Genomic DNA, 56397 nt, shown 5'->3' with positions numbered 1-56397 from the left:
CTCGAGCGCTGTCGCGGTGGTGTCCTTGATCGGGTCGGCAATGGCCAGCACCCCGGCAACCGTGCCGTCGACACCGACGTAGATCGCGGTGGCGCCGTCACGTCGCAGCTCGTCGGCGCGCTCGCGCAACGACTCCGTGTCGACACCCTCGTCCAGCAGGTACGACGCATTGCCGATGGTCACGCGCCGACCCTCGACCACGCCGACCACACCGCGACCGACGGGCGAATCGAAGTCGGCGACCTCGGGGATGGTGATGCCTGCGTGTTCGGCGGCGTCGACGATCGCGATCGCGAGGGGATGCTCGGAGCCGCGTTCGACGCCCGCGGCCAACCGCAGGACGTCATCGTCGGTGTGGCCGTCGGCGGCGACGATCTCGGTGACCGTGGGCCTGCCTTCGGTGAGGGTGCCGGTCTTGTCGACGACCAGGGTGTCGACCTTCTCCATGCGTTCGAGCGCTTCGGCGTTCTTGATGAGCACGCCGAGCCCGGCGCCGCGTCCGACACCGACCATGATCGACATCGGAGTGGCGAGCCCGAGAGCGCAGGGGCACGCGATGATCAGCACCGACACGGCAACCACCAGCGCGTAGGTGAGCGACGGCGACGGGCCGACGAGCGCCCACACGATGAACGCGACCACCGCGATCGCGATCACGGCGGGAACGAACCACGCTGCGACGACGTCGGCGAGCCGCTGGATCGGTGCGCGCGTGCGCTGCGCCTCGGCGACCATCGCGACGATCCGCGAAAGCACCGTGTCGCTGCCGACCTGCTCGGCGCGGAGGACGAGGCTGCCGGTGCCGTTGACCGTGCCACCGATGACGTTGTCGCCGGTCTGCTTGGTGATCGGCATGGATTCGCCCGTCACCAGTGCTTCGTCGACGGACGAGCGCCCGTCGACGACGACACCGTCGACCGGGACCTTCTCACCGGGCCGCACCCGCAGGCGATCTCCGATGTGGACGTGTTCGAGGGGGATGTCGTGTTCGGAGCCGTCGTCGTCGATCCGTCGGCCGGTCTTCGGCGTGAGATCGAGCAACGACTTGATTGCGCCGGACGTCTGCTCACGCGCACGCAGTTCGAGAACCTGGCCGAGCAGGACCAGCGTCGTGATCACCGCGGCGGCCTCGAAGTACACCGCGACGGAGCCGTCCATCTGACGGAACTCGCCGGGGAAGATACCGGGCACGAGTGTCGCGACGACGCTGTACAGCCAGGCCACGCCGGTGCCCATCGCGATGAGCGTGAACATGTTGAGCGAACGCGCGCGGATCGAATTCCAGCCGCGGACGAAGAAGGGCCATCCTGCCCACAGCACGACCGGGGTGGCAAGGACGAACTGGATCCACGTCGACACCTTGGGCGGCACGACGTCGTGGAGCGCGGGGAACAGATGTGCGCCCATCTCGAGGACGAACACCGGCAGGGAGAGCGCAAGCGCGACCCAGAACCGTTTCGTCATGTCGGCGAGCTCGGGGCTCGGGCCGGTCTCGGCCGTCACGACCAGGGGTTCGAGGGCCATGCCGCAGACCGGGCATGAGCCCGGCCCCTGCTGCCGGACCTCCGGGTGCATCGGGCAGGTGTATTCCGCCGCATCGTCGGTGGCGAGGGCGCCACGGGGTTCGGTGTGGTGATGCTCCGCGTGGTTGTGCTCCGTGTGATGGTGCTCGTCCATGGCTTCCAAGCTATACCCCTTGGGGGTATATGTCACGGAAGGGTTCGTCGGGTATTCGGAGAGTTCTCCGCGGTAGTGATGCACGCTGTGTGGGGATCGTGGTGCGGTGCCGACCCCGACATCACTACGGTGTACTCCTTGGGGGACGAACGAAAGGACGCAACTGTGGACGAGTCTGCTGTCTCTCCGACAGCCCCGGACCCGGCGGGTGTGTTCGCCGATCTGGCAAAGATGTTGTACGGCGGGTCGGAAGCGTCGGACATCTACTCGGCGATCTGCGTTGCAGCGACCGTACTGGTGCCAGGCTGCGACCGGGCCAGCGTGATGCTGCGCCGCGGCGACAAGTACTCCACCGTGGCCGCAACGGACGACGTCGCTCAGCGCATCGACGAGTTCGAGCGCCGATTGGGGCAAGGACCGTGCGTGGACGCAATCGCCGATGCGCGGCCGCAGATCGATAAGGACCTCCGGGGACCCTCGACGTGGCCCGAGCTGGCCCGGGCAATTGTCGAGACCACCCCGGTGCGCGGTGTGATGGGTTTCCGTCTGCTGATCGACGAGCGCAAGGCCGGCGCGCTGAACCTGTTCAGCGACACACCAGGTGCATTCGATGCCGCGGCGGCCGGTGCCGCCAGTGTGCTGGCCTCGTTCACCTCGGTCACCATCACCGCGATCAGCAGGGGCGACGACGTCGAATCCCTGCGTAACGGATTGGCCAGCAACCGCGAAATCGGCCAGGCGATCGGACTGCTGATGGCAATGGAGAACATCTCATCTGATGAGGCGTTCGACGTGCTGCGTCGTACCTCTCAGGAGGTCAACCTCAAGATTGCAGATCTGGCCCGCGCTCTCGTCAGTAGTCACGCTTCCGGGAAGACCGAGTAGGTCTCGACGACCGACCCGGGTCAGGCCGTGCTGCTCTCGTTACCTTCGTCGCGCTGACGCTGTTCTTGTGCCGCCCGCCGCTGTTGTTCGACACGCGCGCGGAAGCGGCGTTGGAAGTCCTCGTCGTTCTCGGGATCCACGACGGGACGGGTGGGTCGCGGGTGCTGGGGAGCAGACTTCGACGCCAGCATCTCCGCCACGCCCTGGGGCCGGCCGAGCACCAGCCAGAGCACCGACCCGAACATCGGCAGGAGGAGCACGATCATCAGCCACAACAATTTGGGTAGGTGCCGGACCCGATCCTCGTCGGAACAGATCACATCGACGAGGCAGCCCAACCACAGCAGTGTCACGATCAATCCGAGGTATGGCACCCCCGCAAGCTAGCAGGCGTGGTGTAGGGCTCGTAGGCCTGGTGGTCGACGATCGCGGTGCGTACGGGTGGGTGACCGAACGTGTACGACACGGGGCCTTCATTGCAGTCGGTACCCGAAATGATGGTTGGTGTAACGAAATATGCTGCACGAACCATTATTTCGTGCGTCTACGTCGTACTACCGGCGCGATCCGCTCTTGCCGCGCCGATTGTGAACGCGATGGCGAGAACAGCAGACGCGATCGCTTGGTAGCCGAACCACAGCGCACCGCCGGATGACATCACCGCGACCACGATCACGGTGACGACAATCCAGCCGCTGTCGTAGCCGATGAGGTACTTGGTATGCGACGGGACGGCGCTGCGGAGGGCGAAGGTGATCTCCGCAGCGCCGCTCAGGAGCAGTAGGCCCGCGGTGGCGAAAATCAGCCAGGCGTCCACATCCAGTGCAGTGCTGATCGACGCCACCGCTGCGGAGTAGACGACGGCAAGGATCACCTTGAAAAGTCCGTCACCGAGGAATCCGATACGCAGCCACCGTGTCGTATCTATTGTTGCGACGCTCATGTTGCCAACTCCTACGCGAGTGGGGCGAGGCCATACGCGCGCCCGCCGGTGTTCGGGTTCTGCACGACCTCCAGTAGCGCACCGGCCAGATCTGCTCGGTGCACGCTGGAGATCGAATTCGCCTCGGGTATCAGGCGATGGCCGCGGGCCGGTTTGTCGACGAGATAGCCGGGACGCAGGATCGTCCAATCGCATGACGAACCTGCCGAGCGCAACACCTCTTCCATTGCTGCGAGGTCCGAGTAGATGTTCGGACCCTTCCGGCGGACCAGCGGACGGATCGTGTGGCGGAACCACCACGGTTCACCGGCGCCGGACCGCAATACGGGAGACGCAGACACAGCGACGATCCGATGGACGCCTTGCCGCTGCATCGCGGCCAGCAGATTCCCGGTGCCCGAGGTGCACACCGGCTCGGTGTCGTCGTACGACCTCTTTCCGAGTGTCGAGATGACGGCGTCGGTGTCGTGGGGGAGTGTGAGTTCTCGATCGGTGACGACCTGGGTTTCGAGTAGTTGCACGCCGGTCGGTGCGTCGAAGCTGCTTCCTGGCCGCACCAGAGCGGTGATCCTGTGCCCGACTGCCGTGGCCCGTTCGATGAGCAGCCGGCCTGTTGCGCCAGAGGCCCCGGCGATGACGAGATGCAAGTGAAGTCCTCCCGTGAGGAGCTAGTACAACTTGACTACTGCCCTTCGAGGGTAGAGCATCCTGGCGGCTAGTCAAGGTGTACTAGAGTCGTGGGAGCACACCTCGGACGGAAGGCCCAAGTGACTGCCACCAGACTTCTCCTCCTCGGAGCAGTTCGTGGGCGCACCACCGCGCACGGATACCAAGTGATGCGCGACCTCGAGAGCTGGAGCGTCGACCTGTGGGGCAGTCTCAAGCAGGGCTCGGTCTACCACGGTCTCAAGCGTCTCCGAGACCAGGGGCTTCTGCGGGAAGTGGCATCCGAATCTCCCGCTGCCGGCCCGGCTCGGACCGCCTACTCGATCACCGAGGAAGGCGAGAAGGAGTTCCGCGCGCTCCTCGAGGATGCGCTCGGTTCGGGGGAGGATCCCGCAGAGATCATCGCGGGCATCGGACTCATGACCGTGCTGCCGCGCGAGCGTGTGCTCAACCTGCTCCGCCTGCGACTCGACGCGTTGACGGTCAAGCGTCAGCGTGTCGTCGGCGAGTACGAGCGCAACCCCGACGCGGATTGGCAGCATCACATCGAGGCCATCCGGTATTGGGCCAAGGCCGCTGACAGTTCCATCGAGTGGACGCAAGAACTGGTCGAACGTCTCGAGCAGGGCGAATACACGATGGCAGGCGAGGAACCCACTTCGTGATCTTTTCATCGGATCGCGCCGCAGAACAGCGCGAGGCGATCCAGGCTTGAGAAATCAGAACCGAATGTGCCTTGACCGGTGGTGAGGTCGGGTGTTGTGTCGAAGAATGCAATTCACCGCGCCGGCCGAACAGTACGACCGTTTCATGGGACGTTACGTGCCGTCGCTGGCGGCCGCGCTCATCGATGCCGCCGAGGTGACATCCGGTCAGAGAGTTTGCGACGTCGGGTGCGGGCCGGGCGGCCTCACCCGCGAGCTGGTGACGCGGGTCGGAGCCTCGAATGTCGCGGCGATCGATCCGGCGCCACAGTTCGCGGCAGCATGTCGTGAACGCAATCCAGGTGCCGATGTTCGTGAAGGCATTGCCGAAAAATTGCCCTGGGCAGCAGGCGAATTCGACTCGACACTCTCGTCGCTCGTGATCGGTTTCATGCGTGACCCCGACCGGGGAGTGCGGGAGATGGCCCGGGTCACTCGTCCGGGTGGTGCCGTCGCTGCCTGCATGTGGGACGTCGCCACCGGTGGTATGACGATGCTCCGGTTGTTCTGGTCTGCGGCGCGGCAGGTGGATCCCGGTGTGAAGGGTGAATCCGCGATGGCAGGCACCGCCGAAGGCGATATCGCCGAGCGGTTCCGTCGTTCAGGCCTGGTCGACGTGGTCGAGGGGGAACTCACGGCTCGCGCGGACTACAGCAGCTTCGACGACTTCTGGACGCCGTTCACGTACGCGGTCGGGCCCGCGGGTCAGTACCTGCAGTCCTTGTCGCCTGCGCAGCGGGAAAGTATGCGTGAGGCCTGCCGGTCGGCACTTCCGGCCGCTGGACCGTTCTCGCTCGACGCACGGGCCTGGTACGCGCGCGGTACGGTCCCCGCTGCGCAGGCGCGCACGTGATCATCCGACCGCTCCCGCGATGAGTTCGCGACCGTTCGAAGTCACGATAGTGACAGGCGAACGCTGAAGGAGAATTCGACGGTCGCCAACTATGCGGCGGTAGTCCTCGCGCACACGTGTGCCGGAACGGGGCCGCCGGCGACCATGGTGAACGGGGTCGCGAGAGGGAAGTCGTCGGAAAGCGATTCGATGCAGACAGAGCGGACGATGCCGGCGAGGGCCAGCGTGGCTTCGAGTATGGCGAAATGATCGCCGATGCAGGTGCGTGGGCCACCACCGAAGGGCAGGTACTGCCACCGGCTGCCGATCGTCGACCGCTCCCGATCGAACCGGTCCGGGTCGAACCGTTCAGGGCGGTCCCAGAGCGCGGGATCGTGGTGGAGCGCGTAGATTCCGACGACCGCGTTGGTGCCCGCCGGGATTCGGTAGCCATCGACCTCGACATCCCGCATGGCCATGCGCGCGACCGTCGCTGCCGGCGGACATACCCGCAGCGCCTCATGGATCACTTGGACGGTGTACGGCAGTTGTGCAAGGTCGGACGCGTGCAAGCGACGATCGCCGACCGCGGCGGCCTCCGATGCCACACGGTCCTGGACCTCGTGGTCGTGGCCGAGGGCCCACAGACTGTAGGCGAGAGTGGTCGCGGTGGTGTCGTGACCCGCGAAGAGGAATGCGAACAGCTCCTGGCGGATCGTCCGGTCGGTGAACTGTTGACCTGTCGCCGGGTCGGTGAGTTCGAAGAAGAGCCGGATCAGTTCCGCATCACCTCCGGCGTCGGTGCGCGCGACCGTCATGGCATCGTCGATCGCGTCGGTGACGACTGCCATTGCCGTACGGAAGCGGTGGCGGGCAGGTGTAGGCATCCAGGTCGGGGCACGCACAGGTTGCAGCGAGCGACGCGTGATGAACTGGACCGATCGAGTCAGCGGCGGGCCGAGAGCGTCGGCGTGGTCGCTGAGGTCGAGCCCGAACAGAGAATGTCCGAGTACCCGCAGGGTGAGCCGCCGGGTTTCCCGGCCGAGATCGGTCGCACCCGATGCGGCCCATTCGGCAGCCATGGACTGGGCGATGTCGGCCATGCGATCGGCGTACACGGCCACGTGCTTCTTGGTGAACAACGGCTGCAACGCACGTCGCTGGTCGAGCCACGGTTCGTGGGGGAGGTTGAACAGGTTGTCACCGGCCCATGTGCGCGTCTGAACGTGGACGATCATCTCTTTGTCGAACGCGCCGTCGGCGCCCGCGAGAACGTCGTGGGCACCTTGCGGCGAGGTGATGATCGCGAGGGTCGGAGCTACACGCTTCGGGCCGAGGTGCACGATGGCGACCGGTCCGCAGGCGTCACGGATCTCTTCGGGGCCGGTGTGGAGTCTGCGTACAGTCCGGATGCGTTTGATCAGCGACATCGGCACATCGGGCGCGATGGGGAAGTTCTGGGCCTGTTCGCTGGTCCTGGCCATTTTCTCAGTGTGGACCCATTTCGGTGGGTGCACCAGACCAGGGCACTCACCGGAACGGCAAGCGCTTCTCACGCGTGTCGTCGGAGCAAGCTGGACTCAAAGGTGACAACGTGAACCTTCCCGAAACAAGATGAGCGCTGGGCGCAGTCTGCTGGCATTGTCGGGGTGCCGGACGCTGCGCAGCTGGCCACAATTGAATACGAAGGTGAACCGTCAGGTTCATGTGGAGAGGAAGTCATGCCCGCTCAGATTGCCACCGCCGCACCCGTCACTCACGCAGCTCTGCTGGGGTTGGGGGCGTACCGACCTCGGCGCGTCGTGCCGAATTCCGAGATCGTCGACCAGATCGATTCGTCCGACGAGTGGATCAAGACAAGGTCGGGTATCTCTTCGCGGCGCTTCGCCGACGACGACGAAACGATCATCTCGATGAGTGTCGCCGCCTCTCGCGACGCGCTCGCCGCGGCCGGTCTGGAGGCCGATCAGATCGATGCGGTCGTGCTCGCCACGTCGTCGCAGATGGTGCTGGGACCGTCCGCGGGTGCTGTGGTGGCCACGGAGCTGGGTATGAAGGACACCGCCGCCTACGACGTATCGGCAGGCTGCGCGGGCTTCTGCTACGCCCTGGGCAATGCCGCGGCACTCGTTCGTGCGGGACAGGCCAGGAACGTATTGGTCATCGGAGTGGAACGGTTGTCCGATCTGCTCGACCCGGCCGACCGGACCTGCGCCTTCATCTTCGCGGACGGCGCAGGCGCGGCCGTGGTCGGTCCGTCCGAGTCCGAGGGGATCGGTCCGGTCGCCTGGGGTTCGGACGGAAGCCAGACCGACGCCATCAAGCAGGACAAAGACTTCATGACGTACTTCGACGAGGTCGAGGAAGCGGTACCGAGCGGTGTCCCCCCGGTGCGGCCGTACATCCGGATGAACGGGTCGGCGGTGTTCCGCTGGGTGGTGAGTTTCCTGGGGAAAGCATGTGCCGACGCGCTGGAGAAGGCCGGCGTACAGGCCGCAGACCTCGACGCCTTCGTCCCGCATCAGGCCAACAGCCGCATCACCGACGCGCTCATCAAGGGGCTGCACCTTCCCGAGAACGTCGCGATCGCGCGTGACATCGGAGAGACCGGCAACACCAGCGCCGCGTCGATCCCGATGGCCATGGAGCAGCTTCTCCGGTCCGGTGAATCCAAGCCGGGAGACACCGCGTTACTGGTCGGCTTCGGCGCGGGGCTCGCCTACGCCGGACAGGTCGTGCAGTTGCCCCCGATCGTCTAGTTCGCGGTCGCTTTCGGGGGTGAGCAGTAGTGCCACGATCGGCACCGCAATCACTACGATGCCGGTCACGAACGCCGGGAACAACAGCGACAGCGCCGTCATGCCCTCGGGTTCCGGCGCGTCGAGGTCGACGAGTGCACGCATCCCGACCATCCCGGTGTAATGCAACGCCACCACGCCGCTGGCCAGAAGCAGTACCGACGCCACCCGCACGTGGAGTTTCCCGGGAACGTCGGACAGCCACATCGCGGCCACTGACCCGGCGATGCCGGTTGCTGCAGACACGGCCACCATCTTCGGGTCGTGTTCGATGGTGCCCCGGATCTTGACCGCGGCCATGCCGGTGTAGTGCATGAGGACAATGGACGTCCCCATCACCGTCCCGCCGACGGTCAGCGATACAGGGCGAGGGAGTCGTCCGGCGGCGGAGAGGCGAACGTCCGAGATCAGCAGCCCGAACAGTGTCGCTCCGACGGCAAGCACCACAGAGAAGAGGGTGGCGGCGAGGTCGTAGCGGACGGCAGAGGTCGGCACGGAGAAACCCGACATGCCGATGAAGTGCATGAGCCAGATGCCTACTCCGCCGATCGACAGGGCTGCCATCACGAGCCAGCGCGCACCGGCAGCGGGCGTCAGACATTTCCGGGACTGCTGGACACAGGACAATCCGACGTAGCAACCGACCGCGGCGGTGACGAATGCCAGGTACGGCACCCACAACCCCATGGCGAAGTGGTGTTCGTGCGGCATGAGATCCCCCGTGTCCAGCTACTGCACCAGCGGCCCGACCATATCCCAGATGTCGGACTTGTCGAGTCTTCCCGCGCTCTCCCTGGTCATCCGCGCGCCCCATTGCTGGTGTGGGAAGTCGGCGGCCGCGCGGGCAAGGTCGACCATCCCGCTGGACTGAAACATTGTGGTTGCCGCCACATCCGCTTCCTAATCTCGGGGTCATCCGAGGAAGGGAACGGCCAGAATGCAGTCGCTCGATTGCCACACCTGTGGCACCCGCGTGCTCGTCGCGAAGTACAGCCCCGCGCATACGAGTATCCAGTGGTGCGGATCGGCCTCCGATGTATGTCGAGAGTTCGCCGCTGCCCGTGAGATCGATCCCCACGCGTATCTTCTGCGCTGCTCGGCGCTCGACTGCACGGTCGACGCGGCGGTCGCCGAGGGGGAGATTCTCCAGACCACGCGGGTCGAGCCACCCGTGAGGCCCCTCCCGTCCCAGGAATCTCCGGCTTCCGAGGAAGCCGTCACCGCCCCGCGGTGACCGCCGTTTTCAGCCACTTCAGCTCTGGAGGACTCCATGACAGTCGAACAGGATCGTATCGAGATCCGCACAATCGAAGCCGGCAACAATCCCACTCGGTTTGCTCGCGGGTGGCACTGCATCGGCCTTGCCGAGTCGTTTCGTGACGGGAAGCCACATCAGGTCGAGGTCTTCGGAACCGACCTCGTGGTCTTCTCCGACACGAAGGGCGAGCTCCACGTCCTCGACGCCTTCTGCAGGCACATGGGCGGCAACCTCGCCCGCGGCGAGATCAAGGGCGACACCATCGCGTGCCCGTTCCACGACTGGCGCTGGAACGGGCAGGGGCGCTGCGAGGAGATTCCTTACGCTCGTCGCACCCCGAAGCTCGCACGCACGAAGTCGTGGATCACGATGGAGCGCAACGGAGTTCTCTTCGTGTGGCACTGTCCCCAGGGCACGACTCCGCCGGAGGACGTGACCATCCCGGAGATCGAGGGATACGAGGACGGCGAGTGGAGCGAGTGGACGTGGACGACCATTCACGTCGAGGGGTCGCATTGCCGAGAGATCGTCGACAATGTGGTCGACATGGCGCACTTCTTCTACGTGCATTTCCAGATGCCCGAGTTCTTCAAGAACGTGTTCGAGGGGCATGTGGCGGGTCAGCACATGCGCTCGTATGGCCGTGACGACGTCAAGACCGGCGTGCAGATGGACCTCCCCGAGGCGCAGACGATTTCGGATGCCTTCTACTACGGTCCGTCCTTCATGCTCGATACGATCTACACCGTGTCGGAAGGCGCGACGATCGAGTCCAAGCTCATCAACTGCCATTACCCGGTCACGTCGAACTCGTTCGTGCTCCAGTTCGGCACGATCGTCAAGAAGGTCGAAGGCATGTCCGACGAGCAGGCCGCTGACATGGCGACCTTGTTCACTGATGGTCTCGAGGAGCAGTTCAAGCAGGACATCGCGATCTGGGAGCACAAGTCGCGTATCGAGAATCCGCTCCTCACGGAGGAGGACGGCCCGGTGTATCAGCTGCGTCGCTGGTACAGCCAGTTCTATGTCGACGTGGAAGAGGTCACGCCCGACATGACGCAGCGCTTCGAGTTCGAGGTCGACACCAGCCGCGCCCTCGAATCATGGCAGAAGGAGATCGACGAGAACCTCGCCTCGAAGGAGTGACGATCATGCCTGTCCTGCCCGGAAACCGTGCGGGACAGGCTCACTCGTCGCGCCGACGCATCCCTTCGACGAAGACGGCAATGATCGTGTGCGCGAGCTCGGCCATGGAGTCGCCGGGCTCCGGATGGTGCCAGCGCGTTGCGTGCCACAGGACGTCGTAGAGCAGTTCACGGAAGATCTCGGAGTCGATATCGGTGCGCAAGGTGCCGTCGGCGATACCGTCGGCGATGGTGCTGCGCCACGCCGCTTCCATCTCGTCGGCGGTCGTGGCCATGTCGGCTGCCACGACGCGTTCGCGCATGTACTCGCCTTCGCGTCGCCAGATCGATGTGGCCCCGTGGTACTGCACATTGGAGTCCAGCGCGATCTCGGCCAGAGCTTCGAGTCGTTCGAGGGGCGACAATGGCAGCGTCATCACCTCGCGGCAGCGACCCGAGATGTCGTCGATGTACTCGCGGATGAGCTCCGTGACGATGGCTTCCTTCGACGGAAAGTAGTGGTACAGCGCCCCGGAATGGACGCCTACCGACTTCGCGATGTCGCGAATCGTCGTGGCGTTGATTCCTTTACGAGCAAAGATCTCGGCAGACCGATCGAGGATCTGCCTCCGGCGTTGCTGCGGGTCCATGGCAACCTTTCTGCTGAGCGGGGCACCGATACGGCCGGTGCATAGTGTGCCATAACCATTGATCGATTGATCAATGGAATTTCTCGAGTTCAGGAGTTGTGTGTGACCACGTTCCAAGCCGCCCCGGCCGTGCTGGCGGGCGAGACCGCGATTGTGACCGGTGCGGGTCAGGGTATCGGCAGGGGTATTGCGCTGGCGCTTGCGGCGGCCGGTGCGCAGGTCGCGGTGGTGGGCCGTACCTCGTCGACGATCGCAGCGGTCGCCGACGAGATCGTCGACCGGGGAGGCAGGGCCGAGGCCTTCGTCTGCGACGTGACGGACGGAATTGCTGTCGAGGGTCTCGTCTCGGCGGTGGTCGAGGAGTTCGGCGCGCTCACGGTGCTGGTGAACAACGCGATGAGTCCGGCGCACGGGCTTCTCCTGGAGGTCGACGAACAGGCGTACCGCGGGGCGATGGAATCGGGACCGACGGCAACGTGGCGGATGATGAGGGCCTCCCATCCGCACCTGCGCGGAGGCGGACGGATCGTCAATCTGGGTTCCGCGGCCGGGATTCGGTGGGATCCGTCGGGAACCGGGGCGTACGCCGCAGCGAAGGAAGCGGTGCGGGTGCTGACGCGTACCGCCGCGTGTGAATGGGCGAACGACGATATTCGCGTCAATGCGATTCTGCCGCTCGCGAATTCCGACACCATGGAAGAGTGGTTCCGGGTCGAACCGGACGCCGCTGCGGGATACCTCGCGACCGTGCCGCTGGGCAGGCTGGGGGATCCCGAAACCGACATCGGTCCGGCGGTGGTGTTCCTGTGCAGCGCCGCATCGCGGTATGTCACCGGGCATACGCTGGCCGTCGACGGAGGTCAGGCGCTGGTGCGCTGAAATCCTTTGCCTGCCCGGTCCTGGTGAGACAGGGAACGCCACACCGCGCGTGCTGCGATCCGGACCGGGGTGGCGAGGGAGACGACGTCCACGGTGTCGACGGCCCCGGTGACCGACAATGCGCCGACGCACGTGCGCCCGTCTCCGATCGGTGCGGCGACGCACGCGACACCTCGCATGGTTTCCTCGCGTTCCTGCGCGATGTGCCGTTCGCGGATCTGGGCGATCTCGCCGCGCAGCCGCGTGGAGTCGGTGCCGGGCTGTACGGGCAGTCGAACGGGGCCCGATGTGTCGAGTCTCGTGTGCGCGATCAATGCTTTGCCCAGGGCTGTGCGGTATGCGGGTTGGCGGCCGCCGACGCGTGAGGGGAGCGGAACCGATTCGCATCCCACCTTGTCGAGGTACCGCACATCGTGCCCGTCGAGCACGGCCAAGTGCGCGATCAGCCCTGTGGCCGAGTGAAGTTCGTGCAGGACGGTATGCGCGGCTCGGTGGAGTTCGTCGTGGTGTTGTGCGAGGGCGCCCCACTCGAACATGCTGCGCCCCAGTGCGTAGGTGCGACCCTCGCGACGAACCCAGCCCGCGTCGATGAGCTGGGTGAGGAGCCGGTGGACCGACGACCGCGGTACGCCGGTGCGCTCCGACAGTTCGGACAGGGTGAGACGCCCGCCGTCGTGAAATTCGTCGAGCAGGCCTGCGACGCGGCCGATGACTGCCGCGGGAGAGTCGAGCTCAGGCTTCACCGAATCCTCCGTTGATCAACCGATCAATCAATACGGCAGAACTGTAGCAGTCCGTTCTCCATGAGGGGAAGCACTCTTACGGAATTTCAGTGCGCCGCGCGGGTTGCCACGGTGTCTGCAGCAGCACGCACCCGCCGACTCAGATCGTCCGGAACATGCTCGCGCGGACCGGCCACCGACAGTGCCGCGATCTCGCCATGGCCGGCATCGAATGCGGCTGCGATGCAACATATACGGTCGCCGACGCAGGTGGCTGCCTCGTCGGCCGCATCGCGGAAGGCGAGCATGGCCGCGCCTTCGACCGTCCCGCGCGCGGGGCGCCGCTCGCCCGCGCGGGTGCGCAGATCGGCGGACCAGCGGCCGCCGATCTTTTCGAGGTAGAGCAGGCTTTCGCCCTCGAGGACGGCGAGGTGCACGACGAGTCCGGTGTCGCGCCGGAGGTCGTACAGGGTGGGGAGCGAGACTTGATGGACGCGATCGTGCGTGCGCGCGAGTGCGCCGAGTTCGAGCAGTTTGGGGCCGAGGTGGTATGTCGTTCCGTCGCGGTGGACCAGGCCCACTTGCACCAGTTGGAGCAGCATCCGATGTGTCGACGAGCGGGGAAAACCCGTACGCCGTGCCAGTTCTGTGAGGGTGAGGCCTTCGGTGTCGCGGAAAGGCTGGAGCAGTGCGGTGACGCGGCCCATGACGGTGTTCGGGCTTTCGAAGGTGGCGGTCATGGAGATCTCCTCCGGGGCTGTTCGGGGGGAATTGATCGATTGATCAATAGAAAGACTCCGACGAATCTAGCGCTGTGGGAGGAGAATTGAAAGAGGTGAAAGAAAATTCGCAAGCGAAACGGGCAGGTACCACACCGTCGAGATGGTGTACCTGCCCGTTTCTGCCGCGGACGCGCCGAGGAATCAGCCCGCCGGAATGAACGCCTTCAACGGCTCCGACCCGGTCTGGTCGTGGCCCCAGTAGGCGTCGGCGGTGATCTCCTCCGACGTGTAGTGCCGTTCGTCGACGAGCATGCCCTCGGTACCGAACTCGAGATCCCAGCCGCCCGGTGCGCGGACGTAGAACGAGATCATCTTGTCGTTGGTATGCCGGCCCAACGTCGACGAAATCGAGAAGTCCATGCGATTGACACGATCGAGCGCCTGACCCACCGCATCGAGGGTGTCGACCTCGGTCATCAGGTGCACCAGGCCGGGCTCCTCCGTCGGCGGCGCCGGACACAGCGCGAGGGCGTGGTGCCGCTCGTTGATACCGAGGAACCGCACCCGGTTCACGCCCTCCGCGTCGAGCCGGATCGAGCCGCGCGGCAGGAAACCCAGCACCTGCGTGTAGAACTCGTACGTCTCGTCGAAGTTCGTGGCGGGCAGCACCACGTGGCCGAGGCCCAGCCCGCCCGTGACCCAGCGACCGGCGAACGGTGTCACGACGGGGCTGTGGTCGAGCACCGGGCCGTAGAACACCTCGAGCCGGGTCCCCGCGGGGTCCTCGAATGCGAGGGCGCCCTCCGCATCGAGGTAGGTCGCGTCCTTCCGCGACAACACCTCCACGGCGCGGCCGGACTTCTCGACGGTTTCCCGCACCCGCTGGAGTGCGAACTCGTCGCGCACCTCCCAGCCGACGGCGAGAGCCTTGTCGGAATCGCCGGGCAGCACCGCCAGACGGGCGCGGCGTTCGTCGACCCGCGCGTAGAGCGCGTCGGGCTCGGGGCCGGAACCGACCGCCATGCCCAGCCCGTCGATGAGCAGTTCGCGCCACCGCGGCATGTCCTGGGTCTGAATGCGGAGGTAGCCGAGGCCTCTCAGTTCGGTCATAGTCAACTCTCTCGAAAGTGTAGGGAGATCAGATCATTGCGCGGTATGCGCCCTGAGGGTCGCCGCCGAGCTGGGTGAGGGCGGCAGAGTGATAGATCATGCCGGGCACGTGGATGGCGTGGGTGAGGCCGACGTGCGCGTCGCGCCAGAAACGCTGCATCGGCGTCTTGCGGTGCACGGCCGCACCGCCGGCGCGGGCGAAGATCTCGTCCATCGCGCGCACGGCACGCCACGCCGAGGAGATCTGGGTGCGGCGGCCGATGGCACGCTCCTCGAAGCTGATCTCCTCGCCGCGATCCGTCTTGTCCCAGAACCGGTCGACGGTCTCGAGCAGCGTGATCCGAGCAGACTCGATCTCCGACGCGGCCTCACTGATCGCGTAGAGCACGTACGGATCTTCCTTGATCGGGACACCCGTGACCTGCACGCGTTCCTTCTGCGCTGCGATGTAGCAGGCCAGAGCGCCTTCGGTCATGCCGATCAGCGACGACGTGATACCCAGCGGGAAGATGTACGAGAACGGGAACTTGTACAGCGTCTCGTCGCGTCCGGCGTGCCGCCAGCCGTTGCCGCTGAGCACGATGTCGGCGTCGATCGTGCGGTACTCGGGGATGAACGCATCCTTGACGATCAGGTCCTTCGAGCCGGTGCCGCGCAGGCCGATGACGTCCCAGCTGTCGGGGTCGATGTCGTAGTCCGTGCGCGGGAGCAGCACGTGCAGCACCTTGTCGGTACGGTTGCCATCCTTGTCGCCGACGGCCGCGCCGATCATGATCCAGCCGCAGTGGTCGGTGCCCGACGAGAAAGCCCAGCGACCGTTGAGCACGTAACCACCGTCGACCGGCACCGCGACACCCATCGGGGCGTACGGCGACGCCATCCACATGTCGGCGTCCTCGCCCCAGATCTCGTCCTGGGCCCGCTTGTCGAAGAACGTCAACTCCCACGGATGGACGCCGACGATGCCCGCGACCCAGCCGGTCGCGCCGTCGAGAGTGCCGATGGCCATCACGGTCTCGGCGAACTCACGCGGGTGCGCTTCCTGGCCGCCGTACTCCTTCGGCTGGAACATGCGGATGACACCGGATTCGCGCAGGCGCTTCGCGGAGGTGTCGGGCAGACGCATGAGCGTGTCGCCCACTGCGCCTTCGGCGCGGATCTCGTCCGCATGCTGCATGATTCTGTCCAACGTGTGGCCCATGGGGAAACCTTCCTGGGATCTCGAAGAGGGGTACTCGAAGAGGTGGCTTACGCATCTGGCCGGATGTGCCGGCTCGAACAGTCCCAGGGAGTGCTGTGTCGCCGCTCCTGTTTTTCCGTTGAACGGGACGCACGCCACACCGCAGGTCGACGGCGGGTAGAACGGGATCCACCTTTCGCATCGCACGGTGCGATGTATCCGCACGGCCAGGACGGAGCGACATGACCGACACTGCAGAACTGGTGGCCTCGCTGCTCGAGCGCGTTCAGCTCCTCGAGGACAAAGCTGCGATCCAGGAAGTGCTGACGGCATACGGCCCCGCCGTGGACGCCGGCGACGCGGACGCCGTCGGTGAACTGTGGGCCGAGGACGCCGTCTACGACATCGACATCAGGGTGATGGAAGGCCGCGACGCGATCACCGAGATGGTCCGCACCCGCCCCCACCAGGACTACGTCAACGAAGGCTGCGGCCACCTCCTCGACCCCGTCCACATCCGGGTGGACGGCGACACCGCGGCCGCCACCTGCCATTCGATGTTGCTGCGTCGCAATCTCGATTCCGATTCCTACCGGGTGTGGCGCGTGACCGCCAACCGCTTCGACCTCGCCCGCATCGACGGAAAGTGGAAGATCAAGCGCCGCACCGCGCGCGTCCTCAACGGCAGTGAGGAATCCCGCGAGCTGCTGGCTCGCGCCTCCCGCTGACGCTCCCGCAACCATCCCGGCTTCCCGCGCGCGCCGGACGTGCCGGACGTGCGCGGGAAGCCGACGGACGCGCGGGAAGGTCGGATCCCGCGCGGACCGGCGTCGAACCGCCTAAATTGATAGGCATGGCGATGTGCATGATCGGAATGGACGATGATGCCACGCTCCGCACCTGGTCCACGGGATCGCTCCGAACTGCTCCGCCGGTGGTTCTGCTACACGGCGGCCCGGGCATCCCCGACTACCTGCAGTCGGTCGCGCAGATGCTCGACGACGTCACCGTCGTCCATCGCTACGACCAGCGTGGTACCGGCAAATCGTGCTGGGACGGCCCGCACACGATCGCACGACACGTCCACGACCTGAAGTGCCTGATCGACGAATGGGGATACGACGAGGTCGTCCTCGTGGGCCATTCCTTCGGGACGGATCTGGCCAGCTACTTCACGCTCGCGCATCCCGATCGCGTTGCTCGCGTCGTCCACCTCGCCGGGCCGTTCACAGGCGACTGGAGGGAGCCGTGCCGGGCGGCGGAGATGTCGCGGCGCACCTACATCCAGCAGTCGAGGTTTGACCAACTCGACGCCATGGAAGTCCGCTCGGATGCGGAGGAGATCGAATTCCTCGCACTGTCCTGGTTCACCGATCACGCCGATCGGAGACGCGCATGGAGGTGGGCGCTCGAGGCCGCCCGGATCCGTCGTCCGATCAACTATCGGATGAACCGCGAGCTGGGGATCGAGAAGAGGTCCGATCCGCTCGAGTCGCATGTCGATGCACTGCGAGAGCTGTTGCCTGCCGGGTCGGTGATCATCGGCGGCGCGGGTGACCCTCGGCCGGCCGACGCGTTGACCAGGTTGGGTGAGCGCCTCGACTGCGCCGTCTCGATCCTGTCCGAGGCGGGACACTTCCCGTGGTTGGAGGCTCCCTCCCGGTTCGGGTCGCTGCTGCGTTCGGCTGTGGCCATCCCGGTATAGACCATTCCCGCGCACATCCCAGCTTCCCGCGCGTGTCCGGACGTGCGCGGGAAGCTGGCGGGCGCGCGGGAAGGTGGAGTCTCGCGCGGACCGCCGCTGAAACTCCGGTGCACGACGTCGAGGGGAGCGCCTCGTATCGTGGAAGTACAGAACTTTCGCGAACAACGACGGACAGGTACACCATGGGAACGTTCAGCAAGCTCATCAAGAGCGGTGTCGCGATCAAGGCCGTTCAGGTCATCAAGCGCGAGGCCTCCAAGCCCGAGAACCAGCGCAAGGCGCAGGAATTGTTCGCAAAGTTGAGCCAGAAACGTAGCGGCCCGCGCTGAGTGATCAGGCCCGGCCGACGGGGAGTTCGACGGTGAAGTGAGCTTCTCGGCCGGGCCCGTCGCTGTATGCCGAGATTCGACCATCATGGGCGGCGACGAGTGCGCCGGCGATGGTCAGGCCGATACCGCTGCCGCCACGGCCGCGCGGTGTCAGACTCCCGGTGTCGACTCGGTGACGGTGTCGATGAGCCCGTAGTCGCGGGCCTGCCCCGCAGTCAGGATGCGTTGGGTGCGCATGTCGGCGGCAACCTCGTCGACCGATCGACCGCAGACGTGGGCGAGGCGTTCGTGCAGCGTCTGCAGATTGCGCTGCTGGCGTTCGGTGTAGGCGGCTGCGTCGGCGGCGTACCCGGTGTAGCGGGTGCGGGGCTCCCGCAGATGGAAGACCGTGTGCGCGCCGGAGGCACGTCGGTCGGCGGCACTCAGGAGCGCGACGGCGGCCCCGACCAGTTCGCCGAGGCAGATGGCGTGGATCTCCACCCCCATGAGGTCGAGGACGTCGAGCAGTGTCAGCGTCACCTCGAGATCGGCGTCGACATCGCACAACCACAGTTGCACCGGATCGTCACCGTCGGCATCGAGGAGGGCCAACGCGCCCGCCGCGGCGTTGGCCGCCTCGTTGTCGATCCGGCCGGTGAGTCTGACGATGCGTCGCTCGAGCAGACGCTCGGTGAGCGGGTCGGGCCCGGTCACCGAGATGTGCACCGGTGCTGCCGGTGCCGCCGGTGGTGGGGCCGGTGGCGGGGGCGGAGAACGATCGGGTTGCCACGGGTTCGGAAACGGTTCTGGTGGGGGAGGGACCGGGGGTGGAGGCCAGATTGTCATGGTGACTCCTCGTGGGTGCGAATCTGCCAGTCGACGGTCCGTCCGACGGCGGCGGCGTATCGCTCGAGCGTGGACAGCCGGGCATCGAGCTCGCCGCGTTCGAGGCGCGCGATGGCGGACTGTGAAGTCCCCATAGCCGCCCCGATATCGGTCTGGGTCAGGCCGCTTTCACGCCGCGCTGTCACGAGTTCCTCGATCAGTGCTCGGCGGCGGTCTGCCAGCTCTTGCAGGCCGGGAAATGCTGTCCGTCGGACGGGACCGGTCATACCATCGATGGTATCTCGAAAACGAGATAGCGGATGGTGACGCGTGCTGGCCCCGTTTATTTTTCAGTTTCCTGGATATCCACTGTGAAGACCTGCAGACGTCGACGCATGGAAGGTGCAGTCATGGCGAACGAATTTTCCGTCGGCGACCACGTTCGGTGGAATTCCGAAGCAGGCCATGTCGAGGGCGTGATCACCAAGAAGCACACCCGAGATGTGGAGTACAAAGGGCACATGCGGCGGTGCAGTGAAGACGATCCGCAGTACGAGATAAAGAGCGACAAGACCGATCATGTCGCTATGCACAAAGGGGATGCGCTGAAGAAGGCGTAAGCGCAGCATCATGGGCACCGTGTGGACGGTCGGTCACTCGACACGCGAATTCGATGAACTCGTAGACATGCTGCGAGCAAATGAGATCACCTACCTTGTCGATGTCCGCTCGTTCCCGTCATCCCGAAAGTTCCCGCAGTGGAACAAGTCTGCTATCGCCGAAGCATTGCCGTCCGATATCGGCTACCGGTGGATCCGGACTCTGGGAGGCCGACGGCACACTCCGAAAGGCACGCCGACGCCCAATGGAGCGTGGCGCGTCAAGGCATTTCGTGATTACGCCGACTACATGCAGAGCAGCGAGTTCGAGGAAGGCCTGAGCGAGCTGATCGAACTGTCCGGCCACGAGCGGCCTGCGATCATGTGCAGCGAGGCGGTGCCGTGGCGCTGCCATCGCAGACTGATCACCGACGCGCTGATCGTCGCGGGTCTCGACGTCGCACACATCATGTCGGCCACGTCGACGAAAGCGGCCTCACTGAACGAGCATGCACGGGTGCACGCCGGGAAGCTGACGTACCCGCCGGAGGAGTGAGCTCGATATACCTGCGCCGGGTCGGAGGACGCTGACCAAAGTTTCCTCGCAGAACAAGGGTTTCCGTGGGTCGTGAGGCAACGGGAACCCGGACAAGTGGAGGAAACTTTTCGCTGTCCGGTGACTCGACCCCATCGAACGCCCAGGTAGCGTTCGACGTCATGAGCACCCTGCAGGAAGTCGGCGACCGCGAGTCGTGGCGATGCTGGCTATGTGACGAACCGGTAGATCCTGACATGTCGGTCAACGACCCGCGCGGTCCCAGCATCGACAGCATCAACACGGCCAAGAAGGGCAAGGGTAAGGGTGGGGTGGAGCGACTCGCACACCGTGCCTGCAACACCAAGAAGGGTGCCGTGAAGCCCGTCGTGCCGTGGCCCGACTCGCTGTTCGTCGTCGACCCCGCGCCCATCGTCGACACGGTCGAGCAGCTGCGACGCAAGGGTGGACGCGCCGCGGTGGCCCGCTGCCCTGCGAAGTCCGACGCCGAGGATGCCTCCGAGTGGTTGCTCGACAGGCTGTCGCGGCTGGAGCCGGAGGTGCAGTTCACCACCCGGATCGACGCCGGGGGCGGGGGATTCCTGCTGGTGCTCGAGGCATAGTCCCGACGGATGTCCTGCGCGATCCGGCTGGGCCATAAGCGCGCCGTGTGGTGGTAGGTGTCGGGAAATTCCGTGCACCTACCACCACACCGGTACACCTACTGTCGACCCGATTGCCCTTCCATCATCGCGCCCGAATCAAGAGCAAGACCGATTCCGACAGCATCGGAACCTTCGTCCGGGATCTCCTCCGGTATGGAGTGGAGGTTCCGGTCGCCGACCGGTAGGAGTCACGATGAGACTCGGGCGAGCACCGTCTCGATTGCGAAGTCGATGGCGTACCGGTATTCCGCTTGTCCGTCGAATCGCGCGAGTTCCTCGGCTGCAGCTGTGACATTGGCGAGTCCCGAGCCGCGGAGAACCCGTACGCGTTCTGCGACGAGTTCGGGGTTCGTCGCGCCGTAGGTCGGTCCTGCGGAGACTTCGCGGAGGAGTGCTCCGACAACTGCCGCCACGAACGTTCGGAGCAGGTGGACGGATTCGGCCGGATCGAATCCCGCCTCACTCAGGATGCGCAGGACCGCCTCGACGGGTGCGAGTCCTTCGAAGGAGGACAGTTGCCGGGTCAGCACGAGTGCGGCGGCTTCCGGATGTGCCAGTGCCTGCGTCCGGAAGGCAAGCGCGATCCGGCGCAGGTCGTTCCCGAGATCGCCCGTGGGCGCCGGGAGGTCGATGCCGCCGAGAAGTGCCTCGGCAACGGCGTCGAGTAGACCGTCTTTGCCGTCGACGTAGTTGTAGAGGCTCTTCGCATCCACGCCGAGCACTCGTCCGACCGCTCGCATGCTGACCGCTGCAACGCCGTCGGCGTCGATCACCTCGAGCGTGGCTTCGACGATGGCCTCTCGGGAGAGCCGGAAGGCGCCTTTGGGAGGTCGCCCCCGCCTCGCGGCGGTGGGTTCGGGCGACTGAGCACTGCGGGTCATGAACCAAGTGTGGCCTACACGCCTGCCGATGAACGCACCACGGTTGCCAAAATCCACATCGTGGATATAACCTGAGTCACATCTTATTACCCACACTGTGGGTATTGACTGGAGGTGAGCGGATGACCGCGTTTCCGTGGGGTAGCGCCGAGGCGATCGACCTTCCGACGATCGGCGTCGAGGTCGACACGCTCAGCGACCTCCACAAGATCGACGGCGGGCCGGGAGCGCGACTGCGAGCAGCCCGTCGCCAGGGCGAGGCGTTCCGCGGCGAGTTCGCCACGACGGGCACACCGGATACCGTCGAGACCTGTGATCTGATCACGCTGCCGTACCCGACACGGTTCGGCCTCTTCCGTGCATCACGGGCGATCGCGCCGTTCCTGTCGATCACGAACCGGATGCTGGTGATCCGCTGGACGGACAGCGACGGCACCGGCCGCATCCTCCTCTTCGAACCGAGCGATCACGAACTGGGCCGCTACACACCGTATTTCGACGACCTCACCGCGAAGACACCCGGCTTCCTCGAACGGCGGATGGTGACCGAGCACGGCACCGTGCAGGGGCACCTGGCCCGGCTGGGGATTCGGCCCGACGACATCGACTACCTGATGTTCGACCACCTGCACACCCAGGACCTGCGCCGCTGGATCGGAACGACCGCACCGCAGGAAGACCTGAACGGAACACCGAATGCGGTATTCCCGAACGCGAAGGTCATCGTGCAGCGCGACGAACTGGCAGGCATGGCCGAACTGCACCCACTGCAGAAGCCGTGGTATCAGCCCGCCGCCTACCGTGACGTCCCCGCCGAGGCATTCCTGCCGATCGACGACTCGGTGATCCTCGGCCCGGGGGTCGCGGTGATCAAGACGCCGGGGCACGTGTTCGGCAACCAGAGCCTGGTCGTGAATACCTCGACCGGGATCTGGGTGAGCAGTGAGAACGTGATCGCCGCCGAAGCGCTCACCCCGGAGCACTCGACACTGCCCGGCCTGGCGAAGTGGAGCAGGCAGTGGCAGCAGGAGATCGTCCTCAATGCCAACACCATCGAGACCACCGCGGATCAGTACAACTCGATCATCCTGGAAAAGACGATCGCCGACCGCGCCCAGGCGGACGAGCGGTTTCTGCAGTTCTTTCCCTCCAGCGAGCTGACCCGCGCCTGGACCAACCCCGGCACCGACCCCACCTTCGTCCACGGATCGCTCACCCACCGGAGCTGAGCGCGCCGCTCCCCTCAGAAACGACCCGCAGGAGATCAGGCCATGACCACCACTCGGACTCCGTCCCGCTTCGTGATGCCGCCGGAGGCGGTACTGCGCGCTCGGGAGAAGCTCGTACTCGACCACTTCCACGACGAGGTCACCCAGGACTGGGACGCCACACTGTCGACCTTCCCGCATCCGCACTACGAGCTGATCGCCCAGATGCTGGTGCACGACGGCGACTCGGAAGTGCGCGGCTACTACAACGACACCCGCGTCGCATTCCCGGACCAGGACCACGAACTGATCGCCTTCCGGCACAGCCCGGATGCGGTCATCGCGGAGTTCTGGCTACTGGGCACCCATCTGGGCAATCTGGGTCCGATCCCGCCGACCGGATCGACACACCGCACCCGGATGACGGCCTACTTCATCTTCGACGAGAACGAGAACCTGGTCACCGAACGCATCTACTTCGATCAACTCACCATCCTCAAACAACTCCTCGGCGGCCTGGACAAGAGGAGCCCCCGGGATCTGCTCACACTCGCCGGCGCAATCAAGGGAGCCCTCTCCATGTCCGGCGCCGAGCCCGACCCACGGCTGTTCGAGACCACCCCGCCCCACCTCGACGACTGACCTGGAGGAGCACACCATGACGACATCCACCGCACCCGGATCCGCCCGCATGCGCGCCCTGATCGGAGGTAAGGAACCCGAATGGGTTCTCGACACGGTCGATGTGCCCGACCAGCTCGGCGCGTTGCGCGTCCAGGTGATGGCTGCCGGCCTCAACCGCGCCGATCTGTACGCATTGGAGGGCAGTTACACCGCGAACTCTCAGGAAGCCGGTCCGTTCACGGCCGGGATGGAGATCGCCGGCATCGTCGAGACCGGAAGCCTGCTCGCGCCGCATCTGCCCGCGGGCACCCGTGTCATGGGCGTGACCGTCGGCGGATTCGCCGACTACGCCATCGGTCACCCCCGCCTTCTGGTCCCGATCCCGGACGGCCTTTCCTTCGAGGAAGCCGCTACCCTCCCGATCGGGTTGATGACCGAGCACGACGCGCTGGTCACCCAGGCCGGGTTCACCGCAGGCGACTCGGTGCTCGTCGTCGGCGGAACGAGTTCCATCGGCCTGATCGGAATTCAGCTCGCCAAGGCGCTCGGCGCCGGGACGGTGATCGCCACCACCACCAGCGAGGGTAAGCGCGGGGAACTGGTCGATGCGGGTGCCGACGTCACGGTGAACACCGCCACCGAGGACCTCGCCGCCACCGTGCTGGCCGCGACGAACGGCAAGGGCACCGACATCACTCTCGACCACGTCGGTGGTGACCTGTTCGCCTCACTCCCGGTCGCCACCGCGATCGGCGGCGTCATCGTGAGCATCGGTCGCCTCGCAGGCGCGGCCACCGAGCTGAATCTCGACACCCTCGCGTTCCGGCGACAGCGCCTGATAGGCACTACCTTCAGCATCCGTACCCGCGCCGAACTCGCTGACGTTGTCGGGGCCCTTGCCGCCGACGTGCTTCCTGCGGTTGCAGACGGAAAGATCACGGCGCGACTGGATTCCGTCTACCCGGTTGCACGGGCCGAGGAGGCCGCCGACCGGCTTCGGGACAACGGCGCGACCGGCAAGATCGTGCTTTCCTTCGCCGACGCGCATGCCGGTCCCGCACCTGCCCCAGCGCCGGTCGCGAACTTCTTCGGGTCGATCGCCCAGATCGGTTACGTCGTACGCGATATCGAAGCCTCGATGCGCGGCTTCCTGGCAGCCGGTATCGGACCCTGGTTCTATCTCGAGGGTGTCAAGCCCGGCGATTTCACCTACAGAGGCGAGCCCTCGGACATGGTGATGGATGTGGCGGTGGCCAACAGCGGCGACATCCAGATCGAACTGATCTCGCCGACCAACGATGCGCCGTCGATGTACCGCGACTTCCTCGAGGCCGGCCACGAAGGTGTCCAGCACATCGCCTACTGGAGTGAGAACTACCAGGATCTCTACGACCGCGCCCTGGCAGCCGGTTTCACCGTCGGGCAGGAAGGCCGCATCGGGGGCGCCGACGGACGGTTCGCCTACCTGGAAACCGAACATCACCCCGGCTCGGTGATCGAGATCTCCGACGGTGGCGGCACCAAGAAGTTCGTCTTCGACCTCATCAAGGTTGCCGCTGCACAGTGGGACGGCACCAAGCCCATTCAGAAGATCGAAGCCGGCCTGATCGGCGGCGACCCTGCCGCCATGACCGAGATCATGGAAGCCTTCAGCTGAGCACTCGGGGAGACCACACCATGAAAGTCACGCACCTCAACTGCGGCACCATGCGCCCCTGGGGCGCACCCGAAGGGCTGGTGTGCCACGTCCTGCTCGTGGAGACCGGATCGGGGTTGGCACTCGTCGACTCCGGACTGGGCCTTCGCGACCGGCAGGCACCGGACGCCCGATTCGGGCCCGCTCGGCACTTCGTCCGCCCGGTCTTCGACGAACACGAGGCCGCAATCCGACAAATCCAGGCATTGGGTCACGACCCCCACGACGTACGCGACATCGTGCTCACCCACTTCGACGCCGATCACACCGGGGGCCTGTCCGACTTTCCCTGGGCACGGGTCCACCTCACCGCGAAGGAAAATGACGCCGCACTCCACCCCCACGGACCGATCGAAAAGGGCCGGTATCTCCACACCCAACGCGATCACGAACCGCAGGTTGTCACCTACGAACCCGCACAAGGTGATTCGTGGCGCGGCTTCCACGGCGCCCGGCAACTGACAGAGATAGACGACGGAATCGTGCTCATCGCGCTGCCCGGCCACAGCCGGGGACACGCCGCCGTCGCCGTCGATGCAGGTGACCGCTGGATTCTGCACGTGGGCGACGCCTTCTACCACCACGGTCAGCTCGACGGCACACGGTCACCGTTCTCGCTCCGGGCCATGGAGCGGGTCATCGCCTACGACTGGGCCCGTGTGCGGGCGAACCATGCCCGCCTCCGCGAGCTATGGACCGCGAACCAGCCCGACGTCCACATCATCAACGCCCACGACCCACGCCTGTTCCGCGATTCGATCGACGGAGAAGTCAGAGGCGCATGACGGTGAGTGGGCGTGCGTCTCGGTGTCCGATTCGAGTAGTTCACATCGCCGGCTTCTCGGGTTTCTCGACCACGCGCTCGTTCTCGGCCGGGATCACACTCACCATGCCACTGGGTTCCAGGTACGCCCGATGCACGTCGGTGATGTCGGAGATACCGTGCAGCCTGAGCTGCGAGAGCACCTCGTCGTACGTCATGAATTCTCGACGCATGGCTCTCCTGTTGAGCCGACCCTCCGAGATCAACACCCGCGGCCGCGCCTTGACGAACCGGGAGAATCCCGACCACCGGTAGGACAGCGCGTCGAGCGCGATACTCCAGAACAGCATCGTGCCCACCACGATGAACCCGTCGCCGATCGTGTCGGCATCGCCCCTCCTCATAGTTCGACCGTCACAGCTGAGGATGCCCACCGGTGACGGATCCACGCCGCTGTCCTGCCTTGTGTTCGGAATGCCCACGTTTGGGACGTCGGGGCCGGGGGAATGCGGAGGTGCCGTGTCACAGCCCCGGCGTGGTCGTACTCGATCCTTGTGATGTCTCCCTGGTCTGCCGACGCGACGACCTCGACGCTTCAGTGAGGTGAACTTCATTCGCCGGGGCTTGACCCTGCCCTAGGGGCACGGTGTTTCGTCGTGGTGAGTGGTCGACCGATCTCGCAGCGGATCCGGTCGCCCGGCCGCTCACGATGCTGCTACTGATCGGAGTCGGAATGACCATGGTGACGCACGATTCCCTGCCCGGATTGATCGAGGTCGAGGACTTCTTCGCCGACCCGCAGTTCACCGGTGCATCGATCTCTCCGGACGGAAACCGACTGGCATATCTGGCGCCGAAGTACGGGCGGCGGAACGTATGGGTACGCGGCATTCACGATGACCACGACGACGCGGTGTGCGTCACTCACGACAGCCGACGCGGAATCTCGACCTTCCACTGGACCGGTGATTCCCGCTGGCTGCTCTACCTGCAGGACACCGACGGTAACGAGGACTGGCATCTCTACCGGGTGGACCTGGATGCCCCGGACGCGCCGGCCGTCGATCTGACTCCGCTGCCACCGGGATCACGAGTATTCAGTGTGGAGTTGCTGCCCTCGTCGCCCAGCAGCGTGCTGGTGTGGATGAACCAGCGCCCGATGTTCATCGACGCGTTTCGGCTCGATGTCGCTGCCGGCGAGACGGTCGTGCACATGGAACAAACCGATCCGACGATCAGCGTGCTGCTCGACCGCAACGGAGACGCAGCCTTCGAGACCCTCGAGGCCGAGGACGGCACGCTCGAGATCTCCGCGGTGGACCCGGCCACCGGCGACCGGCGCCTTCTGCATCGCCTGGGCGGGGCCGAGCACCCACTGGGCGTCTACCCACAGATCGTCACGCCTGACGGGAAGGGCCTTCTGGTCGGCAGTTTCCAGGACTCGGACGATCTGCGGCTGGTACGCATCGACCGAGACACCGGCGAGGAAACCGTCGTCTGCGCCGTGGAGGGGCACGATCTGTGCACTGTGGGTGTACACGCCCCCGGAGTGCTGCCACCCACCGTCTTCACGAGCCGCCGCACCGGCGAGGTGATCGGTGCTCGGTTCGTCGGGGACAGGCCTCGAATCGAGGTGGTGGATCCGCACTTCGCCGAAGTCCACGCGGAGCTGGAAAAGTTGTCCGACGGCGTGCTGGGCACGTTGTCGTCGGACGAGTCGGAGCAACGGTGGATCGCAACGTTCGTCCACGACCGCGACCCGGCGGTGGCCTGGTTCTACGATCACGCCACCGGTGAGAGCAGGCAGTTGTTCCGGCCGTATCCGCATCTGGATCCGGAGTCGCTGGCCCCGATGAAGGCGGTGAGCTTCCCGGCCCGGGACGGGCTACCCCTGCACGCATTTCTCACGCTCCCGGTCGGGGTCGAGCCGCGGAACCTGCCGCTGGTTCTCCTGGTCCACGGCGGCCCCTGGGCCCACGACACCTGGGGATACAGCCCGGAAGCGCAGCTGTTGGCGAACCGCGGCTATGCGGTGCTGCAGGTGAACTTTCGAGGTTCGACGGGCTACGGCCGAAGACACGTCACGGCTGCTATCGGCGAGTTCGCGCGGGCGATGCACGACGACCTCATCGATGCCACGCACTGGGCTGTCGCCCAAGGGTATGCAGACCAGAACCGGATCGGCATCTTCGGCGGCTCCTACGGCGGCTACGCGGCACTTGTCGGTGTCACCGTTACCCCCGACCATTTCGCTGCCGCGGTCGACTACGTGGGTATCTCCGACCTGGCGAATTTCATACGTTCGATGCCTCCGTTCGCGCGGGCCCATTTCACCAACAATTGGTACCGCTACGTCGGCAATCCAGACGACCCCGACCAGGCCGCCGATATGGCCACCCGGTCGCCTATCACGATGGTCGACAGGATCCGCACCCCTCTGTTGGTTGCCCAGGGCGCGAACGACGCCCGCGTCGTCCAGGCGGAATCCGACAACATCGTCCGATCCCTGCAGGATCGAGGCATCCCGGTCGAATACCTCCTCGCCGACGACGAAGGCCACGGCTTCGCGAACCCCGAGAACCAACTCCGGCTTTACCGCGCGGTCGAACACCACTTTGCCGAGCATCTCGGTGGGCGCCGCGGCGCCTCGCAGAGTGCGACCGAGACTTCGACGACATGACGGTGCATTCGGGGTACGCGCCCCGACATCGACGCCGAATCGTAGTGTCGACGATGGCCACGGGAATCTTCGTCCTGACTGCATGCGGTAGTCCTGTGGCCGGGAGTGCACCGGAGACGACGGGCGTGTCGGGCGAACTCTCAGCGTTCTACGAGCAAGACCTCGAGTTCGGATCGTGCGTGGGCAGAGCTCCCACCGCAGTGGAGGAACCTTCATTCGTCGACCCGTTCGAGTGCGCGTGGATGGACGTGCCGTTGGACTACGACGAACCCGACGGCGCTACCGCCCAGATCGGCGTGATGCGGTTGCCTGCACGAGGTGACGCGAGTGAGCGGATCGGTTCGCTGGTGCTCAACCCGGGTGGGCCGGGCGGTTCCGGAATGCTGCAAGCAGCGACCGCGTCCGTCGGATTGAAGGACACACCGATCGCGCAGCGATTCGACGTCGTGGGATTCGACCCGCGAGGTGTCGGCGCCTCGACTCCCACGATCGACTGCTTCACCGACGCCGAACGAGACCGAGGCGAAGACCGGACGACACTACTGGGTACATCGGGTGAGTGGGACGAGGCCGACACGAGGGCATTGACCGACAAGTGTGCTCGAGGATCCGGCGGTGAGGACGTGCTCACCGCGGTGGGTACCCGCGATGTGGCCCGCGACATGGACGTGCTCCGGGAGGTGCTCGGTGAGGAGCAGCTGACCTTCGCGGGACAGAGCTACGGCACCCGCCTCGGCGCGGTCTACGCCGAAATGTTTCCCGCTCATGTTCGTGCGATGGTGCTCGACGGCGCGATGGATCCGAACAAGGGCACGGCGGACCGCCGACTTGAGCTGCACAGTGGTTTCCAGAGGTCTTTCGATCTGATGGCCGCTTCGTGTGTCGCACAGCCGGATTGTCCGCTCGGTACCGACCCCGCGGAGGCGACCGAGGTGTTCCAGGAATTGTTCCAACCGTTGATCGACAATCCTGTCCCGGCGGGCGACGGCCGGATCGCGGACTTCCATCAAGCCACGGGCGGAGTCATGGCCGGCCTCTACTACGCCGAAGTCTGGCCGGAAATCATCGAGGGCATCGCGCAGGTGAAGAACGAAGGTCGAGGCGACAAGCTTCTCGCCATCAGCGATGCCTTCGCAACGCGCGCCGCCAACGGGGAGTGGAACAACCAGCTCGATGCCAACTTCGCCATCAATTGCAACGACGAGCAGCGGCGCACTCCCGACGAAGAAGCAGAGCTACGCAGGGAGATCATGGAGGTCAGTCCCTTCATCGACACCGGCCGCAGCGTCGCCGGAGTGAGTCGCGATGCGTGCGAATCCTGGCCCGTAGAGCCCACCCTCGGGATTCCCTACGCCACGGACGTCGACGATGTTCCCGAGACGCTGATCATCTCGATCACCGGTGACCCCGTCACTCCGTACGAGGGCGGACAGAGCTTGGCGGAGTCGCTCGGAGGTACCTTGCTCACCGTGCACGGAGAGCGGCACACGGTCGCGCAGGCCGGAATCAACGAGTGCGTCAACGCCATTGTCGCCGACTACCTCATCGACCTCGAGACTCCGAACGAGGGGCAGACCTGCAGTCTCTGAGCCGGGCAGCGCACACGCACATCCGCGATCATGGAGGTCCGCCTTCACACTGGTGAAGTGATCGGGGCCCTTCGCGAGAGGAGTGGGATTGTGGTGTGGAGTACCAGTCGGCTCGCCGAACTCGCAGGTACCACCGTGAAAACCGTGCGGTACTACCACGCCAGGGGCCTGCTCGATGAACCTGAGCGCGCGTCGAACGGCTACAAGCAGTACGGCGCGTGGCACCTGGTCCAGCTCTTACGCGTCCAAAGACTGTCGGGTCTCGGACTGTCGCTCAATCAGATCGTCGATTTCGTCGACGGCGGTGAGGACTCCGGTACCGACCGGGTTCTCGGCGAGCTGGACGACGAATTGGCAGTGGCGATCAGCCGGTTGCAGCGGATGCGGGCAGAGTTGGCCAGGGTTCGGCATCGCGGCGGTTCGATCGATCTGCCCCGAGGTTTCGATTCCGGCGATGCAGGGCTCTCCGAGGCAGACAGGGCCCTGATCCTGATCTACTCCCGTGTCTACGACGAGTCCACAATGGCAGCATTGAGTGAGATGCTGCTCAGTGTCGAGCGAACTGCCGAAAGCGACGAATTCGACAGGCTGCACGCCGACGCCGACGGGCAGACACGTCAGGACCTCGCTGAGCGGTACGCCCCTCAGATCGACAAGATCCGACGTGACCATCCCGGGTTGGAGAGCCCAGTGGCGCACTCGCGGCACGGCGTCGACGGAACCGACACTGTTCTGAGACAGGCGTTCGAAGAGCTCTACAACAGTGCGCAACTCGATGTGCTGGCCCGCGTGCAGAAGATTTTGCACCCCGAGCGTCGATAACGCGAAAGCCGTTGGCGCAAGTCTCGGTTCGCAGACGCGTCGATGTTCCTTTCGCTGGGATGGGGTACGCAACTCGTTGAACCAGTGTTACTGTCTCGCGTGTAGATAACGAGATGTTGTGTGTATATAACGCACACATGCGGCTCGCTCGGCTGACGAACGGAGTGATCATGCCGCTTGCTCTCTGCGCTTCGTCGCACTCGCCGCTTATCGGCCTGTACGACCCGGCAGCAGACATCGCGGACGAGGTGCGCGCACAGCTCGCGGGTGCACGCGCTTTCGTGGAGGAATTCGATCCCGAGCTCGTGCTCGTCTTCGCCCCCGACCACTACAACGGATTCCTGTACGAACTGATGCCCTCGTTCTGTGTGGGTGCGGCGGCGACGTCCGTGGGCGACTACGGGCTGCCGAAAGGTCCGCTACCCGTCGACCGCGATGCCGCGTACGCCCTCGCGCGACACGCGCTCGCGTCGGGCGTCGATGTTGCGCTGTCCGAGTCGATGCAGGTCGACCACGGGTTCGTTCAGCCGCTGCTCTTCCTGTTCGGTTCCGTGGAGCAGCTCCCACCGCTGGTTCCGGTGTTCATCAACTGCGTGGCCGAGCCGCTCGGGCCGGCAAGTCGAGCGCGTCTGCTGGGGGAGGCCGCGGGGCGGGCGCTCGCGGAGTCGGGGAAGCGTGTGCTGATCGTCGGGTCGGGTGGTCTCTCGCACGACCCGCCGGTTCCCCGCATGGAGAACGCGACGCGGGAGGTCGCGGAACGGATTACACACGGGCGCAACCCGACTGCGGAACAGCGTCGGGTCCGGGAATCTCGCACGGTCGCCGCAGCCGGCGCGTTCGCGGCGGGCTCCGCCGATTTCCACGACCTCAACCCCGAATTCGACGCCTTCGTGCTCGACGCATTCGAGTCGGGCGACGTCGCTGCGTTCGACGAGAGGTCGACAGACTGGTTCATCGAGGAGGGCGGGCACTCCGCCCACGAGATCCGTACCTGGATCGCCGCCTACGCCGCACTGTCCACTCAGGGTGAGTACGAGATGACCAGCCGCTACTACCGGCCGATCAAAGAGTGGTTCGCCGGATTCGCCGTTACCACCGCGATACCGAAGGAGATTGCTGCGCAATGACGATGTGGGACGACCTCGGTTCGGTGGCACACACGATCGAGTACCGCGAGATCGACGGGTGGCGAACCCGCGTTCTGCGGGCGGGCACCGGACCCGCGCTGGTGCTCATGCACGGCACGGGCGGGCATCTGGAAGCGTTCTCGCGCAACATACCTGCGCTCGCTGAACACTTCACCGTCGTCGCATACGACTTTCCCGGGCAGGGCTACACGACCCCGACCGAACGCGACCTCGAGATCGATGACTATGTCGACCACCTCGCCGTGCTGCTGGACGATCTCGATCTGGATCGGGTGCACCTGTCCGGTGAGTCGCTCGGTGGGTGGGTGGCAATCAAATTTGCTGTCGCGCATCCCGGCCGGCTGAACCGAATCGTGCTCAATACACCCGGGGGCACCATGGCGGCCCCGGAGGTGATGGCGCGGATCAGGGATTTGAGCCAGGCTGCTGCCGACGATCCTTCGGAGGAACGCATCCGGGCACGTCTCGAATGGCTGATGGCAGACGCAATGAGTGTCACCGACGAACTTGTCGGGTGCCGCCGCGCGATCTATTCGCAGCCCGGGTTCGCCGAGTCGATGCGACATGTCCTGTGTCTGCAAGACCCCGAGGTGCGGCGGCGCAACATGGTGACCGATACCGACCTGGCGGCAGTGACGGCGCAGGCGCTGGTGATCTGGACCAGTGACGACCCGTCCGGGCCTGCCGGGGCCGGAATGGATATGGCCGACAAGATGCCGAACGGGCAGTTCGTCTTCATCGACGGAGCCGGCCACTGGCCCCAGTGGGAGCAGCAGGAGATCTGCGACAAGGCGGTGATCGGCTTTCTCTCCGGCGACGTATGAGTGTTCAGCTGTCGAGCACTGCCAGGCCGATCTCCTCTGCGGCCCGCACGACGTCGGGTGCAGCCGTGGAGGGTTGATTCTCGCGGTGGCTCATGAGCGTCAGGCACGCCGCAGGGTGTGAGTTCGCGATCGGGGCCGCGACCGCGTAGGCGCCGGACTCGACTTCGCCGGAGCTGGTGGCGTATCCACGTCGCCGTGCCTCGACGACGGCTTCCGGCTCGCCCGGAAGTGCCGGACCGGCTGCCAGCAGGGCGTATCCGGCGGCGCCGCGATCCAGCGGCGTGCGCATCCCGGCGCGGAAGGCGATGTGCTGGAGCACGGTCACGGGCTCCACGACCTCGATCGACACGGCCTCTTCACCCTCGACGACGAACAGGTGCACGGTGCAACCGGCCTGGTCGGCGAGGCGTCGCATCACGGGGGTCGCGATCTCGCGCAGCGCAGGCAGATACGACGTCGAGAGCGCGGCCAGGAGGGCTCCGGGTCGGTAGCTGCCGTCGGCTCCGTGTGTCACGAACCCGAAGTCGCGCAGGGTCTGCAGGATTCGGTAGGCGATCGAGCGGTGGACGTCGAGTTCCCCGGCGAGCCGCTGGACGGTCATGCCATCGGGGGAGTCCACCACGGCGAGCAGCGCCGTGAGCCCGCGAGCCAGCGTGCGGCTTCCGACCTGGGGTGCGGGCTGCCGGCGCCCGTTCGACGTCGTCATTCAGCGCACGCCCGTGAGCAACAAATACAACATGAAACTCATTATATGCACTTCAGATGCGGTTCCGGTGTTGACACTGTAACCCCACATTCGACATAGTACGTGTGTATATAGAAGCTCGGTGTTCGATAATTACAACACGCTGATGCAAGGGGAGCGCCCGTGACCGACGGTCGAGAACGATCCACCTCGGAAGTGGCTGCCGTCGATGTACTCATCGTGGGAGCGGGGCCCGTCGGGCTCACCTTGGCGAACATCCTGGGCGCCCGAGGGTTGAGGGTGCTGATCGCGGAGGAGCGCGACGTACTCATCGACTACCCGCGCGGTGTGGGTCTGGACGACGAGTCCATGCGTGCATTTCAGGGCATCGGTCTGGCGGAACACGTGGAGCAGCACCTCATTCCGAATCAGATCCTGCGGTTCGTCAACGGCAGTGGTGAGCTTCTCGCGGAGATGGCACCGAGTCAGGCGCAGTTCGGCTGGCCGCGTCGCAACGGATTCGTCCAGCCACTCGTGGATGCAGAACTCCTCGAAGGCCTCGGGCGTTTCGACAGCGTCGAGGTGTGTTGGTCGGCCCCGATGCAGTCGATGCGCGACGACGGCGACGGTGTCGTCGTCGAACTCCTCGACGGCGGCGTATCTCGTGAGGTGCGAGCGCACTACGTGGTCGGGTGCGACGGAGGGCGGAGCCGAACCCGTCATATCCTCGGCACCGCGTTCGACGGTGTCACGTCGTCCACGCGCTGGCTGGTCGTGGATCTGGCCCACGATCCTCTGGGCACACCGAACAGCTACGTCGGCGCCGACCCCGAACGGCCCTACGCCTCCATCTCGATCGCCCACGGTATCCGGCGCTTCGAGTTCATGCTCATGGACAACGAGTCCGACGGCGAGGTCGACGACATCGGGTTCGTGCGTACCCTCCTCGGGCTGCACATCCCGCGCCCGGAGGACGCCGAGATCATCGCCTACCGCATCTACACCCACCACTCGCGGATCGCGGGCGAGTTCGGTCGCGGTCGCATTTTCATCGCGGGCGATGCCGCCCATCTCATGCCCGTCTGGCAAGGACAGGGATACAACAGCGGCGTGCGCGACGCGGTGAACCTCGGTTGGAAGCTCGCCGCGGTGTGCTCCGGGCAGGCCGAACCCGATCTGCTGACCACTTACGACGCGGAGCGGCGAGGGCATGCGCGCGCGATGATCGATCTGTCGACCATGGTCGGGCGGGTGATCTCGGTGCGGGACAAGCGTCTTGCCTGGCTCCGCGACCGGGTGTTCCGCTCGGCGTCGGCACTTCCCACGCTGAAGCGATACATCCTCGAGATGCGGTTCAAGCCGATGCCGCGGTACGAGACCGGCGCTGTCGTGCCGCTTCCCGACAAGGACTCTCCGGTCGGCCGGATGTTCATCCAGCCGGAGGTCGTCACCGAGAGCGGCCGGTGTCTGCTCGACGAGGCGCTCGGAAAGTGGTTCGCGGTGCTCTGCTGGAACAACGACCCCACCGCGGTGCTCGACAAGCCCAGTGTGGAGGCGTGGCGCAAGATCGGTGCGCGCCTCGTCGCTGTCGTCCCGGCCGCGCAGGTCGGGCAGGCCTCATACGGCGACGACGTGACCGTGGTCGGCGACCTGGGGCAGCTGAAGGGGTGGTTCGACGTCCACCGTGAGTCCGTTCTGTTCCTGCGGCCCGACCGATTCGTCGCGGCTGCCGGCATCGCTCAGGACGCGAGCCTGCTGTCGACGCAGCTGTTGAGTGCTCTGCACATGGAGAAGTACGTAGCCGACAGTCCCTCCGACGCGACCGCAGGCTGACGACCTCCGACATTTCGTAGAGAGCATGACCATGTGCTTGACGATGGCACCTTTGCTGAGGGACAGTGTCCAATGACAAGACACATCGTCTATCGAACTGGATGCCGCTGATCCGACGGGCGTGAGGAATCTCCGATGAACAAGGGCCAGGACAGCTGGAGCGAGGGGCTTCCGCTCGAGGGCTTCGTCGTCGTCGACCTGTCGGTGGGCGTTGCCGGAGGGTATGGCACCAGGCTCCTGTCCGACGGTGGTGCGACGGTGGTGAAGGTGGAAACCGAGACCGGCGACCCGTTGCGTCGCTGGTCCGGCTCAGGTGCTGAGATCGGGGACGGGGAGAGCGGCCCGTTCTTTCAGTTCTTGGCGGGCGGTAAGGAAAGCTGCGTCATCGATCCCGGATCCGCGGACGTCGCGGAACGAATCGGACAGCTGCTGGCGAGCGCCGATGCGGTGATCTGGTCGGCAGACTCCCCGTTCGCGAACATCGCGGCACTGCATCCGACGAGACTGGAAGTCGACCACACGCACCTGGTCATCGTGTCGATCAGCCCGTTCGGACTCGACGGTCCGTGGAGCGGCAGGGCTGCAACCGAATTCACACTGCAAGCGTGGGCGGGGGCGATCGTGGGTCTCGGTCGCGGGGCGCCGGATCGCGCGCCGGTGCAGGTGGGTGGCCGGGTGGGTCAGTTCGTGACCGGCACCTACACCGCCATCGGTGTGCTGACCGGACGCATGAACTCACGCCTGACGGGTCGCGGGTGCCTGATCGACCTGTCGATGCTCGAGGCCATCGTGCTGAGCCTGACGTACTACCCCGTCACCTACCACGATGTGATGGACCGGCCGTGGCGCACCGAACGTGCGTTGGTGCTTCCCGGGGTCCAGCAGGCTGCAGACGGACTCGTCGGAATGGCCTGCGGGACACTGCAGCAGCGCCAGGATCTCTACGTCATGATGGATCACGCCGAATGGATCGAGGACGACGCGATCATGTCCCGTCCGGCAGAGGTGGCACCCCTGATCGCAGAGTGGGTCGGAAAGCGCACGGTCGACGAGGTACGAGAACTGGCGATCGCCTTCCGGATCCCGAACGCTCCCGTCGCAGACCCGAGCAACATCGCCACCCTCGACCACTTCGAGGCGCGCAAGGTGTTCGTCGAGAACCCGTACGGGAAATTCCTTCAGCCCCGCCGACCCTTCCAGGTGTCCTCGTTCACCTGGGCGACACCGCAACCGTCTCCGGCGCTCGGTGAACATGACGCCACGCTCGGGCCCGTGCGCGAACACAGCGACGATGACAGCGGCACATTGCCTTTCGCCGGATTGCGGGTGCTGGACATGACGGCCTTCTGGGCCGGCCCCACCTCGACCCACCTGCTCGCGCTGCTCGGTGCCGATGTCATCCATCTCGAGTCCGTCGTGCGCCCGGACGGAGGCCGTCTCGTCGGTGGAGTCTCGGGCGATGTCGACATGTGGTGGGAGCGTTCGCCCATCCACCTCGGCGGAAATGCAGGCAAGAAGAGCGTCACACTCGACTTCACCACCGACGAGGGACGAAAACTGCTCGAGCGTCTCATCGAAACATGCGACGTGCTCGTGGAGAACTTCACGCCGCGTGTGCTCGACCAGGCCGGCTTGAGCTACGAGCGGGTGCGGGAGATCAGACCCGACATCGTGATGGTGCGCATGCCGGGCTTCGGACTCGACGGCCCCTGGCGCGACATCGCGGCATTCGCCTACTCGATCGAAGACGCCGCCGGGCTGACCTGGATGACGGGCTACCCCGACCAGAACCCGCTCGAACCCTCCTGCATCGGCGATCCGAATGCCGGGATGCACGCCGTGTACGGGCTGCTGCTCGCGCTCGAACACCGAACGGCGACAGGCGAAGGCGCGCTCGTCGAGGCATCCATGATCGATGCGGCATTGAGCATCACTGCCGAACAGGTCATCGAATACACCGCGACCGGATCGATCCTGGCGCGACAGGGCAATCGAGGGCCGGACGCTGCTCCGCAAGGCCTGTATCGGACGAAGGAGGCCGACGAGTTCGGCAGGCCCGACAGCTGGATCGCACTCGCTGTCGAGAACGACACCCAATGGTGCGCGCTCGTCGACACGGTGAGCGAGATCCCGGAATTGCGGGATCCTCGCTTCGCCTCCGCCACAGGGCGCCTGGAGCATCACGACGAAATCGACAAGCTCATGCAGGCCTGGTGCGACGGCCGGGATTCCGAGTATGTCGTCGACCTGTTGTGGAGCGCCGGCGTCCCCGTCGCCAAGATGATGCAGCCGCACCGTCAGACCGAGATCGAGCAGCTGCTCGCGCGAAAGTTCTTCGAAGACATGGAACATCCCGTCGTCGGACGCTATCGGCAGAGCACCCTGCCGTTCATCATGACGGGACTTCCCGAGCGCCTGACGCAGCGTCCGGCGCCGTTGCTCGGGCAACACAACGACGACGAACTGAGAGCGCTGGGCGTCACCGACGACGACCTGCGTGCACTGGAACAGTGCGGAGTGATCGGCCGGGCGCCCGCTCGATAACCACCCACCGAACTCGAGGAGCACACGTAATGTCGAACAGCGAACCGCCGTCGGCCGAGGAGATCATCCTCTACGAAAAGGATCGGGCCACCAAGATTGCGACCATCACGTTCAACCGGCCCGACCGGCTGAACGCGCCCACGGTCGAAGCGCGGCTGCGTTACGCCGATCTTCTGCATCAGGCGAGCATCGACGACGACGTGAAAGTGCTGGTGGTGCGGGCGGAGGGCGACGACTTCGGGAGCGGGGTCGACCTACCGGACTTCATGGCCGGTATCGACCACGGAGACTCCGCAGAGCGACTCGAGGAGTTCCGGATCGACGACCCCGATGTCGTCTATCCACCGAAGGACTCGTACCGCAACATGGGCAACTACGGCTCGTGGTTCGCCGACTCCCGATCCGGTTGCCGGAGTCTGCAGGAGTTCAACAAGATCAGCATCGTCGAGGTCAAAGGCTACTGCTACGGCTGGCACTTCTACCAGGCCGCCGACGCCGACCTCGTGATCGCGTCCGACGACGCACTGTTCGGGCACGCCGCGTTCCGTTACGTCGGCTGGGGCCCGCGTATGTGGACGTGGGCGATGACGATGGGAATCCGGCGTTTCCAGGAGATGGTGTTCACCGGACGGCCGTTCACCGCCGACGAGATGTACGAGTGCGGCTTCCTCAACAAGGTCGTGGCCCGCGACGATCTCGAGGACGAAGTGCAGACCTACGCGAAGGCGTGCGCGCGCAACCGCCCGACCGACACCGTCGTCATCCAGAAGATGTTCTTCCGGATGATGAAGCAGCATCAGGGGGAGTACATGGGCAGTCTCCTCACCGGTATGGTCGAATCCATGGGGCGGCTCGTCCGCCCGGACGAGCATGAATTCCATCTGAATGCCGAGATGATGGAGGCGGGACTGACCGATTCGGTGAAGGCGAACGACGAGAATTTTCCCCCCGAATTCCGGCTCAGCAAGGCTGCACGGAAGCGGCCCTAGTCACTGTTGCGGTCCCAGTTAGGATCACCGATTCATGAGCACTACTCCACGACTGTCCATGCGCGAGCGTCAACGGAACCTGACCCGGCAGAGCATCCTCGATGCCTCCCTGGAAGCGTTCGCAGAGCGGGGCTACTTCGCCACCACCGTCGACGACATCGTGCAGCGGGCCGGCATCGGCCGGGCGACCTTCTACCTGCACTTCGACGGCAAGGCCACTGTCCTGCGCAACCTCCGCGACGCGCGGATGGTCGAGTGGCAAGCCCAGGACGGCTTCACATGGGGACATGGGCAGGCCGCTTCGGTGCGGACGTTCTTCGAGAGGATGGTCGACTTCTATCTCGAGGCGCCTACCCTCTACAAGACGCTGCACGAGGCGCGCGCGGCCGATCCGGAGTTCGCTGCCGAGCACATGCGCACCATGGAGGAGTTGGTCGTCGAGTGGTCACGCACCAAGGCGACGGCGTCTACGGAGCAGTTGCGGCTCAGTGCCGCGATGCTCTATTCGATGCTCGACTACTTCATGCATCTCTGGTTGATCCAAGGGTGGGACATCGAACGTGAACGCGCGATCGATGCGATGTCGGAGGCGCTGCTGGCCGCGATGCGCTGAGGTCAGTCATCGACCTCGAACGTCCTGCGTAGCACGGCGTAGACGTCGTCGAGGAAACGCTGGGTCTGTCGTGTACGAGGGCGGGCGACGAATCCGCCGTGGATCATACCGGGGTAGACATGGAGTTCGACCGGAGTCCCGGCACGGGACAGCTGCGCGGCGTAATGCAGGTTGGAGTCGAGCAGTGCGTCCACGTCGCCGATCCCGATGAATGCGGGTGCGGTGCCGCGCAATTCGTCGAGCGTCGCGCGCCCCGGTGCGGCCGTTGCCGGCGGTGTTGCACCGTGGAGTTCGCCGAGATACGCCCGCCACGAGTGGCGTTCGGCCTCCAGACGCCACAAACCCCAGTGCCCGGCACCACCTTCGAGCGCCTTCAGGGATCTGTGCTCACGGTCGTCGAGCATCGGATAGACCAGGAGTTGCAGCGCGGGCTGGGGCAGGCCCACCCGGACGAGACGGATGCACAGTGCTGTGGCGAGCCCGGCGCCGGCGCTCGCGCCGCCGATGACGAGGCGGCTCGGGTCCACTCCGAGTGCATCTGCGTTGCCGAGGATGTGCTGCCACACCATCTCGGCATCGTCGAGCCCTGCAGGATAAGGATTCTCGGGTGCAAGACGGTAGTCGACCGAGACGACGGCGCATCCGATATCGGCGGCGAGTCGATCGAGGCGATCGTCGTTCTCGTCGAGCCCGCCCATGATGTAGGCGCCGCCGTGGAAGTACACGATCGCGGGGAGCGGGCCTGTGGCGTCCCGAGGCCGGTACCACCGGACGGGTACGCCGTGTCGCCCTCCAGTTCCGGGGACGACGTCGTCGACCCGTTCGACTCGTTCGTTCACCGGAGTCGGAGGTGGAGTGACCTTGGCGTAGCTCGCGCGAATGGTGTCGATGCTCGTGGTGTCCCATCGGGTCAGGAGATCGAGCTGATCGACTGTTGCAGGCTCGATCCGGCGGTGCACCGCGACGGCGGGCTCGGCGGGGCCATCGAACCCCGGAAGCGTAGCGATGCGGGCGTGCAGAGCGGCATCGGCGGAGTGGAGTGTCTCGGCGAGGAGTTCGGGTTCCCGTCGCGCCCGTACGCGTTTCGCGAGTTCGGTAGCGAGAGGATGAGTTTCCGGGCTGTCGAGCACCGCGATGCGGCCCGGATCGGCATCGAAGAGGTCGGTAGCCACCGAGCGGGCCCATTGCAGGGCGCGGTCGCTGTCGTCGAGCGCACTGCCGGAACGAACGGGGACTTCGACGATCACCAGTCCGTCGGCGGCGAGTTCGCGGCAGGTGAGCGCATCGGCGGCCAGGGCCAGCACCAGGAACCGGCGCTTCGCGCCATGGTGGGACGTGAAGGTTCGGACGATCAGCCCGGCCCCCACCTCGTGCGAGGCGCTGCCCGCCATCCTCGTCTCCCGTCTCAGATAGTGCACAGGTATGTGTAGAAAATACACTTGGACGCTAGCTGATGGTGCTGGGCCCCACAAGGTTCCGTTCCGAACTCTTGACGGAGAGCGGACCGCTCGACCAGTATGTGTGTATATAGAACCAATGCGTTCGTTAAATACACAGCCTTCGGATGATGCATTACACCGAGAAGGAGCCGCAACCCATGATGGAAGCTCGGCGCAATTCAGCCCATGAGGTCGACTCCAGCACTGAGATCGACGCTCCGAATGCGGCGCGGGTCTTCACTGCCTGGCTTGCAGAATTCTCCGCCGCGCTCGACAAGGGCTCAGAGGTCGAACTGGAGGCATGTCTGCATCCCGACGCCACCTGGCGCGACTTCATGGCGTTCCCGTGGGACTTCCACCACGCCGTCGGCGGCGAGCAGACGGCCGCGCGGCTGATCGAGCTCGCCAAAGAATGGAGCGCGTCCGGGTTCTCCGTGAGTTCCGAACAGGAGCCCTTCGTCTCCGGCGACGACATCATGGGGTTCTTCGACTTCACCACCAACGACCGCGTCGACCGCGGATTCGCGCGACTCGTACGCGACGGGTCGCGCTTCGTCGCGTTCACGCTGCAGACCCAGGTCGAAGCGCTCGAAGCCTTCCCCGAGGGCACCCGTCACCGTCGCCCCGAGGGCAAGGTCTACGGCGTCGTGCCGGGTCGCACGCGCTGGGCCGACGATCGGCACAAGGAGACGTCGTTCGAAGACCGTGACCCCACCGTCCTCGTACTCGGCGCCGGACACAACGGCCTGGCCCTCGCCGCGAGGTTGGGTGCCCTCGACGTCGACACTCTGGTGATCGACCGCGAGGCACGCATCGGCGACACGTGGCGCAAACGCTACGCATCGCTTGCGCTGCACAGCACCGTCTACGGCGACCATCTTCCCTATCTCCCGCTTCCCGCGACGTGGCCGGCGCACACTCCGAAGGACAAGTTCGCGAACTGGCTCGAAACATACGCCACCACACTCGATCTCAACGTGTGGACGAGCACGACGTTCCTCAGCGGCCACTACGACGAGGACATCGAGCGGTGGACCGTCCGCGTGCAGAGAGGCGACGGCTCGATCCACGACCTGCATCCGCGTCACTTCATCGTGGCGGGCGGCATGTTCGGCTCGCCGCGTATCCCTGAAATCAAAGGTCTCCAGGAATACCGTGGTGTCGCAGTGCATTCCGACGAGTTCCAGGACGGCACCCGCTACGCAGGCAAGAAGACGCTCGTCATCGGGTCGGGGGTCAGCGGTCACGAACTGGCGCACGACCTCTGGGAACACGACGCCGATGTCACGATGGTGCAGCGCACGTCGACCTACGTCGTCACCTACCAGAGTTATCACCGGTACTGGTCGACGCTGTTCACCGAAGACATGACGCTGACGCCGGACTTCGCCGACCAGATGACCTACGCCCTGCCCAACGAACGCGTCGACGAGTTCAACAAGGAACTGGTGCAGCTCGCGAAGGCGGCCGACAAGGAACTGCTCGACGCACTCGAATCCCAGGGGTTCAAGCTCAACTGGGGTCCCGACGGCACCGGGATCATCGGTGCGCACATGTCGGGCAAAGACAGCTACCAGATCGACATCGGCGCATCGCAGCTGATCGCCGACGGTCGGGTCCAACTGAAGCAGGGCGTCGAGGTCGCGGAGATCAAGGACGGCACGACGGTGGTGTTCACCGACGGGTCGGAGATGCGCGACGTCGAGCTGATCGTCTTCGCGACCGGCTACCACCAGTTCTGGGGCCATCTGAAGCCGGTCCTCGGCTCCGCGGCGGCCAGGATCGACAAGGCCTACGGTCGCGCCGCCGACGGCGAGTATGCGAACACCTGGCGCCGGTCGGCGCAGCCCGGACTCTGGTTCGGAACCGGCTTCATCCGGATGGCGCGTTTCTACACCCGCTTCACGGCCCTCCTGATCAAGGCGATCGAGGAGGGCATCGAGCCGATGGACCCGGAGACCCGCAAGCAGTAGAAGGGTTGCGTCTCGACCTGATCTTCGGTGTTCTCAACAGCGATATACGCTGTTGAGAACACCAAAGTCTATTGGCCGGCTCCGACCGCGTGCCGCCCGGCGATCCACGCGAATGTCATTCCCGGGCCGAGTGTTCCGCCCGGGCCGCCGTACGAGGCGCCGGTGGGTGACGAGACGTTGCCCGCCGCATACAGTCCGGTGATCACGTTGCCGTCGAGGTCGATCACGCGGGCGTGCTCGTCGACCTTGGGTCCGCCCTTGGTGCCGATCACGCCGGCGGTCAGTTCCATGGCGTAGAACGGACCGTCGGTGATCAGTCCGAGGGTGCCGTCGATGCTGCCCTTCTTGTACGGGTCGCCCCACCAGCGGTCGTGGGCGCTTTCGCCGCGGCCGAAATGCGGGTCTTTGCCCGCTGCGACGTTCGTGTTCCACTGCTCGACGGTGCGCTCGAGTTCGTCGCCGGGGACGCCGAGCGTCAGAGCGAGGTCGCGGAGTGTGGGTGCCTCGACCAGCCACGGAGGTGTGGTGCCCGCGTAGGCGCGACCCGTCGATCCGTAGGTGGTGAGGTAGGTGTGGTCGAAGACCAGCCACGCGGGCAAGTTGGCGTACCGGAATGCGGTGACGTCCTCCTGGTGGAATGCGCCCACGACGGAGTTGTAGCTGACGGCCTCGTTGGTGAAGCGTCGGCCGGTGCGGTTCACCATGATGCTGCGCGGCCGGGTGCGGTCGCCGTTGATCATCTCGAGGTTCATCGAGTTGATGCCCTCGGGGAGTTCGGTGATGGGGATCCACCAGGCTTCGCGCATGTTCTGGAGTGCTGCGCCCGCGCGCATTGCCATGCGCAGGCCGTCGCCGGTGTTGGTGGGGATCGAGGCGGGTTTCGTGACGTGGCCGCGCAGGAATGCGGCGCGGTACTCCTCGTTCCACTCGAACCCGCCGGTCGCCAGGATGACGGCGCGTGCGGCGTGGAGGGTTCGTCGTCCCTCTGCGGTCTCGACGACCACGCCGGTTGCCCGGCCGTCCTCGATGAGCAGGTCGTGTGCCGCCGTGGACACCTCGATCGTGACGCCCACCTGGAGGCAGGCATTCAGGAGAGCGCCGACGAGGCCGCCGCCCATGCCGCGCAGGTCGTCGGCCTCGCGGTGTGCCTTCTCTTCGTCGGTGGGGGCCTTGGGGACTGCGCAGCCGATCGCGGTCTCGTCCATGCGCAGGTAGGGGGAGTAGTAGGGCGTCACCTCGACTTTGTCCTGCCACTCGCCGAGGATGGGGAAGGGGAACAGTTCCTGCCCGAGTGTCCGGCCGCCCTCGGGTTTACCGCCGGGGTTCGACGGGTGGTAGTCGGGTAGGCCCGGCACGGCGAAGAACTTGACGCCGCCGTCGTCGGCGAGTGCGCGCACCATCTTCGGTCCGGCGTCCACGAAGGCACGGGCCAGGCGTTCGTCGAGGATGCCGCGGCCGAGTGACATCAGGTAGGTCATGGCGTCGTCGACGCTGTCCGTGGCGCCGATATCGGTCATGTACGGGTTGTTCGGGATCCAGACGTGACCTCCCGACCAGGCGGTCGTGCCGCCGATCCGGTGGTTCTTCTCCACGATGGTGACTCTGGCGCCTCCGTGTGCTGCGGTGAACGCGGCGGTGAGTCCGGCGGCGCCGCTGCCGAGGACGATGACGTCGTATGTTTCGGGTTCGGACACTCCGGCCTCCGGTTCGAGTGGGCTCTTGTGGCGTGTTGTGATCCTGATTACCATAGCGAAAGTGCATCAATAGAGACCAGCTGTTCAATATATACAACACGCGGCGAAGAGATGGTGGGTCGAATACCTATGCAGGAGATGTACGACGTAGTCGTTCTCGGGTCGGGAGCTGCCGGCCTCACCGCCGCGCTCGCCGCCGCGCTGGAAGGCGCCGACGTGGCGGTGCTCGAGAAAGCCGAGCTGATCGGTGGCACGACCGCACTGTCCGGTGCGGGAATCTGGGTTCCGGGCAACCCGGTCGCGGCCGAGAACGGCGTCGACGACTCACTCGAGGAAGGCCTGGCCTACCTCTCGAGCCTGTCCAACGGGATGATCCTGCCCGATCTTGCCGAGGCGCTGATCTCCGGCGGCCCTGGGTTTGTCGACTTCCTGCGCGAGCACACCGACCTACGCCTCCAGCTCGTCGAGGGGTATCCCGACTACCACCCCGAGCATCCCGGTGGAAAGCCCCATGGTGGCCGGACTCTCGAGCCCGGGCTGTTCTCTTTCGCCGGGATCGAGGAGTGGATCGACCGCATCGCCGGCGATATCCAACGCATCGTGCTGGTCGAAATGCCACTCGGCGGCGGGACGGGGGTCGTCGCGCCGGAGGTTCTCGCTGCCCGCGCGGAAGCCAAGGAAGAAGGGCTGGGTCGCGCGCTGGTCGGTGGCCTCCTGAAGGCGTGCCTCCAGCACGGGGTCGACGTGCGGACCGGGGCCCGGGCGCTGCGGCTGTGCACCGACGACGACGTCGTCGACGGTGTCGAGGTCGAGACCGACGACGGCATGAGGGCGATCGGAGCCTCTGCGATTGTGCTCGCGACCGGAGGGTTCGAGTACGACCCGGATCTGGTGCGCGACTTCCTGCGCGGGCCGCTGACGCGCCCCATCGGTGCACCGACGAACACCGGAGACGGCCTGAAGATGGCTATGAGAGTCGGTGCCCGCCTGGGCAATATGCGTGAAGCGTGGTGGTCGCCGTCGGTGCCGTGTCCGGGCATCCGGCGCGACGGCGAGCCGATCGCGATGCTGTCTTCGCGCGAGCGGGCGCTTCCCGGCTCGATCATGGTCAACCGCTACGGTCGCCGCTTCGCCAACGAGGCGGCGAACTACAACGCGTTCGGTGGTGCCTTCCATCATCTCGACGAATCGCGACTCGACTACCCGAATCTCCCGGCGTACATGATCTTCGACCAGTCCGCCGTCGACCGCTTCGGCGTATTCGGCGGTCGCCCGGGGGCTCCGGTGCCCGAGTGGGTCGTCCGGGCGTCGTCCATCTCGGAACTGGCTGCAGCACTGGATCTTCCGATCGACGCGGTGACGGACACCGTCGCACGGTTCAATGGCCATGCGGCGCAAGGCGTCGACCCGGATTACTCGCGGGGCCGTAGTGCGTTCGATCGTTTCCCCGGTGGGAGGATGGGCGACCCGGATTCCCCCGGTGCAACGCTCGGCCCGGTCGGGACGGCGCCGTTCTATGCCGTCGAGGTGATCAGTTCGGCGCTCGGCACGAAGGGCGGCCCTCGCACCGACGCCGAGGGGCGGGTTCTCGACGTCGACGGCGATGCGATCGAAGGGTTGTATGCGGCGGGCAACGTGATGGCCAACCCGAGCGGGATGGTCTACGGCGGCGCCGGTGCCACCCTCGCGGTCGCCGGGGTGTGGGGGATTGCAGCAGGTCGTGCTGCTGTCGCGGATCGCGTCCCGACACGTTCCGAAGCGATGAAGACGTGAGCGAGCATGTAAGCAAGCCAATTCGTTCAAAAGATGGACGAACCGTCTATTGACTTGTCGAACCATCCATCTATAGCGTGTGACTGGGATTACAGGACGACTCTCGATGCCACCTCTGATCTGAAGGACGCCCCATGACGACTCGGCGTTATCTCCATCTGAACCTCGTCGGCAACGACATCAACCTCCACATGGGGGCTCCCTCGTACGAACAGCAGCACCACGCCGGTACGGCGCTCATAGACCCGTTCGAGCGGCTGATGACCTACGGCCACCTCGGCGATGAAGGGCTCTTCACCGCGATCTTCCTCGGCGACGTACCCGGCATGCCGAACTCACCCGCATTCGACGGAGGGCCGGCCGAGCCGATCACCGCGCTGACCGCGATGGCCCGCGAGACCAAGTACGTCGGTCTCATCGCCACCGCATCCACGACGTTCTACGACCCGTACACACTCGCACGCCTCATCGCCTCGCTCGACCAGGCATCCGACGGGCGAGCCGGGCTCAACGCGGTCACCACCGTCGGCGACGCGCTTGCACTGAACTACAGCAAGACCAGCCACCCCGACCGCGAGACCCGATACCGGCGCGCCACGGAATTCCTCGACGTCACCGAAGCCCTCTGGGCCAATCGGGAGGTGCGCCGCGACCCCGATGGCGTCACGCGCTACTACGCCTCGCCGATCAACCACAAGGGCGAGTCCTTCAGTGTCATCGGCCCGCTCAACGTCGCGCCGAGCCGTCAGGGCCGGCCATTGGTCGCGCAGGCGGGTGGATCCGGTCCTGGCATCAAGGTCGCCGCGCGGCACGCCGACATGGTGTTCACTGCAGCATCCAACCGGGAGCGCGCGGCCGCATACCGGGAGGATCTCGACAAGGCGCTCGCCGACGCAGGACGCCCCGTCGGGAGCGTCCCGGCAGTGCCCGGCCTCATTCCCTATGTCGCGCGCACTGCGAAGGAGGCCGAGGAGCAGATGCTCGCCCTGGACGAGTTCGTCCCGTGGGAACTCCTCGCGCCGAAAGTGCTGGTGCAGTTCGGGTTGGAGCCGATTTCGTTCGACAGTGTCGAAGATCGGTTCCCTTTCGAGAAGATGCCGAAGCCGGCCGATGTCGAGAAGACCATCAAGAGCACCTTCGGGAACTACGTCGGTCTCTACGACTGGATCGAGGCACATCCCGGCGCCACGGTCCGCGAGGTCACGGCGCAGTCGCTCGGTCGGGGCGGTGCCCAGCACCGTAAGTTCGTCGGGTCGTACGACGACATCGTCGACGATTTCGAGGCGTGGTACGACGACGGCAACGTCGGAGGGTTCAACCTCATGTTCCCTGTCGGCCCGGCATCGATCCGCGACTTCATCGACGAGGTGATTCCCCGCATGATCGATCGCGGGATCTACCGATCGACCCCCGACGACCGGCCGCTGCGGGAACGCTTCGCGTGAGCAGTAGCCTGCCGAGAGGTGAAAGGAACCGAGCATGCCGGAGACGTTGACGCCGCCGGGCCCGAAACCCGAAGGCTTCGACCCGGATTGGGTGCGGGCCAAGCACGCCTACGAGCGTGCCAAGAGGATCCGACGCGACGGCGTCGAGCAGTTCGTCGAGGTCACTGCCGAGTTCTCGCACTGGGAGGACGATCCCTACGTCGAACGGATCGAACGCGATCCGGTGGCCGACGAGGTCGAGATCCTGATGATCGGTGCCGGACTCGGCAGCCTGATCGCCGCGGCACGGATGCGTGAGGCAGGCCTCGACGGCATCAGGTTGCTCGACCGGGCCGGCGGTGTCGGCGGAACCTGGTACTGGAACCGCTATCCCGGCGTCCAATGCGACATCGAGTCGTACATCTACATGCCGCTCTTGGAAGAACTCGGCTACGTCCCCACCCAGAAGTACGCGTACGGCGCCGAAATCCGTGAGCATCTGGAGGCGATCGCGCACAAGTACGACCTGGTGCGCGATGCGCTCTTCCACACCACCGTCACAGGCATGGTGTGGGACGAGGCGGACGATCGTTGGATCGTGGAGACCGATCGCGGCGACCGCATCCGCGCCCGGGTCGTGGTGGTCTCGCCGGGTTCACTTGTGCGTCCGAAACTTCCTGGCATTCCCGGCATCAACGAGTTCGAAGGCCACACCTTCCACACCAGTCGCTGGGACTACGGGTATACCGGGGGAGGCGAGTTCGGTGAGCTGACCGGGCTGCAGGACAAGTCCGTGGGCGTCGTCGGCACGGGTGCCACCGGCCTGCAGGTGGTGCCCCATCTCGGTCGATGGGCCCAGCAGCTCTATGTCTTCCAGCGGACACCGAATGCTGTCGACGAGCGGGGCAACAAGCCCACCGACCCCGACTGGGCCGCGAATCTCGGGCCCGGATGGCAGCGCGAGCGGATGGAGAACTTCACCCGCTACACCGCGGGCGTGGAGAGCCACACCGACCTCGTCGACGACGGCTGGACCCGCGTGGCTTCCGAGGTCACCAAGACCGCGATCCAGCAGGAGAACGACCGCCGGGGCACACCGATGACCGCGGAGGAGATCGGCGAGTTCCTGTTCGAATCCGACTACAAATCCATGGAGCGCGTGCGCGACAGGATCGACTCCATCGTCACCGACAAGGCCACCGCCGAGGCACTCAAGCCCTGGTACAAGCGGCTCTGCAAGCGTGTCGGGTTCCACGACGAATTCCTGCCCACATTCAATCGCGACAACGTCGAACTCGTCGACACCGACGGGCGCGGAATCGAGCGCCTGACCCGCGACGGGGTCGTCGTCGGTGGCAAGGAATACAAGATCGACGCGTTGATCTTCGCAACGGGATACGACGTCAGCAGCAGCTACACCCGCCGGGCCGGATTCGACATCATCGGCCGCGACGGCATCCACCTGAGCGACAAGTGGAAGAGCGGACCGCGTACCTTCCACGGCCTGCAGTCCAACGGATTCCCCAACTGCTTCTTTCTCGGCTACACACAGACCGGCATCGCGAACAACTACACGCACACCGCCGAGGAACGCGCCCGCCACCTCGTCTATCTGCTCCAGCAGCGCGTCGAGCGGGGCGCAACCACGATCGAGGCAGACCTCGAGGCGGAAGACAGCTGGGTCGCCACCATGCAGGAACTCTCCAAGCCGGGACAGGCCTTCTATGCGGACTGCACCCCCAGCTACCTCGACAACGAGGGCGACAGCGGCAATCCCGACGGACTCGTCGCGGCCAACTACGGCGGCGGCCCGATCCAGTTCTTCGACATGCTGGCCCGATGGCGGGACAGCGGACAGATGGACGGCGTCACGCTCTCGTAGCGCCCTTGGTACCCAGTCACCGTTACGGAGTGAAGTACACATGACAGAGAATTCCGCGACCGGCGTCGATGAGGCAGTGCTGAACTTTCCCGTCGAACGCGACGCGCGTTGCCCGTTCGACGTCCCGGCAGAACTCATCGACTCGGCGGCCAACCGGCCACTGAGGCGCGTCCGCATCTGGGACGGCAGCACACCGTGGCTGGTCACCGGGAACGCCGAATTGCGCGTGTTGGCACTGGATCCTCGAATCAGCACCGACGATCGCCTGACAGGCTTTCCGCACTGGAATGCGGGCAGGGCGGCCATCGCTCCGATGCGACCCGACAGCATCTTCAACACCGACGGGCCCGGGCACCTGAGGCTCCGGCGCATGATGACACGCACCTTCTCGTACAAGCGTGTGGAAGCGCAGCGCGAAAAGATCCAGCAGGTGACCGACAAGCTCATCGACGACATGCTCGCCGGGCCGAATCCGGTCGACCTCGTACCGGCATTCGGTCTGCCGCTTCCGTCGTTCATGATCTGCGAGCTTCTCGGAGTTCCCTACGACAACCATGATTTCTTCCAGGAACACGCCTCGGCGGCGATGGATCGCTACGCCACACCGGAACTGCAGGAGCGGCTGTTCACGGCGATGCGCGGTTACATGCGCGAGGTCATCGAAGAGCGACTCGCTTCCTCGGAGGAGTCGACGGGAGTGATCGCGGAGTTCGCCGACAACATTCGTGCGGGTGACATGACGATCGACGAGGGTGTGGCGCTTGCCAACGGTCTGCTGTCGGCCGGGCACGAGACCAGCGCCGGAATCATTTCACTCGGAACGTTGGCGCTGCTCCACAATCCCGAGCAGCTCGAGTTCCTGCGCAACAACGACGATCCCAAGTCCATCGCCCCTGCGGTCGAGGAACTCCTGCGGTATCTGAGCATCGTCCACAACGGACAGCGCCGGATTGCTCTGGAGGACATCGAGATCGGTGACGTCGTGATTCGTGCGGGCGAGGGTGTCGTCCTCGACTATGCCGCAGGAAGCTGGGATGCACGGACTTTCGACGAGCCGCGCCAACTCGACGTGGCTCGGGCGGGGAACAAGCATCTCGCCTTCGGGTTCGGCCCGCACGGCTGCATCGGTCAGCAGCTCGCCCGCGTCGAACTTCAGGTCGCGTTCTCCACGCTCATCCGCCGTATTCCGACTCTGGAGCTTGCCGTCCCCATCGACCAGATCGAGTTCAAGCACGACCGGCTCGCCTACGGCGTCTACTCCCTGCCCGTGAGTTGGTGACGGGCAGGGAGTTCCGACTTCAGCTCTGACCCGGCGTCGTCATCGTGCTGCCCGCGGCTGTGCCGCCGTCGACGCGGAGGACGGCGCCGGTGACGTAGGCGGCGCGGTCGCTGGCCAGATAGACGGCGGCTTCGGCCGCGTCGTCGACCGTTCCCTCGCGGTTGAGGGGCCGCTTCTTCGACTGCGTAGTGCGCACGCTCGCAATCATCGCTTCGCGCTCCTCGCCCTCGAGTGCAGTGGTCGACGATGCCAGCAGTTCTGTCGGGATACTCCCCGGGGCAAGGCAGTTCACGCGGATTCCATGGACACCGAGGTCGATGGCCGCCGACTTCGTGAAGTGGATGACGGCAGCTTTGGATGCCCGGTACGTGATCACTCCCCGGCCGGCCATGATGCCGCCGATCGAGGACGTGTTGATGATCGATCCGCCACCGTTCGACGCCATGTACTTGGCTGCTGCCTGCGTACCCACCATCACGGCGCGCAGGTTGATGGCGAAGATCTTGTCGAAGGCTTCGAGGTCGTCGTCGAGGAAGCTGGCATGGATCGGGCCGGAAATGCCGGCGTTGTTGACCAGTACGTCGAGGCCCCCGAACGTCTGTACCGCGAAGTCCACCAGTGCACGCACCTGGTCGATGTCGGAAACATCGGTTTCGCGGAACACCGCTGCGGGGGCGAGGGAGTCGGCCAAGGCCTTACCCTCGTCGCGATTCACATCGGCAATTACCACGCTAGCGCCTTCGCGGACGAAGTGTTCGACCGTCGCGCGACCGATTCCAGTGGCGCCACCTGTGACGATGGCTGTCTTGCCGGTGAGTTCTGAAGACATGTAAGCACTCTCGCATCTCGGACGGTTCGACGTTCATGGCATCCAACTACTGGACGCATTGTCTATCAATAAGTGGGGCCTGCCAAGAGTTGTTGTGTTCGATGGGAACATGCGTTCGACTCGAGGTAGTGTGTGGAACGCGCGGGCTGGTGAGGCGTCAGGCCTGGGAAGCATCGGCCCGCGCTCATTCCGATCGCAGTGGGCTTGCCAGAACAAGGCGGGCGTAACGATCCGGACGCAATTGTCGATCTAGTGCCGACCATGTAATCCGCTCGAAGGGTGCCGTTTTCGTGAAGCGAAAGTTCACTGCCGTTGTCTTGGGTTGCGCTGCAGTTGCCTTGATCGTGCCGGGTACCGCGAATGCGGTGCCGACGGGAAGCGCCGGTTCGGGTAGCGCCGCAGTGGCACTGGCCTCTCTGTCCTGGCTGCCGCACCTCGCGGAAGCGGCTGTCAATTGCCTCATCAGCGGAACTCCCATGCAGCAGTGCGGTACCACAGGTATCGACACCCCAGGGACAATTATCGGGGGCTGATCTCCCAGCCGCGCCACGCTCCATAAGCGCCCGAAATGATGGTTGATGTGTTGATATATCGTGCATCAACCATCATTTGGTGCATTTCTACCGCGACCACTCGCGTCGGTCGTGATCTGGGTGGCGACGGTACGGGTAGGCAGCAACGTGAAACCGCCCCGGGCGGAGTTCTCTCTTGTCAGGGTGAGTGCGCCCAGAGCGATGACCGCGCTGACGATCATGGCGAAGGCCATGGGGGTGGCGGTGTGCTCGCCGCCGATGCCGACGAGCGGGGAGATCGCGGCAGCGAGAAGGAACTGGAGGGCTCCGAGGATGGCGGAGCCGGTGCCTGCGGCTTGTCGTGCCTGCCCGAGGGCGAGGGTGGTGGCGTTGGCGATAACCAGACCGAGGCTGCCCATGGTGGCCCACAGTGCAATCAGTGTGACCCACAGGGTGGGTCCGACGAGGCTGTTGATCAGCATCACGGCGGAGAACGCAGCAAGCAGCGTCAGGCCGATTCGCAGGGTGGCGCGGTCGCCGAGGCGGGCGACGACGGCGCCGTTGGCGACACTGAAGACGACCAGGCCAAGTGCGTTGGCGGTGAAAACGACGGTGTACCAGGCGGTCGAGAGGCCGTGGACGTTCTGCACGACGAACGGGGACGCCGAGATGTAGGCGAACATGACGCCGAATGCGAACGCGTACGCCAGGGTGAACCCGACATACCGACGATTGCGGAGGACGATTCGGGCCTCCCGGAGCATCGCGGCGGAACCACCGGCGGTGCGTCGTTCCTGGGGATGGGTTTCGGGCAGCACGGTCAGCACGCACACGAACATCAGCGCGGACAGCAGGGTCAGGACCCAGAACACCGCGCGCCATCCGAAGCCGGTGACGACCATGCCGCCGAGCAGCGGGGCGATGACGGGGGCCACGGCGTTGATGACGACGAGCAGACCGAACAGTTTCGCCGCGGCGCCGCCACGGGCGCGGTCGGAGATGACGGCGCGGCCCAGCACGATGCCTGCCGCCCCGGCGAATCCCTGCACGAATCGTGCCGCGGCCAGGAGCTCGATGCTGGGCGCGAGAGCACACGCCGCACTGAACACTGCGCAGACCAATGTTCCGATGAGCAGTAGTGGCCGCCGACCGTACCGGTCCGAGAGCGGCCCGAACACGAGCTGCCCTGCGGCGAGGCCGATCAGGAATGTCGTCAGGGTCAACTGCACTGCGGACGCGCTGGTGTCGAACTCGATCGCCATCGCGGGAAACGCCGGCAGGTACATGTCGATGGCCAGAGGTGCCACTGCGGCCAGCAGCGCGAGCGTGGCGACCACCTTCGCCGGCAGGTGGGACGGTCGATCGCCGTCCGGGGGTTCGGGTCGGTCCGCGTGCGGGGGAGCGGCGGTGGTCTCGTCCTTGTCGTGCACGGCCGTGCCGCTTTCGTGCGAGCGCTGGTTCACATCAAACCTTCAGTTCATGTGTAGTGTTATATCTAAATTTATATGTATATTAGGGGTAAGCTGTCGGGGTGTCCAACGCCAACGCTGCTCCTATGGTCGATGTCTCGCATCTAGCCCAGACGGCGCGCTCGTTGGTGTGGGCGCTGCGCCGCTTCGGGGAGCGCGAGGCCGGCTTGTCCAGGCTTCCGCAGTCGGAAATCGAGGTGCTCCGTGCTCTCGAGGAGAGTCCCGGAAGCACCGTGTCCGAGATTGCTCGGTTCCTGGGTTTGCAGAGCAGCAATGTGAGTACCACCGTCCGCAGCCTGGTCGGCCGGGGATTGCTTGAAAAACGAGCGGATCCCGACGACGGGCGCTCGCACCGGCTGTATCAGACGGCCGTGGCTCGAAGCAACAACCGTGCGATCGACGACATGTGGGTCCGCGGAGTTCGGCGTCTCATGGAGGAGATGAGTCCTGAGGAGGCAGCAAAGCTGGCCGAGGCTGCTCCGTTGCTGGCGCGCCTCGGTTCCCTGTCCACTGACTGAGCATCTTTCGAGCGATACTGCGGCGTCGGACCACGGGACTGGCGTGTGCGATTCGCGAGCGTCGAAAGCGCGCGGCGTTCGGGACCCCCTCTCGACCGGGCGACGAATCCTCGCAAACCCTTCCCCTTAGGTGAAACGTGTTCTAGATTCTGGGGCAAGGTTCGTCGAGGTGGATGGTTGCAGGAGGGATGCGCAGTGAAGTTCAACCTTGCTGATGTTTTCGAGACGACCGCGGCCGCGGTGCCGGATCGGATAGCGCTCACCTACGAAGACCTGAACCTCACGTACGCAGAACTGGACGCGGAGTCCAACCGCACCGGACAGCTCTTCGCGCAGGCGGGGATCTCCAAGGACGATCACGTCGCGGTGTTTCTCAAGAACAGCGTCGAGCACGTCACCAGCATCCTCGGTCTCATCAAGATCAGAGCTGTGCCGATCAACATCAACTACCGCTACACACCCACCGAGCTCGAATACATCTTCACCAACTCCGATTCGGTGGCGGTGGTCGTCGAACTTCCCGAACATCAGCAGGTTCTTGCGCCGTTGCTCGAGAGCTGTCCGTTGATCCGCACTGTCTTCGTCGTCGGTGAGGTAACCGACGAGCTGAAGCAGGCCGCCGAACAGCGATCCGTCGGCGTGGTCTCCTTCTCCGACGCGCACGAGCTGCCGGCCACCGCAGAGTTTCCTGCGCGCTCGGGCGACGACCTCTACCTGCTCTACACGGGCGGAACCACCGGATACCCGAAGGGTGTCATGTGGCGGCACGACGACTTCTTCCGCAAACCGCTGTCCGGTGGTAATCCGTACGGCACTGAGCCGCGCAAGGACCTCGCCGAAGTGGCAGCGGGAGCGAAGGAGTTCCCCGACCTCGCGTTCCTCATCGCTGCGCCCCTCATGCACGGCGCAGCCCTGTATTCGCTTTTCACCTTCTTCACGCTCGGCGCGCGGGTCGTCCTGAGGCGCGAATTCGACCCGAAGAGGGTCGTCGAGGCCATCGAGAAGGGCAAGGTGCAGGTGATCCTCATCGTCGGCGACGGCATGGGATTGCCCTTGGTCGACGAGATGGAACGCAGGAAGGACGAGGTCGACTTCAGCTCGCTGTTCTCCATCACCTCGGGCGGCGCCATCTGGTCGACGAGCGTGCGCGACCGCATGCTCGCTGTGAAGCCGGATCTGTTGCTACGCGACAACTTCGGCGCATCGGAAACGGGCAACGACGGCGCGTTCGACGTCGACGAAGACGGAAACCTGCGAATGCCGCCGACGCCCAACATGATTCTCGTCGACGAACGGCTCGAGCCCATCCCGCCGGGCTCGGACGACGTCGGTTACATCGCCCGCATCGGCCACGTTCCGCTCGGCTACTACAAGGACGACGAGAAGACCGCCCAGACCTTCCCGGCACGCGCCGACGGCTCGCGCCTGTCGATCCTCGGCGACATGGGTCGAGTGGAGGCCGACGGCACCATCGTCTTCCTCGGTCGCGGCTCGCAATGCATCAACACCGGTGGGGAAAAGGTTTTCGCCGAAGAGGTCGAGTCGGCGCTCCATGCGCATCCGTCGGTCGCCGACGCCCTCGTCGTACCCGTGCCGGACGAACGAATGGGACAGGCCGTCGCGGCGGTCGTCGCCATCTACCCGGATGTCGACGAGTTGACACTGGAGGCCGTCCAGGAGCATTGCCGTAAGTCGTTGGCCGGATACAAGATCCCGCGATCGATCGTCGTGGTCGACGAAGTGAAGCGCACGCCGGCCGGTAAGGCGGACTACCGGTGGGCCACCGCTCAGGCCGCGAAGTAGGCCGTACCGGCCTGATCGAAAAGTGTGGTTGCGCGGCCGGGGGGGTGGGGGGGGTGCACCAATGTTGTGTGGGAAAGAGGTTGTGGTGAGTAACCCGGGCGGGGGGGGGGGCCCGC

The 56397-nt window shown here is 65.3% G+C and carries 54 protein-coding genes and 2 pseudogenes (1 of these 56 only partly in view); 34 read left to right on the top strand and 22 right to left on the bottom strand.

Features of this window, described 5'->3' with window-relative positions:
• Window positions 1-1575 carry the 5' portion of a copper-transporting P-type ATPase gene (locus ACFWB0_RS14090; RefSeq protein ID WP_378491092.1) on the bottom strand. The gene continues 519 nt to the left of window position 1, outside the view, so the window shows 1575 of its 2094 coding nt (coding positions 1-1575); its start codon is at window positions 1573-1575; its stop codon lies off the left edge, out of view.
• Between the two features lie 333 nt (window positions 1576-1908).
• On the opposite strand from ACFWB0_RS14090, the gene ACFWB0_RS14085 reads away from it, so the two are divergent.
• Window positions 1909-2562, top strand: a complete 654-nt coding sequence (locus ACFWB0_RS14085; RefSeq protein ID WP_378491091.1) for a GAF and ANTAR domain-containing protein — start codon at window positions 1909-1911, stop codon at window positions 2560-2562.
• Window positions 2563-2582: 20 nt separating this feature from the next.
• Here the strand turns inward: ACFWB0_RS14085 and ACFWB0_RS14080 are convergent, their stop codons facing one another.
• The 3 genes from ACFWB0_RS14080 to ACFWB0_RS14070 form a co-directional block, all read right to left on the bottom strand.
• Window positions 2583-2936 (bottom strand): PLDc N-terminal domain-containing protein, encoded by a 354-nt coding sequence (locus ACFWB0_RS14080; RefSeq protein ID WP_378491067.1) that lies wholly within the window; start codon window positions 2934-2936, stop codon window positions 2583-2585.
• Window positions 2937-3106: 170 nt separating this feature from the next.
• The gene (locus tag ACFWB0_RS14075) at window positions 3107-3505 is read right to left on the bottom strand and encodes a hypothetical protein (protein WP_378491066.1); all 399 of its coding nucleotides are present in this window, start codon (window positions 3503-3505) and stop codon (window positions 3107-3109) included.
• A gap of 11 nt (window positions 3506-3516) precedes the next feature.
• The gene (locus ACFWB0_RS14070) at window positions 3517-4152 is read right to left on the bottom strand and encodes an NAD(P)-dependent oxidoreductase (RefSeq protein WP_378491065.1); all 636 of its coding nucleotides are present in this window, start codon (window positions 4150-4152) and stop codon (window positions 3517-3519) included.
• Between the two features lie 120 nt (window positions 4153-4272).
• Here ACFWB0_RS14070 and ACFWB0_RS14065 point away from each other — a divergent pair, with 120 nt between their 5' ends.
• Window positions 4273-4836 carry a PadR family transcriptional regulator gene (locus tag ACFWB0_RS14065; RefSeq protein ID WP_378491064.1) on the top strand — a complete coding sequence of 188 codons (564 nt, stop codon included), beginning with the start codon at window positions 4273-4275 and terminating at the stop codon, window positions 4834-4836.
• Between the two features lie 106 nt (window positions 4837-4942).
• Complete coding sequence (locus tag ACFWB0_RS14060) at window positions 4943-5728, top strand: class I SAM-dependent methyltransferase (protein WP_378491063.1); 786 nt, start codon at window positions 4943-4945, stop codon at window positions 5726-5728.
• An 89-nt stretch (window positions 5729-5817) separates the two neighbouring features.
• On the opposite strand, the gene ACFWB0_RS14055 is transcribed toward ACFWB0_RS14060, so the two are convergent.
• The gene (locus ACFWB0_RS14055; RefSeq protein ID WP_378491062.1) at window positions 5818-7191 is read right to left on the bottom strand and encodes a cytochrome P450; all 1374 of its coding nucleotides are present in this window, start codon (window positions 7189-7191) and stop codon (window positions 5818-5820) included.
• Between the two features lie 237 nt (window positions 7192-7428).
• Between ACFWB0_RS14055 and ACFWB0_RS14050 the strand changes: the two genes are divergently transcribed.
• The gene (locus ACFWB0_RS14050; protein ID WP_378491061.1) at window positions 7429-8466 is read left to right on the top strand and encodes a beta-ketoacyl-ACP synthase III; all 1038 of its coding nucleotides are present in this window, start codon (window positions 7429-7431) and stop codon (window positions 8464-8466) included.
• Here ACFWB0_RS14050 and ACFWB0_RS14045 read toward each other — a convergent pair.
• Window positions 8398-9216, bottom strand: a complete 819-nt coding sequence (locus tag ACFWB0_RS14045; protein WP_378491060.1) for an MHYT domain-containing protein — start codon at window positions 9214-9216, stop codon at window positions 8398-8400. The two genes, ACFWB0_RS14050 and ACFWB0_RS14045, sit on opposite strands and share 69 nt — an antisense overlap.
• A gap of 18 nt (window positions 9217-9234) precedes the next feature.
• On the bottom strand, window positions 9235-9396 hold the full coding sequence (locus tag ACFWB0_RS14040; protein ID WP_378491059.1) for a hypothetical protein: 162 nt from the start codon (window positions 9394-9396) through the stop codon (window positions 9235-9237).
• A gap of 46 nt (window positions 9397-9442) precedes the next feature.
• On the opposite strand from ACFWB0_RS14040, the gene ACFWB0_RS14035 reads away from it, so the two are divergent.
• Complete coding sequence (locus ACFWB0_RS14035; protein WP_378491058.1) at window positions 9443-9739, top strand: hypothetical protein; 297 nt, start codon at window positions 9443-9445, stop codon at window positions 9737-9739.
• A gap of 36 nt (window positions 9740-9775) precedes the next feature.
• Entirely contained in the window at window positions 9776-10909 is a 1134-nt protein-coding gene (locus ACFWB0_RS14030; protein WP_378491057.1) for a Rieske 2Fe-2S domain-containing protein, read from the top strand.
• Between the two features lie 40 nt (window positions 10910-10949).
• Here ACFWB0_RS14030 and ACFWB0_RS14025 read toward each other — a convergent pair whose 3' ends face one another.
• Entirely contained in the window at window positions 10950-11537 is a 588-nt protein-coding gene (locus ACFWB0_RS14025) for a TetR/AcrR family transcriptional regulator (RefSeq protein WP_378491056.1), read from the bottom strand.
• Window positions 11538-11639: 102 nt separating this feature from the next.
• On the opposite strand from ACFWB0_RS14025, the gene ACFWB0_RS14020 reads away from it, so the two are divergent.
• On the top strand, window positions 11640-12416 hold the full coding sequence (locus tag ACFWB0_RS14020) for an SDR family NAD(P)-dependent oxidoreductase (RefSeq protein ID WP_378491055.1): 777 nt from the start codon (window positions 11640-11642) through the stop codon (window positions 12414-12416).
• Here the strand turns inward: ACFWB0_RS14020 and ACFWB0_RS14015 are convergent.
• From ACFWB0_RS14015 to ACFWB0_RS14000, 4 genes are all read right to left on the bottom strand, one after another.
• Window positions 12398-13159, bottom strand: coding sequence for an IclR family transcriptional regulator (locus ACFWB0_RS14015; protein WP_378491054.1), 762 nt, complete (start codon window positions 13157-13159; stop codon window positions 12398-12400). The genes ACFWB0_RS14020 and ACFWB0_RS14015 overlap by 19 nt on opposite strands.
• An 86-nt stretch (window positions 13160-13245) precedes the next feature.
• Complete coding sequence (locus ACFWB0_RS14010) at window positions 13246-13878, bottom strand: IclR family transcriptional regulator (RefSeq protein ID WP_378491053.1); 633 nt, start codon at window positions 13876-13878, stop codon at window positions 13246-13248.
• A gap of 183 nt (window positions 13879-14061) precedes the next feature.
• The gene (gene bphC / locus ACFWB0_RS14005) at window positions 14062-14970 is read right to left on the bottom strand and encodes a biphenyl-2,3-diol 1,2-dioxygenase (RefSeq protein WP_378491052.1); all 909 of its coding nucleotides are present in this window, start codon (window positions 14968-14970) and stop codon (window positions 14062-14064) included.
• A gap of 28 nt (window positions 14971-14998) precedes the next feature.
• Complete coding sequence (locus ACFWB0_RS14000; protein ID WP_378491051.1) at window positions 14999-16171, bottom strand: acyl-CoA dehydrogenase family protein; 1173 nt, start codon at window positions 16169-16171, stop codon at window positions 14999-15001.
• A gap of 221 nt (window positions 16172-16392) precedes the next feature.
• On the opposite strand from ACFWB0_RS14000, the gene ACFWB0_RS13995 reads away from it, so the two are divergent.
• The 3 genes from ACFWB0_RS13995 (at window position 16393) to ACFWB0_RS13985 (ending at window position 18184) form a co-directional block, all read left to right on the top strand.
• Window positions 16393-16878, top strand: coding sequence for a nuclear transport factor 2 family protein (locus ACFWB0_RS13995; RefSeq protein WP_378491050.1), 486 nt, complete (start codon window positions 16393-16395; stop codon window positions 16876-16878).
• 137 nt (window positions 16879-17015) lie between these two features.
• On the top strand, window positions 17016-17855 hold the full coding sequence (locus tag ACFWB0_RS13990) for an alpha/beta fold hydrolase (RefSeq protein ID WP_378491049.1): 840 nt from the start codon (window positions 17016-17018) through the stop codon (window positions 17853-17855).
• A gap of 182 nt (window positions 17856-18037) precedes the next feature.
• Complete coding sequence (locus ACFWB0_RS13985) at window positions 18038-18184, top strand: hypothetical protein (RefSeq protein WP_378491048.1); 147 nt, start codon at window positions 18038-18040, stop codon at window positions 18182-18184.
• Window positions 18185-18188: 4 nt separating this feature from the next.
• Here ACFWB0_RS13985 and ACFWB0_RS13980 read toward each other — a convergent pair.
• The 3 genes and pseudogenes from ACFWB0_RS13980 to ACFWB0_RS13970 all read right to left on the bottom strand — a co-directional run.
• Window positions 18189-18329: pseudogene (locus ACFWB0_RS13980) on the bottom strand (ATP-binding protein); the annotation flags it as partial.
• Window positions 18330-18334: 5 nt separating this feature from the next.
• Window positions 18335-18877 carry an ATP-dependent Clp protease proteolytic subunit gene (locus tag ACFWB0_RS13975; protein ID WP_378491047.1) on the bottom strand — a complete coding sequence of 181 codons (543 nt, stop codon included), beginning with the start codon at window positions 18875-18877 and terminating at the stop codon, window positions 18335-18337.
• 128 nt (window positions 18878-19005) lie between these two features.
• Window positions 19006-19275, bottom strand: coding sequence for a helix-turn-helix domain-containing protein (locus ACFWB0_RS13970; protein ID WP_378491046.1), 270 nt, complete (start codon window positions 19273-19275; stop codon window positions 19006-19008).
• Between the two features lie 123 nt (window positions 19276-19398).
• Here ACFWB0_RS13970 and ACFWB0_RS13965 point away from each other — a divergent pair, with 123 nt between their 5' ends.
• From ACFWB0_RS13965 to ACFWB0_RS13950, 4 genes and pseudogenes are all read left to right on the top strand, one after another.
• Window positions 19399-19608 (top strand): DUF2945 domain-containing protein, encoded by a 210-nt coding sequence (locus ACFWB0_RS13965; protein WP_378491045.1) that lies wholly within the window; start codon window positions 19399-19401, stop codon window positions 19606-19608.
• A gap of 10 nt (window positions 19609-19618) precedes the next feature.
• Complete coding sequence (locus ACFWB0_RS13960; protein WP_378491044.1) at window positions 19619-20143, top strand: DUF488 family protein; 525 nt, start codon at window positions 19619-19621, stop codon at window positions 20141-20143.
• A gap of 161 nt (window positions 20144-20304) precedes the next feature.
• Window positions 20305-20745, top strand: a complete 441-nt coding sequence (locus tag ACFWB0_RS13955; protein ID WP_378491043.1) for a hypothetical protein — start codon at window positions 20305-20307, stop codon at window positions 20743-20745.
• A 125-nt stretch (window positions 20746-20870) separates the two neighbouring features.
• Window positions 20871-20972 (top strand): annotated as a pseudogene (locus ACFWB0_RS13950) (DNA-binding response regulator); the annotation flags it as partial.
• Between the two features lie 3 nt (window positions 20973-20975).
• On the opposite strand, the gene ACFWB0_RS13945 reads toward ACFWB0_RS13950, so the two are convergent.
• Entirely contained in the window at window positions 20976-21668 is a 693-nt protein-coding gene (locus tag ACFWB0_RS13945; RefSeq protein ID WP_378491042.1) for a TetR family transcriptional regulator, read from the bottom strand.
• A gap of 122 nt (window positions 21669-21790) precedes the next feature.
• Between ACFWB0_RS13945 and ACFWB0_RS13940 the strand changes: the two genes are divergently transcribed.
• Genes ACFWB0_RS13940 through ACFWB0_RS13925 form a run of 4 tightly spaced genes read left to right on the top strand, consistent with a single transcriptional unit; the run spans window position 21791 to window position 25981 of the window.
• The gene (locus tag ACFWB0_RS13940) at window positions 21791-22897 is read left to right on the top strand and encodes a hypothetical protein (protein ID WP_378491041.1); all 1107 of its coding nucleotides are present in this window, start codon (window positions 21791-21793) and stop codon (window positions 22895-22897) included.
• A 42-nt stretch (window positions 22898-22939) separates the two neighbouring features.
• Window positions 22940-23518 carry an ester cyclase gene (locus tag ACFWB0_RS13935; protein WP_378491040.1) on the top strand — a complete coding sequence of 193 codons (579 nt, stop codon included), beginning with the start codon at window positions 22940-22942 and terminating at the stop codon, window positions 23516-23518.
• A gap of 16 nt (window positions 23519-23534) precedes the next feature.
• Window positions 23535-25157 (top strand): zinc-binding dehydrogenase, encoded by a 1623-nt coding sequence (locus ACFWB0_RS13930; protein WP_378491039.1) that lies wholly within the window; start codon window positions 23535-23537, stop codon window positions 25155-25157.
• A gap of 20 nt (window positions 25158-25177) precedes the next feature.
• Complete coding sequence (locus ACFWB0_RS13925) at window positions 25178-25981, top strand: MBL fold metallo-hydrolase (protein ID WP_378491038.1); 804 nt, start codon at window positions 25178-25180, stop codon at window positions 25979-25981.
• Between the two features lie 40 nt (window positions 25982-26021).
• On the opposite strand, the gene ACFWB0_RS13920 is transcribed toward ACFWB0_RS13925, so the two are convergent.
• Window positions 26022-26363 (bottom strand): DUF421 domain-containing protein, encoded by a 342-nt coding sequence (locus ACFWB0_RS13920; protein WP_378491037.1) that lies wholly within the window; start codon window positions 26361-26363, stop codon window positions 26022-26024.
• A 335-nt stretch (window positions 26364-26698) separates the two neighbouring features.
• Between ACFWB0_RS13920 and ACFWB0_RS13915 the strand changes: the two genes are divergently transcribed.
• The 5 genes from ACFWB0_RS13915 (at window position 26699) to ACFWB0_RS13895 (ending at window position 33022) form a co-directional block, all read left to right on the top strand.
• Window positions 26699-28639: a S9 family peptidase gene (locus tag ACFWB0_RS13915; RefSeq protein ID WP_378491090.1), complete on the top strand. Its 1941-nt coding sequence runs from the start codon at window positions 26699-26701 to the stop codon at window positions 28637-28639.
• A 95-nt stretch (window positions 28640-28734) separates the two neighbouring features.
• On the top strand, window positions 28735-30228 hold the full coding sequence (locus ACFWB0_RS13910) for an alpha/beta hydrolase (protein WP_378491036.1): 1494 nt from the start codon (window positions 28735-28737) through the stop codon (window positions 30226-30228).
• A 93-nt stretch (window positions 30229-30321) separates the two neighbouring features.
• The gene (locus tag ACFWB0_RS13905; RefSeq protein ID WP_378491035.1) at window positions 30322-31050 is read left to right on the top strand and encodes a MerR family transcriptional regulator; all 729 of its coding nucleotides are present in this window, start codon (window positions 30322-30324) and stop codon (window positions 31048-31050) included.
• Between the two features lie 170 nt (window positions 31051-31220).
• On the top strand, window positions 31221-32177 hold the full coding sequence (locus ACFWB0_RS13900; protein ID WP_378491034.1) for a 3-carboxyethylcatechol 2,3-dioxygenase: 957 nt from the start codon (window positions 31221-31223) through the stop codon (window positions 32175-32177).
• Window positions 32174-33022 (top strand): alpha/beta fold hydrolase, encoded by an 849-nt coding sequence (locus tag ACFWB0_RS13895; RefSeq protein ID WP_378491033.1) that lies wholly within the window; start codon window positions 32174-32176, stop codon window positions 33020-33022. Before ACFWB0_RS13900 ends, ACFWB0_RS13895 begins: the two co-directional genes overlap by 4 nt.
• A 4-nt stretch (window positions 33023-33026) precedes the next feature.
• Here ACFWB0_RS13895 and ACFWB0_RS13890 read toward each other — a convergent pair whose 3' ends face one another.
• Window positions 33027-33728, bottom strand: coding sequence for an IclR family transcriptional regulator (locus ACFWB0_RS13890; protein ID WP_378491032.1), 702 nt, complete (start codon window positions 33726-33728; stop codon window positions 33027-33029).
• A 162-nt stretch (window positions 33729-33890) separates the two neighbouring features.
• On the opposite strand from ACFWB0_RS13890, the gene ACFWB0_RS13885 reads away from it, so the two are divergent.
• From ACFWB0_RS13885 to ACFWB0_RS13870, 4 genes are all read left to right on the top strand, one after another.
• Window positions 33891-35540 (top strand): bifunctional 3-(3-hydroxy-phenyl)propionate/3-hydroxycinnamic acid hydroxylase, encoded by a 1650-nt coding sequence (locus ACFWB0_RS13885; protein ID WP_378491031.1) that lies wholly within the window; start codon window positions 33891-33893, stop codon window positions 35538-35540.
• A gap of 135 nt (window positions 35541-35675) precedes the next feature.
• A complete protein-coding gene (locus ACFWB0_RS13880; protein ID WP_378491030.1) occupies window positions 35676-38084 on the top strand; it encodes a CoA transferase in 2409 nt (802 codons plus the stop codon).
• 29 nt (window positions 38085-38113) lie between these two features.
• Complete coding sequence (locus ACFWB0_RS13875) at window positions 38114-39073, top strand: enoyl-CoA hydratase/isomerase family protein (RefSeq protein ID WP_378491029.1); 960 nt, start codon at window positions 38114-38116, stop codon at window positions 39071-39073.
• 34 nt (window positions 39074-39107) lie between these two features.
• Window positions 39108-39686: a TetR/AcrR family transcriptional regulator gene (locus ACFWB0_RS13870; protein WP_378491028.1), complete on the top strand. Its 579-nt coding sequence runs from the start codon at window positions 39108-39110 to the stop codon at window positions 39684-39686.
• Window positions 39687-39688: 2 nt separating this feature from the next.
• On the opposite strand, the gene ACFWB0_RS13865 is transcribed toward ACFWB0_RS13870, so the two are convergent.
• On the bottom strand, window positions 39689-41077 hold the full coding sequence (locus tag ACFWB0_RS13865; protein WP_378491027.1) for an alpha/beta hydrolase: 1389 nt from the start codon (window positions 41075-41077) through the stop codon (window positions 39689-39691).
• A 173-nt stretch (window positions 41078-41250) separates the two neighbouring features.
• Here ACFWB0_RS13865 and ACFWB0_RS13860 point away from each other — a divergent pair, with 173 nt between their 5' ends.
• A complete protein-coding gene (locus tag ACFWB0_RS13860; RefSeq protein WP_378491026.1) occupies window positions 41251-43098 on the top strand; it encodes an NAD(P)-binding domain-containing protein in 1848 nt (615 codons plus the stop codon).
• 68 nt (window positions 43099-43166) lie between these two features.
• Here ACFWB0_RS13860 and ACFWB0_RS13855 read toward each other — a convergent pair whose 3' ends face one another.
• A complete protein-coding gene (locus tag ACFWB0_RS13855; RefSeq protein WP_378491025.1) occupies window positions 43167-44792 on the bottom strand; it encodes an FAD-dependent oxidoreductase in 1626 nt (541 codons plus the stop codon).
• Window positions 44793-44930: 138 nt separating this feature from the next.
• Between ACFWB0_RS13855 and ACFWB0_RS13850 the strand changes: the two genes are divergently transcribed.
• The 4 genes from ACFWB0_RS13850 (at window position 44931) to ACFWB0_RS13835 (ending at window position 51150) form a co-directional block, all read left to right on the top strand.
• On the top strand, window positions 44931-46565 hold the full coding sequence (locus ACFWB0_RS13850) for an FAD-dependent oxidoreductase (RefSeq protein WP_378491024.1): 1635 nt from the start codon (window positions 44931-44933) through the stop codon (window positions 46563-46565).
• Between the two features lie 134 nt (window positions 46566-46699).
• Window positions 46700-48010, top strand: a complete 1311-nt coding sequence (locus ACFWB0_RS13845; RefSeq protein WP_378491023.1) for an NtaA/DmoA family FMN-dependent monooxygenase — start codon at window positions 46700-46702, stop codon at window positions 48008-48010.
• 34 nt (window positions 48011-48044) lie between these two features.
• The gene (locus tag ACFWB0_RS13840) at window positions 48045-49871 is read left to right on the top strand and encodes a flavin-containing monooxygenase (protein WP_378491022.1); all 1827 of its coding nucleotides are present in this window, start codon (window positions 48045-48047) and stop codon (window positions 49869-49871) included.
• Between the two features lie 40 nt (window positions 49872-49911).
• Entirely contained in the window at window positions 49912-51150 is a 1239-nt protein-coding gene (locus ACFWB0_RS13835) for a cytochrome P450 (RefSeq protein WP_378491021.1), read from the top strand.
• Window positions 51151-51169: 19 nt separating this feature from the next.
• On the opposite strand, the gene ACFWB0_RS13830 is transcribed toward ACFWB0_RS13835, so the two are convergent.
• Both ACFWB0_RS13830 and ACFWB0_RS13825 read right to left on the bottom strand, forming a co-directional pair.
• A complete protein-coding gene (locus tag ACFWB0_RS13830) occupies window positions 51170-51979 on the bottom strand; it encodes an SDR family NAD(P)-dependent oxidoreductase (protein WP_378491020.1) in 810 nt (269 codons plus the stop codon).
• A 598-nt stretch (window positions 51980-52577) separates the two neighbouring features.
• Complete coding sequence (locus ACFWB0_RS13825) at window positions 52578-53954, bottom strand: multidrug effflux MFS transporter (protein ID WP_378491019.1); 1377 nt, start codon at window positions 53952-53954, stop codon at window positions 52578-52580.
• 68 nt (window positions 53955-54022) lie between these two features.
• On the opposite strand from ACFWB0_RS13825, the gene ACFWB0_RS13820 reads away from it, so the two are divergent.
• Together ACFWB0_RS13820 and ACFWB0_RS13815 are read left to right on the top strand one after the other, a co-directional pair.
• Window positions 54023-54478, top strand: coding sequence for a MarR family winged helix-turn-helix transcriptional regulator (locus ACFWB0_RS13820; protein ID WP_378491018.1), 456 nt, complete (start codon window positions 54023-54025; stop codon window positions 54476-54478).
• Between the two features lie 195 nt (window positions 54479-54673).
• Complete coding sequence (locus ACFWB0_RS13815; protein WP_378491017.1) at window positions 54674-56281, top strand: AMP-binding protein; 1608 nt, start codon at window positions 54674-54676, stop codon at window positions 56279-56281.
• The last annotated feature ends 116 nt before the right edge of the window (window positions 56282-56397 follow it).

It is taken from the genome of Rhodococcus sp. NPDC060086 (assembly GCF_042730275.1).
GTDB lineage: Bacteria > Actinomycetota > Actinomycetes > Mycobacteriales > Mycobacteriaceae > Rhodococcus.
This window is presented reverse-complemented; position numbering and strand designations above follow the sequence as displayed.

Bases quoted from the DNA above. Each gene is read 5' to 3' on its own strand.
- ACFWB0_RS13850 (WP_378491024.1), top strand. From the start codon at position 44,931: ATGTACGACGTAGTCGTTCTCGGGTCGGGAGCTGCCGGCCTCACCGCC.
- ACFWB0_RS13970 (WP_378491046.1), bottom strand. From the start codon at position 19,275: ATGACCGGTCCCGTCCGACGGACAGCATTTCCCGGCCTGCAAGAGCTG.
- ACFWB0_RS13835 (WP_378491021.1), top strand. From the start codon at position 49,912: ATGACAGAGAATTCCGCGACCGGCGTCGATGAGGCAGTGCTGAACTTT.
- ACFWB0_RS13915 (WP_378491090.1), top strand. From the start codon at position 26,699: ATGGTGACGCACGATTCCCTGCCCGGATTGATCGAGGTCGAGGACTTC.
- ACFWB0_RS13990 (WP_378491049.1), top strand. From the start codon at position 17,016: ATGATCGGAATGGACGATGATGCCACGCTCCGCACCTGGTCCACGGGA.
- ACFWB0_RS13870 (WP_378491028.1), top strand. From the start codon at position 39,108: ATGAGCACTACTCCACGACTGTCCATGCGCGAGCGTCAACGGAACCTG.
- ACFWB0_RS13945 (WP_378491042.1), bottom strand. From the start codon at position 21,668: ATGACCCGCAGTGCTCAGTCGCCCGAACCCACCGCCGCGAGGCGGGGG.
- ACFWB0_RS14085 (WP_378491091.1), top strand. From the start codon at position 1,909: ATGTTGTACGGCGGGTCGGAAGCGTCGGACATCTACTCGGCGATCTGC.
- ACFWB0_RS14055 (WP_378491062.1), bottom strand. From the start codon at position 7,191: ATGGCCAGGACCAGCGAACAGGCCCAGAACTTCCCCATCGCGCCCGAT.
- ACFWB0_RS13995 (WP_378491050.1), top strand. From the start codon at position 16,393: ATGACCGACACTGCAGAACTGGTGGCCTCGCTGCTCGAGCGCGTTCAG.
- ACFWB0_RS13925 (WP_378491038.1), top strand. From the start codon at position 25,178: ATGAAAGTCACGCACCTCAACTGCGGCACCATGCGCCCCTGGGGCGCA.
- ACFWB0_RS13935 (WP_378491040.1), top strand. From the start codon at position 22,940: ATGACCACCACTCGGACTCCGTCCCGCTTCGTGATGCCGCCGGAGGCG.
- ACFWB0_RS13880 (WP_378491030.1), top strand. From the start codon at position 35,676: ATGAACAAGGGCCAGGACAGCTGGAGCGAGGGGCTTCCGCTCGAGGGC.
- ACFWB0_RS14045 (WP_378491060.1), bottom strand. From the start codon at position 9,216: ATGCCGCACGAACACCACTTCGCCATGGGGTTGTGGGTGCCGTACCTG.
- ACFWB0_RS13865 (WP_378491027.1), bottom strand. From the start codon at position 41,077: ATGGCGGGCAGCGCCTCGCACGAGGTGGGGGCCGGGCTGATCGTCCGA.
- ACFWB0_RS13890 (WP_378491032.1), bottom strand. From the start codon at position 33,728: ATGACGACGTCGAACGGGCGCCGGCAGCCCGCACCCCAGGTCGGAAGC.
- ACFWB0_RS14030 (WP_378491057.1), top strand. From the start codon at position 9,776: ATGACAGTCGAACAGGATCGTATCGAGATCCGCACAATCGAAGCCGGC.
- ACFWB0_RS13860 (WP_378491026.1), top strand. From the start codon at position 41,251: ATGATGCATTACACCGAGAAGGAGCCGCAACCCATGATGGAAGCTCGG.
- ACFWB0_RS13960 (WP_378491044.1), top strand. From the start codon at position 19,619: ATGGGCACCGTGTGGACGGTCGGTCACTCGACACGCGAATTCGATGAA.
- ACFWB0_RS14060 (WP_378491063.1), top strand. From the start codon at position 4,943: ATGCAATTCACCGCGCCGGCCGAACAGTACGACCGTTTCATGGGACGT.
- ACFWB0_RS13955 (WP_378491043.1), top strand. From the start codon at position 20,305: ATGAGCACCCTGCAGGAAGTCGGCGACCGCGAGTCGTGGCGATGCTGG.
- bphC (WP_378491052.1), bottom strand. From the start codon at position 14,970: ATGACCGAACTGAGAGGCCTCGGCTACCTCCGCATTCAGACCCAGGAC.
- ACFWB0_RS13875 (WP_378491029.1), top strand. From the start codon at position 38,114: ATGTCGAACAGCGAACCGCCGTCGGCCGAGGAGATCATCCTCTACGAA.
- ACFWB0_RS14075 (WP_378491066.1), bottom strand. From the start codon at position 3,505: ATGAGCGTCGCAACAATAGATACGACACGGTGGCTGCGTATCGGATTC.
- ACFWB0_RS13900 (WP_378491034.1), top strand. From the start codon at position 31,221: ATGCCGCTTGCTCTCTGCGCTTCGTCGCACTCGCCGCTTATCGGCCTG.
- ACFWB0_RS14025 (WP_378491056.1), bottom strand. From the start codon at position 11,537: ATGGACCCGCAGCAACGCCGGAGGCAGATCCTCGATCGGTCTGCCGAG.
- ACFWB0_RS14050 (WP_378491061.1), top strand. From the start codon at position 7,429: ATGCCCGCTCAGATTGCCACCGCCGCACCCGTCACTCACGCAGCTCTG.
- ACFWB0_RS13920 (WP_378491037.1), bottom strand. From the start codon at position 26,363: ATGAGGAGGGGCGATGCCGACACGATCGGCGACGGGTTCATCGTGGTG.
- ACFWB0_RS13895 (WP_378491033.1), top strand. From the start codon at position 32,174: ATGACGATGTGGGACGACCTCGGTTCGGTGGCACACACGATCGAGTAC.
- ACFWB0_RS13830 (WP_378491020.1), bottom strand. From the start codon at position 51,979: ATGTCTTCAGAACTCACCGGCAAGACAGCCATCGTCACAGGTGGCGCC.
- ACFWB0_RS14035 (WP_378491058.1), top strand. From the start codon at position 9,443: ATGCAGTCGCTCGATTGCCACACCTGTGGCACCCGCGTGCTCGTCGCG.
- ACFWB0_RS13845 (WP_378491023.1), top strand. From the start codon at position 46,700: ATGACGACTCGGCGTTATCTCCATCTGAACCTCGTCGGCAACGACATC.
- ACFWB0_RS14000 (WP_378491051.1), bottom strand. From the start codon at position 16,171: ATGGGCCACACGTTGGACAGAATCATGCAGCATGCGGACGAGATCCGC.
- ACFWB0_RS13985 (WP_378491048.1), top strand. From the start codon at position 18,038: ATGGGAACGTTCAGCAAGCTCATCAAGAGCGGTGTCGCGATCAAGGCC.
- ACFWB0_RS13965 (WP_378491045.1), top strand. From the start codon at position 19,399: ATGGCGAACGAATTTTCCGTCGGCGACCACGTTCGGTGGAATTCCGAA.
- ACFWB0_RS13940 (WP_378491041.1), top strand. From the start codon at position 21,791: ATGACCGCGTTTCCGTGGGGTAGCGCCGAGGCGATCGACCTTCCGACG.
- ACFWB0_RS13840 (WP_378491022.1), top strand. From the start codon at position 48,045: ATGCCGGAGACGTTGACGCCGCCGGGCCCGAAACCCGAAGGCTTCGAC.
- ACFWB0_RS14010 (WP_378491053.1), bottom strand. From the start codon at position 13,878: ATGACCGCCACCTTCGAAAGCCCGAACACCGTCATGGGCCGCGTCACC.
- ACFWB0_RS13930 (WP_378491039.1), top strand. From the start codon at position 23,535: ATGACGACATCCACCGCACCCGGATCCGCCCGCATGCGCGCCCTGATC.